The 57,671-nt window shown below is 34.2% G+C and carries 47 protein-coding genes, 1 tRNA gene, 1 pseudogene and 1 riboswitch (2 of these 50 only partly in view); of the genes and pseudogenes, 7 read left to right on the forward strand and 42 right to left on the reverse strand.

From position 1 onward, the window contains the following. On the reverse strand, nucleotides 1-912 hold the 5' portion of the coding sequence (hprK, locus tag TKV_RS08720) for an HPr(Ser) kinase/phosphatase (RefSeq protein WP_049685602.1). The gene continues 6 nt to the left of window position 1, outside the view; 912 of the gene's 918 nt are visible here — the first part of the coding sequence; the start codon lies at nucleotides 910-912; its stop codon lies beyond the left edge, outside the window. 167 nt (nucleotides 913-1,079) lie between these two features. On the opposite strand from hprK, the gene TKV_RS08725 reads away from it, so the two are divergent. Continuing rightward, complete coding sequence (locus TKV_RS08725) at nucleotides 1,080-2,060, forward strand: biotin--[acetyl-CoA-carboxylase] ligase (RefSeq protein ID WP_049685603.1); 981 nt, start codon at nucleotides 1,080-1,082, stop codon at nucleotides 2,058-2,060. Nucleotides 2,061-2,436: 376 nt separating this feature from the next. On the opposite strand, the gene uvrC is transcribed toward TKV_RS08725, so the two are convergent. The 15 genes from uvrC to TKV_RS08800 all read right to left on the reverse strand — a co-directional run bounded on the left by uvrC (nucleotide 2,437) and on the right by TKV_RS08800 (nucleotide 21,264). Next, a complete protein-coding gene (gene uvrC / locus TKV_RS08730; protein WP_049685604.1) occupies nucleotides 2,437-4,284 on the reverse strand; it encodes an excinuclease ABC subunit UvrC in 1,848 nt (615 codons plus the stop codon). Between the two features lie 18 nt (nucleotides 4,285-4,302). Beyond that, nucleotides 4,303-5,730: a peptidoglycan D,D-transpeptidase FtsI family protein gene (locus TKV_RS08735; RefSeq protein ID WP_049685605.1), complete on the reverse strand. Its 1,428-nt coding sequence runs from the start codon at nucleotides 5,728-5,730 to the stop codon at nucleotides 4,303-4,305. Further along, entirely contained in the window at nucleotides 5,705-6,952 is a 1,248-nt protein-coding gene (locus tag TKV_RS08740; RefSeq protein WP_049685606.1) for an FtsW/RodA/SpoVE family cell cycle protein, read from the reverse strand. The genes TKV_RS08735 and TKV_RS08740 overlap by 26 nt, the downstream gene beginning before the upstream one ends. 11 nt (nucleotides 6,953-6,963) lie before the next feature. Beyond that, the gene (locus tag TKV_RS08745; protein ID WP_003869421.1) at nucleotides 6,964-7,368 is read right to left on the reverse strand and encodes an FHA domain-containing protein; all 405 of its coding nucleotides are present in this window, start codon (nucleotides 7,366-7,368) and stop codon (nucleotides 6,964-6,966) included. A 9-nt stretch (nucleotides 7,369-7,377) separates the two neighbouring features. Continuing rightward, on the reverse strand, nucleotides 7,378-10,161 hold the full coding sequence (gene uvrA, locus TKV_RS08750; protein ID WP_049685607.1) for an excinuclease ABC subunit UvrA: 2,784 nt from the start codon (nucleotides 10,159-10,161) through the stop codon (nucleotides 7,378-7,380). A gap of 9 nt (nucleotides 10,162-10,170) precedes the next feature. Next, entirely contained in the window at nucleotides 10,171-12,156 is a 1,986-nt protein-coding gene (gene uvrB / locus TKV_RS08755) for an excinuclease ABC subunit UvrB (RefSeq protein WP_049685608.1), read from the reverse strand. An 81-nt stretch (nucleotides 12,157-12,237) separates the two neighbouring features. Continuing rightward, nucleotides 12,238-12,963: a 2-phosphosulfolactate phosphatase family protein gene (locus TKV_RS08760; protein ID WP_049685609.1), complete on the reverse strand. Its 726-nt coding sequence runs from the start codon at nucleotides 12,961-12,963 to the stop codon at nucleotides 12,238-12,240. A 13-nt stretch (nucleotides 12,964-12,976) separates the two neighbouring features. Then, nucleotides 12,977-14,221: a PDZ domain-containing protein gene (locus TKV_RS08765; protein WP_049685610.1), complete on the reverse strand. Its 1,245-nt coding sequence runs from the start codon at nucleotides 14,219-14,221 to the stop codon at nucleotides 12,977-12,979. Nucleotides 14,222-14,230: 9 nt separating this feature from the next. Then, nucleotides 14,231-15,427 (reverse strand): S41 family peptidase, encoded by a 1,197-nt coding sequence (locus TKV_RS08770; protein ID WP_049685611.1) that lies wholly within the window; start codon nucleotides 15,425-15,427, stop codon nucleotides 14,231-14,233. 87 nt (nucleotides 15,428-15,514) lie between these two features. Next, nucleotides 15,515-16,654: a murein hydrolase activator EnvC family protein gene (locus TKV_RS08775; protein ID WP_049685612.1), complete on the reverse strand. Its 1,140-nt coding sequence runs from the start codon at nucleotides 16,652-16,654 to the stop codon at nucleotides 15,515-15,517. Between the two features lie 25 nt (nucleotides 16,655-16,679). Continuing rightward, complete coding sequence (gene ftsX / locus TKV_RS08780) at nucleotides 16,680-17,579, reverse strand: permease-like cell division protein FtsX (RefSeq protein ID WP_236617238.1); 900 nt, start codon at nucleotides 17,577-17,579, stop codon at nucleotides 16,680-16,682. Beyond that, the gene (gene ftsE, locus TKV_RS08785) at nucleotides 17,557-18,243 is read right to left on the reverse strand and encodes a cell division ATP-binding protein FtsE (RefSeq protein WP_049685614.1); all 687 of its coding nucleotides are present in this window, start codon (nucleotides 18,241-18,243) and stop codon (nucleotides 17,557-17,559) included. Before ftsE ends, ftsX begins: the two co-directional genes overlap by 23 nt. A gap of 6 nt (nucleotides 18,244-18,249) precedes the next feature. Beyond that, on the reverse strand, nucleotides 18,250-19,302 hold the full coding sequence (locus TKV_RS08790; protein ID WP_049685615.1) for a PucR family transcriptional regulator: 1,053 nt from the start codon (nucleotides 19,300-19,302) through the stop codon (nucleotides 18,250-18,252). Nucleotides 19,303-19,450: 148 nt separating this feature from the next. Then, nucleotides 19,451-20,575, reverse strand: coding sequence for an ABC transporter ATP-binding protein (locus TKV_RS08795; protein ID WP_049685616.1), 1,125 nt, complete (start codon nucleotides 20,573-20,575; stop codon nucleotides 19,451-19,453). Between the two features lie 239 nt (nucleotides 20,576-20,814). Beyond that, the gene (locus TKV_RS08800; protein ID WP_049685617.1) at nucleotides 20,815-21,264 is read right to left on the reverse strand and encodes a hypothetical protein; all 450 of its coding nucleotides are present in this window, start codon (nucleotides 21,262-21,264) and stop codon (nucleotides 20,815-20,817) included. Nucleotides 21,265-21,401: 137 nt separating this feature from the next. Beyond that, nucleotides 21,402-21,591, forward strand: a riboswitch (Lysine riboswitch). A gap of 122 nt (nucleotides 21,592-21,713) precedes the next feature. On the opposite strand from TKV_RS08800, the gene lysA reads away from it, so the two are divergent. After that, nucleotides 21,714-23,051 (forward strand): diaminopimelate decarboxylase, encoded by a 1,338-nt coding sequence (gene lysA, locus TKV_RS08805; RefSeq protein ID WP_049685618.1) that lies wholly within the window; start codon nucleotides 21,714-21,716, stop codon nucleotides 23,049-23,051. A gap of 30 nt (nucleotides 23,052-23,081) precedes the next feature. On the opposite strand, the gene TKV_RS08810 is transcribed toward lysA, so the two are convergent. Further along, a complete protein-coding gene (locus TKV_RS08810) occupies nucleotides 23,082-23,693 on the reverse strand; it encodes a 50S ribosomal protein L25/general stress protein Ctc (protein WP_049685619.1) in 612 nt (203 codons plus the stop codon). 116 nt (nucleotides 23,694-23,809) lie between these two features. Between TKV_RS08810 and TKV_RS08815 the strand changes: the two genes are divergently transcribed. Further along, a tRNA-Arg gene (locus tag TKV_RS08815) sits at nucleotides 23,810-23,885 on the forward strand. A gap of 11 nt (nucleotides 23,886-23,896) precedes the next feature. On the opposite strand, the gene TKV_RS08820 is transcribed toward TKV_RS08815, so the two are convergent. From TKV_RS08820 to TKV_RS08830, 3 genes are all read right to left on the reverse strand, one after another. Then, on the reverse strand, nucleotides 23,897-24,577 hold the full coding sequence (locus TKV_RS08820; protein ID WP_049685620.1) for an HAD family hydrolase: 681 nt from the start codon (nucleotides 24,575-24,577) through the stop codon (nucleotides 23,897-23,899). A gap of 21 nt (nucleotides 24,578-24,598) precedes the next feature. Continuing rightward, nucleotides 24,599-25,105 (reverse strand): hypothetical protein, encoded by a 507-nt coding sequence (locus TKV_RS08825; RefSeq protein WP_049685621.1) that lies wholly within the window; start codon nucleotides 25,103-25,105, stop codon nucleotides 24,599-24,601. Between the two features lie 111 nt (nucleotides 25,106-25,216). Next, complete coding sequence (locus TKV_RS08830) at nucleotides 25,217-26,848, reverse strand: peptide ABC transporter substrate-binding protein (protein ID WP_415853213.1); 1,632 nt, start codon at nucleotides 26,846-26,848, stop codon at nucleotides 25,217-25,219. A 201-nt stretch (nucleotides 26,849-27,049) separates the two neighbouring features. Between TKV_RS08830 and TKV_RS08835 the strand changes: the two genes are divergently transcribed. Then, entirely contained in the window at nucleotides 27,050-28,804 is a 1,755-nt protein-coding gene (locus TKV_RS08835; protein WP_049685623.1) for a cell division FtsA domain-containing protein, read from the forward strand. A gap of 340 nt (nucleotides 28,805-29,144) precedes the next feature. Here TKV_RS08835 and TKV_RS08840 read toward each other — a convergent pair whose 3' ends face one another. Further along, complete coding sequence (locus TKV_RS08840; RefSeq protein ID WP_049685624.1) at nucleotides 29,145-30,128, reverse strand: acyl-CoA dehydratase activase; 984 nt, start codon at nucleotides 30,126-30,128, stop codon at nucleotides 29,145-29,147. Nucleotides 30,129-30,259: 131 nt separating this feature from the next. Here TKV_RS08840 and TKV_RS08845 point away from each other — a divergent pair, with 131 nt between their 5' ends. After that, nucleotides 30,260-31,792 (forward strand): ATP-dependent metallopeptidase FtsH/Yme1/Tma family protein, encoded by a 1,533-nt coding sequence (locus TKV_RS08845; protein ID WP_049685625.1) that lies wholly within the window; start codon nucleotides 30,260-30,262, stop codon nucleotides 31,790-31,792. Between the two features lie 35 nt (nucleotides 31,793-31,827). On the opposite strand, the pseudogene TKV_RS12485 reads toward TKV_RS08845, so the two are convergent. The 18 genes and pseudogenes from TKV_RS12485 to TKV_RS08915 form a co-directional block, all read right to left on the reverse strand. Beyond that, nucleotides 31,828-32,490 (reverse strand): annotated as a pseudogene (locus TKV_RS12485) (TIGR01906 family membrane protein); the annotation flags it as partial. 2 nt (nucleotides 32,491-32,492) lie between these two features. Next, a complete protein-coding gene (locus tag TKV_RS08850) occupies nucleotides 32,493-33,989 on the reverse strand; it encodes a hypothetical protein (RefSeq protein WP_049685626.1) in 1,497 nt (498 codons plus the stop codon). Between the two features lie 15 nt (nucleotides 33,990-34,004). Further along, a complete protein-coding gene (locus TKV_RS13605) occupies nucleotides 34,005-34,454 on the reverse strand; it encodes a hypothetical protein (RefSeq protein WP_236617239.1) in 450 nt (149 codons plus the stop codon). Further along, nucleotides 34,447-34,983: a hypothetical protein gene (locus tag TKV_RS13610; RefSeq protein WP_236617240.1), complete on the reverse strand. Its 537-nt coding sequence runs from the start codon at nucleotides 34,981-34,983 to the stop codon at nucleotides 34,447-34,449. Before TKV_RS13610 ends, TKV_RS13605 begins: the two co-directional genes overlap by 8 nt. 12 nt (nucleotides 34,984-34,995) lie before the next feature. Next, complete coding sequence (locus TKV_RS08860; protein WP_049685627.1) at nucleotides 34,996-36,573, reverse strand: HEAT repeat domain-containing protein; 1,578 nt, start codon at nucleotides 36,571-36,573, stop codon at nucleotides 34,996-34,998. Beyond that, nucleotides 36,563-38,155 carry an Hsp70 family protein gene (locus TKV_RS08865; protein ID WP_049685628.1) on the reverse strand — a complete coding sequence of 531 codons (1,593 nt, stop codon included), beginning with the start codon at nucleotides 38,153-38,155 and terminating at the stop codon, nucleotides 36,563-36,565. Before TKV_RS08865 ends, TKV_RS08860 begins: the two co-directional genes overlap by 11 nt. An 11-nt stretch (nucleotides 38,156-38,166) precedes the next feature. Continuing rightward, nucleotides 38,167-39,951, reverse strand: a complete 1,785-nt coding sequence (locus tag TKV_RS08870; RefSeq protein WP_236617241.1) for an MBL fold metallo-hydrolase — start codon at nucleotides 39,949-39,951, stop codon at nucleotides 38,167-38,169. A gap of 291 nt (nucleotides 39,952-40,242) precedes the next feature. Then, nucleotides 40,243-40,374 carry a hypothetical protein gene (locus TKV_RS13850; protein ID WP_268870121.1) on the reverse strand — a complete coding sequence of 44 codons (132 nt, stop codon included), beginning with the start codon at nucleotides 40,372-40,374 and terminating at the stop codon, nucleotides 40,243-40,245. Nucleotides 40,375-40,451: 77 nt separating this feature from the next. Beyond that, complete coding sequence (locus tag TKV_RS08875; RefSeq protein WP_173402337.1) at nucleotides 40,452-41,474, reverse strand: lysylphosphatidylglycerol synthase transmembrane domain-containing protein; 1,023 nt, start codon at nucleotides 41,472-41,474, stop codon at nucleotides 40,452-40,454. Between the two features lie 55 nt (nucleotides 41,475-41,529). After that, nucleotides 41,530-42,447 (reverse strand): delta-lactam-biosynthetic de-N-acetylase, encoded by a 918-nt coding sequence (gene pdaA / locus TKV_RS08880; RefSeq protein ID WP_049685630.1) that lies wholly within the window; start codon nucleotides 42,445-42,447, stop codon nucleotides 41,530-41,532. A 70-nt stretch (nucleotides 42,448-42,517) separates the two neighbouring features. Beyond that, a complete protein-coding gene (gene cas4, locus TKV_RS08885; RefSeq protein WP_049685631.1) occupies nucleotides 42,518-43,078 on the reverse strand; it encodes a CRISPR-associated protein Cas4 in 561 nt (186 codons plus the stop codon). Beyond that, nucleotides 43,075-43,347 (reverse strand): hypothetical protein, encoded by a 273-nt coding sequence (locus TKV_RS08890; protein WP_049685632.1) that lies wholly within the window; start codon nucleotides 43,345-43,347, stop codon nucleotides 43,075-43,077. Before TKV_RS08890 ends, cas4 begins: the two co-directional genes overlap by 4 nt. Nucleotides 43,348-43,425: 78 nt before the next feature. Further along, complete coding sequence (kdpDN, locus tag TKV_RS08895) at nucleotides 43,426-44,553, reverse strand: KdpD-like non-kinase potassium sensor (RefSeq protein WP_201769472.1); 1,128 nt, start codon at nucleotides 44,551-44,553, stop codon at nucleotides 43,426-43,428. 6 nt (nucleotides 44,554-44,559) lie between these two features. Beyond that, complete coding sequence (gene kdpC, locus TKV_RS08900) at nucleotides 44,560-45,138, reverse strand: potassium-transporting ATPase subunit KdpC (RefSeq protein ID WP_049685634.1); 579 nt, start codon at nucleotides 45,136-45,138, stop codon at nucleotides 44,560-44,562. A 15-nt stretch (nucleotides 45,139-45,153) separates the two neighbouring features. Then, nucleotides 45,154-47,193 carry a potassium-transporting ATPase subunit KdpB gene (gene kdpB / locus TKV_RS08905; protein ID WP_049685635.1) on the reverse strand — a complete coding sequence of 680 codons (2,040 nt, stop codon included), beginning with the start codon at nucleotides 47,191-47,193 and terminating at the stop codon, nucleotides 45,154-45,156. A gap of 15 nt (nucleotides 47,194-47,208) precedes the next feature. After that, nucleotides 47,209-48,894, reverse strand: coding sequence for a potassium-transporting ATPase subunit KdpA (kdpA, locus tag TKV_RS08910; protein WP_049685636.1), 1,686 nt, complete (start codon nucleotides 48,892-48,894; stop codon nucleotides 47,209-47,211). Nucleotides 48,895-48,907: 13 nt separating this feature from the next. Continuing rightward, a complete protein-coding gene (locus TKV_RS14190; protein ID WP_084574341.1) occupies nucleotides 48,908-48,985 on the reverse strand; it encodes a potassium-transporting ATPase subunit F in 78 nt (25 codons plus the stop codon). A 475-nt stretch (nucleotides 48,986-49,460) separates the two neighbouring features. After that, nucleotides 49,461-51,818: a sugar phosphate nucleotidyltransferase gene (locus TKV_RS08915; RefSeq protein ID WP_049685637.1), complete on the reverse strand. Its 2,358-nt coding sequence runs from the start codon at nucleotides 51,816-51,818 to the stop codon at nucleotides 49,461-49,463. A 126-nt stretch (nucleotides 51,819-51,944) separates the two neighbouring features. Here TKV_RS08915 and TKV_RS08920 point away from each other — a divergent pair, with 126 nt between their 5' ends. Beyond that, nucleotides 51,945-52,886, forward strand: a complete 942-nt coding sequence (locus TKV_RS08920; RefSeq protein WP_049685638.1) for a Na/Pi cotransporter family protein — start codon at nucleotides 51,945-51,947, stop codon at nucleotides 52,884-52,886. A gap of 70 nt (nucleotides 52,887-52,956) precedes the next feature. Here TKV_RS08920 and TKV_RS08925 read toward each other — a convergent pair whose 3' ends face one another. After that, nucleotides 52,957-54,189: a serine hydroxymethyltransferase gene (locus TKV_RS08925; RefSeq protein ID WP_049686266.1), complete on the reverse strand. Its 1,233-nt coding sequence runs from the start codon at nucleotides 54,187-54,189 to the stop codon at nucleotides 52,957-52,959. Between the two features lie 328 nt (nucleotides 54,190-54,517). Further along, nucleotides 54,518-55,453 (reverse strand): dipeptidase, encoded by a 936-nt coding sequence (locus TKV_RS08930; RefSeq protein WP_049685639.1) that lies wholly within the window; start codon nucleotides 55,451-55,453, stop codon nucleotides 54,518-54,520. A gap of 158 nt (nucleotides 55,454-55,611) precedes the next feature. Between TKV_RS08930 and TKV_RS08935 the strand changes: the two genes are divergently transcribed. Continuing rightward, the gene (locus TKV_RS08935) at nucleotides 55,612-57,018 is read left to right on the forward strand and encodes a PIG-L deacetylase family protein (RefSeq protein ID WP_049685640.1); all 1,407 of its coding nucleotides are present in this window, start codon (nucleotides 55,612-55,614) and stop codon (nucleotides 57,016-57,018) included. Nucleotides 57,019-57,134: 116 nt separating this feature from the next. Here the strand turns inward: TKV_RS08935 and hisIE are convergent, their stop codons facing one another. After that, on the reverse strand, nucleotides 57,135-57,671 hold the 3' portion of the coding sequence (gene hisIE, locus TKV_RS08940; protein ID WP_049685641.1) for a bifunctional phosphoribosyl-AMP cyclohydrolase/phosphoribosyl-ATP diphosphatase HisIE. The gene runs 129 nt beyond the window's last position; the window shows 537 of its 666 coding nt (coding positions 130-666); the start codon falls outside the window, past its right edge — the gene reads right to left on this strand; it ends in the stop codon at nucleotides 57,135-57,137.

The raw sequence follows: 57,671 nt of genomic DNA on the forward strand, positions 1-57,671 counted from the left end.
CCCTATTTGTTTTAATAATTTTTTGTTAAGCTCATGGGCAGCATTGTACCCCATCTGTTTTTGCCTGTGATTCATCGCTGCCACCTCTACTATTATCGCAAGATTCCTTCCTGGCCTTACGGGTATAGTGAGTTTTGGAACCTTAACATCTAAAAATTTGATATAATCGTCTTCTAATCCTAATCTGTCGTAATATTTATCTTCGTCCCATTCTTCCAATTGAATGACTAAATCTATGCTCATTGTATTTCTAACAGATCCAACACCGTACAACGTCTTTATGTCAAGTATGCCAATACCCCTTATCTCAATAAAGTGCCTTATTATCTCAGGTGAACTTCCTTGAAGCTTGTCCTCGCTTATCTTGCTGATTTCCACCGCATCATCAGCAACCAGTCGGTGTCCCCTTTTAATTAGCTCTAATGCCGTTTCACTTTTCCCTATGCCACTTTCTCCTAACAAAAGAACACCTATTCCATATACATCCACAAGGTCTCCGTGAATAGTAATTTGTGGTGCTAATTTTTCGTCAATGTAATTTATGAGCCTATTTATAAATTTGGTAGAAGCTTCTTTTGTCCTTAGAAGGTATCTATCGTGTTTTTGCGCAGCATCTATAAGTTCTTGACGTATATTTAAATCCCTCGTTACAATAAGACAGGGAATGGGGTAATTAAAAAATCTATCCGCTCTTTCAGCCAATACATCATCTGGCAGCTGTTCTATAAAAGTTGTTTCAACTTTTCCTATGATTTGCACTCTTTCATAAGCAAAATGCTCATAAAAACCAGAAAATTGAAGGCCTGGTCTGTTTACATCGCTGGTAGTTATATCTATTTTATTGTTTTTGGCTTCCACAACAACTTCTAAATTTAAATCTTTTATCAAAGTTTCAACAGGAATCTTATCCACACCTTCACCTCCTGCCGCTAAAAAACCGCTGCGTTTAATTCAATTATATTATTTAAAACCAAATAAGTAAATAAGTTAAAATGTCACGTTTAGGTAAAATCTTTTATTTTTACAAGATTTATATTATAATATTTGTATACCTCTATCAAAAATTTTGGGGTGAAAAAATGCTAAGGTCAAAGCTTCTTAAACTTTTAAAAGAAAACAAAGGCGAGTATGTATCAGGGCAAAAACTGTGTGAACAACTCAACGTCTCAAGGACTGCAGTGTGGAAGCATATAAATGGATTAAAAAATGAGGGATATCAAATAAAAGCCCACCACAAAATGGGATACATGTTGTCTTCTGAACCAGACGTGTTAATTTATGAAGAAGTATCACCTTATCTCTCTACAAATTTCATAGGTAAATATTATATACATAAATCAATTATTGATTCTACAAACAATTTTGCTAAGGAAATCGCATCAAATGCTCCCGATGGAACTATAATTATTGCAGAAGAACAGACATCGGGGAGAGGTCGATTAGGAAGAAGTTGGCTATCTCAAAAAGGCTGTGGCATATGGATGTCCGTCATTTTAAAACCTGATTTGCAGCCACAACAAGCTATTAATTTGACACAAGTAGCAGCAATTTCTGTAGTTAAAGCTATTGAAGAAATAGTCAATGTAGAATGTAAAATAAAATGGCCAAACGATATAATACTAAACAACAAGAAAGTGTGTGGAATATTGACAGAGATGAGTTCAGAAATAGACAAAATAAACTACGTGGTAATAGGAATTGGAGTCAATGTAAACTGTGACAATTTCCCTGAAGAATTAAAAGGCAAAGCCACTTCCTTGTACTTAGAAACCCATTCTAAAATTGATAGAAAAAAACTTACCGGCAGCATTTTAAATAACCTGGAACTTTACTATAACGCATATTTACAAAAGGGCTTTGACTACATAAGGCCTATATGTATTGAAAAATCCATAACAATAGGGAGGCAGATAAAAGTCATTACCAATGAGGGTGAAATCCAAGGATACGCTGTCACTATTGACAATACTGGAAGTTTAGTAGTAGATACAAAAGAAGCTAAAAGAATTAGTATTATGTCAGGAGATGTATCCGTAAGGGGATTACTGGATTATGTTTAAACAAAATCTTGACGCTCCAGTTTGTTGACAAAGTTAAAAAATGTTCAAAGGAGATATTTTGCATCGTCGCTCCGGTGTTCCAAAGCGACAAAACTAAAGCTCGACCTTCGGGCTCCGGCAGGGTACCTACGTCAGGTGGCATCCATGCCTTAAGGTGCCCGCCTCCGCCATCCATGGCTTCGGCCCTGCCTCCACCCTCGGTCTTGCTAAGTTTCCCGGCACTCAAGTAGGAGAGTTTGATAAAGCAAAAATAGAAAAAACAAGCATACTTACTTGAGTGCCGGGTCGCTTTGTAACAAGTCGCTCCTTATGCAAAATATCTCCTTTACGAAAGTTTGTCTATAGTCTGAAGCATCAAGACAAATCTTGACGCTTTTTATTTCCTAAAATATTCATATACAGCTTGAGCAGCTTTTTCATTCATTCCTTCTACTTTTTTAAGTTGTTCTACACTTGCCCTTTTTATTTCTTCTATGGACTTGAAGGCATCATATAAGGCTTTTGCCCTTTTTTCACCTATGCTGGGGATATTGAGAAGTTCGCTTTTAAATCTTTTGCTTTGCTTTTCTTTGTGGAAATTTATAGCAAATCTATGAGCTTCTTCTTGTATTTGAGCAATCAGGCGAAAAGCTTTTGTAGTCATAGGTATGTCAATTTCTCCTTGAGAGGACACCAACCCGCGAGTCCTATGCTTTGCATCTTTTACCATTCCGTATACAGGAATTGAAACTCCTAAGTCATCTAATCCCTGTTGTGCCGCATTTACATGCCCTATGCCGCCGTCTACTAATATCAAGTCAGGCATTTCAGCAAATTTTGCCTTATCCTCTTTAAGTTCACCTTTTTCAATAAGCTTTTTTTCTTCAATACCGTGCAAAAAGCGCCTTTCTAGAACTTCTCTCATGCTCTGGTAATCGTCTTGCCCTTCAACATGCTTTACATTGAATCTTCTGTACTGACTTTTTTTAGGCTTGCCATCCACAAATACCACCATAGACCCTACGTTATCCTGACCTTTGGTGTTTGAAATATCATAGGCTTCAATTCTCTTGGCGTAGTCGAGTCCCACTAAATTAGAAAGTTCTAATACAGCTTCGTCTTTTGAAATTTCTTCTCTTATTGATATGTCATTTTTAAGGGCTTCTAAAGCATTTTGATACACCATATCCACAAGCTCTTTTTTCTTTCCTCTTACAGGAATTGTTATAAAAACTTTGTTGCCTCTCTTTTGTGATAGCCATTCACTAAGCAGCTCTTTTTCTTCCAATTCCACATCAGTTATTATTTCCTTGGGAATGTAAGGCGCACCTTCATAAAATTGCTTTATAAAAGAAGAGATAATTTCGCCCCTTTCCATTCCCTCAGTGTTTTTCATATAATAATGCTCTCTTCCGCTTAATTTTCCATTTCGTACAAAGAACACCTGTATACAGGAAATATCCGCACTCCGGGCCATTGAAATTATATCCTGTTCATCTTCTCCTACTGATACCACTTTTTGTTTTTCTGACGTCCTTTCAATAGCAAAAATCTGGTCTCTAATTCTCGCCGCCTCTTCAAAACGCAAATCTTCTGCCGCTTTTTGCATGTCTTCTTTAAGTTTTTGTATGAGCCAATCCCTCTTTCCATCAAGAAAGAGAACTGCCTGATTAACTAATTTTCTATAATCTTCTTTATTTATTTTGTTAGCACAAGGGGCAGAACACAATCCTATGTGGTAATAGAGACATTCTCTAACCTTACCCATGTCCTTTTCAATATTTCTGTTACATGTCCTTATTGGAAACATTTTTCTGACAAGTTTTATAGTCTCCCTCACTGCAAAGGCACTGCTATAAGGCCCAAAATATTTAGCCCCATCTGGCTCAATTCTTCTTGTAAACATTATGCGAGGATATTCTTCGTTTACCGTAACTTTAATGTAAGGATAATTTTTGTCGTCTTTCAAAAGCACATTGTATTTAGGCCGGTATTTTTTTATTAAATTGCACTCCAGCATCAAAGCCTCAAGTTCTGTGTCGGTTACAATGTATTCAAAGTCTTCAATATTTGAAACCATTATCTTTACTTTTGGAGGTTGATTTTCTTTGTTCTGGAAGTACTGCCTCACTCTATTTTTGAGAACTACCGCTTTCCCAACATAAATTATTTTGCCACTTTTGTCTTTCATTATATAAACGCCAGGCTTTTCCGGCAAAAGTTTTAATTTCTCTTCTATATTCATTACCATCACCTTGGGGTTTTATTTAGTTAAATACGCCTTTATTATATCTCTTGCTATAGGTGCTGCTACTTCCCCACCTGCACCGCCGTTTTCAACTATTACACTTACAACAATCTGTGGACTTTCGGCAGGCGCAAAACCTACAAACCATGCGTGAGGTTTGCCGTGGGGATTTTCTGCAGTACCAGTTTTGCCTGCAACTGTAATACCAGGAATTTGTGCAGCTGTCCCCGTTCCTTCTCTCACCGCACCTATTGTTAATTCTTTAATTGTATTTGCCACTTCTTTTGAAATAGGATTTAGATACTGGGAAGGAGTGCTTTTTTCTATAACTGTACACGAAATTGGATCTACCACATATCTCATGAGATAAGGCTTCATTATGACTCCATCATTTGCAACAGCAGAAGCGACTAAGGCCATTGTAAGAGGTGTCACCAGTATTTTTCCTTGACCTATTGAAGTCTCCGCCAGAGCAACTTTTCCACCAACTGTAGGAAGAGGTGGAAATTGATTTTTAGCTGTATCTATCTCCAAAGGAACTTGCCTATCCAATCCAAAATTATAAGCCATTGTCTGCAAATTTTCACTTCCTACATTCAATCCAATTTCTATAAAAGCTGAATTACAGGAGACATAAAAAGCTTTTTTAAAATCTAATATTCCATGGGCAATCCCTTCATAATCACTTATTTTGTTTCCATCAACTATTATATACCCTTTACAGTTGAAAGTCTTGTTGTACAACTCTGGTTTGTAAGTTAGAGCCGCAGAAGCTGTCACAATTTTAAAAACAGAACCTGGAGGATACAAACCTTGTGTAGCCCTGTTTAAAACTACTTTGTCAGGGCTTGTCATTATTTCTTTCCAATTCTCCCCTAAAGTATTAGGGTCATAAGAAGGGGTAGAGACCATGGCTAAGATTTCCCCTGTTTTAGGATTTAAAGCCACCACTGCTCCTTTTTTTCCTTCCATCTCTTTATAAGCAAGGTCTTGAAGAGTTTTATCTATTGTCAAATATACATTATCACCTACCTGCCCTTTTGCTAAAACCAATTTCCTTAGAATAATTATTGGGTCATTTCCTACCATTCCAAGTAATTCTCTGTCATAAGCCTTTTCTATTCCTGCATTTCCCTGTTGATATATTCTACGGCTATACCCTATTACTTGAGCAAAAGCAGGACCATCTAAGTATTCTCTTTTTTGGGAACCATCTGCTTCAATTATACTCTTTGCAAGTACAATTCCATTTCTATCTAAAATACTACCTCGTAATATCTTTTTTTCTTGTTCTATAAGCCTACGATTATAAACACTGTAAGAACTTGTGATTAACTTTTCCCTTTCATACAATTGGAAATAAGTCAAATAAGCAATTAAACTAAAAAAAAGAATAGAAAAAAAACAAAAGAGGATTTTAATATTGCGGTTTAAGTTGTGCATCTTCTTCTTCATCCTCCTTAAGAACAATGCCATTAAGCATCCCCAATGTCACAAAGCTCATGACCATAGAGCTTCCGCCGTAACTCACAAAAGGAAGAGTTACCCCTGTCAATGGTATAAATTTTATGACGCCACCTATTATAGTAAAAACTTGTAAACTAAACATAGAAGTAAGGCCTATCGCTATTAGAGCACCAAATTCGTCTTTCGCAGCTAAAGCCACCTTTATTCCCCTATACATTATAACAAAATACACAAGGATTATAGCTACAGCTCCTAAAAGTCCAAATTCCTCACAAATTGCTGAAAAAATGAAATCACTTGCAACCACAGGTATATACTCTGGATGCCCCATGCCAAGACCTGTGCCAAAAAATCCTCCTGCTGCAATAGCAAAAAGAGATTGTACAATTTGATATGTCTTCCCCGGTACATCCATCCAAGGATTTAACCAAGCCTCAATTCTTACTCTAACATGCCAAAATAAAAAGTAGGATATTATTCCTCCAACTACCAATGCTCCAAGCCCTATGGCTGTATATAAAAAGTTAGAAGTAACCACAAATATCATCAATAAAGTCGTTACATAAAACAAAAAAGCCATGCCTAAATCCTTTTCTAAAGCAAATATTCCTACAATTATTAAGGTAATTATTCCTAGTATTACTATATCTTTAGCTTCTCTTTTGGAAGACAAATATTTAGCTAAAAAAAGTATATATATAATTTTTGCTGTTTCTGCTGGTTGAACGTATATGCCATCAAAAGTAAGCCAATTTTTTGCTCCTCCTATTTCCTTCCCAAAAATTAAGGTAGAGGCTATCAATACCATAGTAATTCCAAGGTAAATAAGTTCTCCATATTTCAGCTTATAAAGCCAGTCATAATGCTTTGAAAAATAAGAAGAAATGAAATAAAGTGTAAAACCTATTCCAATCCAAACAATCTGTTTTATGAGCAAATCTGGTGCAACTCTATATATCATTATAAGCCCCATTTCTGTCAAAAAAGAAGTTAAAATGATAAATTGGATCTCACCCAAAGGAAACAATCTTACATGCAAATAATATACAATATATATCAATATCGGAAAAGCTAAGGTAAAGTATATAGTGTCAAAGCCTTTGGGCTTATTGTGTATAAAAAGCAATGCAAAAGCTATCACAAATATCCAAAAAACATTTTTCATAGCTTTAGATCCGGTTTTTATATATTCTTCCATAAGATTTCACCCTATAAAATAAATTTGAGTTCAACATCTCCTAAAGTAATTACATCATTATTTGTTATTTTGGCAATTCTTTTTATTCTCTTACCATTTACAAAAGTGCCATTTGTACTGTTTAAATCTTGTATATAAAACCTTTTGCCCCTCTTTCGTATGATAGCATGCCGTGCAGACACATAAGGGCTTTCAATTACTATATCACATTCCTCCGACCTTCCTATAGTAGTAACTTCAAAAAGATTAAAAGTCCTTTCTCCATTTAAAAAAGAAAGTTTTGCAGAGGTTATTTGCCTCTCATATCTTGCCCCTTTTATGTCCATATACACTATTTTAAAAACCCTGTATAAAAACAGGTAGATGAGAAAAATAAGGACATATTTTAATATCTGAGAAGCTATGGCATAATACATAAATTCACCTCATTTTTGAGAAAGGACTTTTTTCAAAAACCATCCAGTATAAGAATTCTCATTAGCAGCAATTTCCTCAGGTGTCCCTGTAGCTATTACCATTCCACCTTTGTCTCCACCTTCTGGTCCTAAGTCAATAATATAGTCTGCACTTTTTATGACATCTAAGTTGTGTTCAATTACAATAACAGTGTTACCTGCATCAGTTAATCTATTTAAAACATCAAGAAGCCTATGCACATCTGCAAAATGTAATCCAGTTGTAGGCTCATCCAAAATATATAATGTCTTACCTGTAGGTCTTTTAGAAAGTTCAGTAGCTAATTTTACTCTTTGGGCTTCTCCTCCTGAAAGCTGAGTAGAAGGTTGCCCTAGTTTAATATATCCTAGTCCTACATCATACAAAGTCATCAATTTATTTTTTATCCTAGGTATATTTTCAAAAAACACTAACGCTTCTTCTACCGTCATATTAAGTACATCCGAAATATTTTTTCCTTTATATTTTACTTCCAATGTTTCCCTATTATACCTTTGACCCTTGCACACTTCACAAGGGACATACACATCCGGCAAAAAGTTCATCTCAATTTTAATTATACCATCTCCTCCACAGGCTTCACACCTTCCACCTTTAACGTTAAAACTAAATCTCCCTGGTTTATAGCCTCTCATTTTAGCTTCTGGGGTATTTGCAAAAACCTCTCTTATATAGTCGAAAACTCCTGTATATGTAGCAGGATTTGAGCGAGGAGTCCTGCCTATAGGAGACTGGTCAATATTTATTACTTTATCTATATTATCGATACCCTCTATTGCATCGTGCATACCTGGTTTATCTTTGGACTTATAAATCTTCTGTGCCAATGCTTTGTACAGTATCTCATTTATAAGGGTGCTTTTGCCTGAGCCAGAAACCCCTGTAACGCATATAAATACTCCAAGAGGGAAAACCACATCTATATTTTTTAAATTGTTTTCCTTAGCTCCTTTCACTATTAAAGCTTTTCCATTAGGTTTTCTCCTCTGTTTTGGCACTTCTATCTTTATTTTGCCACTTAAATACTGTCCTGTAATTGACTTTTCACATTTTAACACATCTTCTATCGTACCCGCAACTACAATTTCTCCTCCATGCTCACCTGCACCTGGTCCTACATCCACAATGTAGTCTGCCGCATATATTGTATCCTCGTCGTGCTCTACTACTATAAGAGTATTGCCTTGGTCTCTTAATTTTTTCAAGGAATTTATAAGTCTTTCATTATCTCTTTGATGAAGTCCAATGCTGGGTTCGTCCAGGATATATGTGACTCCTACAAGTCCAGAACCTATCTGACTTGCCAATCTTATCCTTTGTGCTTCTCCACCTGATAAAGTAGCTGCGGGCCTTGACAGAGTCAAATAATCAAGGCCTACATCTACAAGAAAACTAAGCCTTGCTTTTATTTCATTTAAAATTGGCTTTGCAATAATCTCATGTCTTTCTGTTAATTTGAGTTGGTCAATAAATTTTATAAGCTCGCCAACAGAAAGGTCTGTCATTTCTTTTATGGAAAGTCCACCAACAGTCACAGCTAACGCTTCTGGCTTTAATCTTGCTCCATGGCATGCAGGACAAGTAACCGGTCTCATATACTTTTCTATCTCTTCTTTTATAAAATCTGAAGAAGTATTGTTGTACCTTCTTTCAAGATTGTTTACTATCCCTTCAAATCCATAGGACTTTCCTTTTGTATCTTTGCCATAAAGCAGTACATTTTTTAAATCTTCACTAAACTTTTCATAAGGAGTATTCTCTGTATATCCAAAATGTTCAATCAATCTTAAAATGTTGTAATAAGCATAACTATCCTGTGAAGCAACAATCCCCGGCAACAACCCATTTGCTAATGATTTTTTAGGGTCTTGTATTAAAAGCTCTGGATCTACCTTCATAAATTCTCCCAATCCAGTGCAAACAGGACAAGCCCCATAAGGGCTATTGAAGGAAAACATTCTCGGAGAAAGCTCCTCAATACTTATGTTGCACTCTGTACAAGCGTATTTTTCAGAGAGTGTAAAGCTTTCTCCGTCTATTACATCAATAGTAACTATCCCATCTGCTAATTTTAAAGCTGTTTCTATAGAATCCGTCAGCCTCATGTCAATTCCCGGTTTTATAATAATCCTATCTACTACGACTTCAATAGTATGCTTTTTATTTTTGTCAAGCTTAATCTCCTCATTTACATCGTACATGACCCCATCAATTTTTACCCTGACATATCCACTCTTTTTTATATCATTTAAAAGTTTAGCATATTCCCCTTTTCTTCCTCTAATAACAGGAGCTAGTACCTGTATCCTTGTACTTTCTGGCAATTCTTTGACTCTGTCAACCATCTGATCTATAGTTTGCATGCTAATCTCTTTTCCGCAAACAGGACAATGGGGGATCCCAGCCCTTGCATATAAAAGTCTTAGATAGTCGTAAATCTCAGTTATCGTACCTACAGTAGAACGAGGGTTTTTATTTGTGGTCTTTTGGTCTATAGATATTGCCGGTGAAAGTCCTTCTATATAATCAACGTCTGGTTTATCCATTTGTCCTAAAAATTGCCTTGCATAAGCAGACAAAGACTCCACATATCTCCTCTGACCTTCGGCATAAATGGTATCAAAAGCAAGGGAGGACTTCCCAGAACCTGATAAGCCTGTTATGACCACGAGCTTATCCCGGGGTATTTCTACGTCTATATTCTTTAAATTGTGAACTCTTGCACCCTTGATTACAATTTTGTCCTTTGCCATCATTCCACCTCAAACTACTTCCTCCAATTGTTTCTTCAACTCAAAAATCATATCTCTCAATTTTGCAGCTTTTTCAAACTGCAATTCGATAGCAGCTTCTTTCATTTCCTTTTCAAGTTGCTCTATCGTTGACTTAATAGTCTCAGGGTTATACGTTTTTGCTTTCTTTGCTTTGTATTCATATTTTTCTTCTGCAACATGGGTAGCTTCAATAATGTCTCTCACACCTTTTATTATTGTCTTTGGCGTTATTCCATGCTTTTTGTTATATTCCATCTGTATTCTTCTTCTTCTGTTTGTTTCATCAATTGCCCTTTTCATAGAATTAGTTATAGCGTCGGCATACATTATAACTCTTCCTTGAGCATTTCTTGCAGCACGGCCTATAGTCTGTATTAATGACGTTTCTGAGCGCAAAAATCCTTCTTTGTCAGCATCTAATATTGCCACTAAAGCCACCTCTGGTATATCTAAACCTTCTCTTAAAAGGTTTATGCCTATTAAAACATCGAATTTACCCAATCTCAAATCCCTTATTATCTCCATTCTTTCTATAGTTTCAATATCTGAATGCAAGTATTTTACTTTTATTCCCATATCCTTTAGATAATCTGTTAAATCCTCTGCCATTTTCTTTGTAAGAGTCGTCACAAGTACTCTGAAACCTGCATCAACAGTTTTTCTAATTTCTCCTATTAAGTCATCAACTTGGCCTTTAACCGGTCTTACTATTACTTCTGGATCTACAAGTCCTGTCGGCCTTATTATCTGCTCAACAACTTGCTCTGAATGTTTAAGCTCGTAAGGTCCTGGCGTTGCAGAAACAAATATAACCTGATTTATCCTTTGTTCAAATTCTTCAAAGGTAAGAGGGCGATTGTCAAAAGCAGAAGGAAGCCTAAAGCCATATTCTACTAACGCTTCTTTTCTGGACCTGTCTCCATTGTACATACCTCGAATTTGAGGAATTGTCACATGGGACTCATCTATAAAGATGAGAAAGTCTTTGGAAAAATAATCCAAAAGCGTATAAGGGGGACTTCCTGGAGTCCTTCCTGAAATATGTCTCGAATAATTTTCTATGCCTTGGCAGTAACCCATTTCTTGAAGCATTTCCAGGTCATAGTTCGTCCTCTGCCTTAATCTTTCAGCCTCTACAATTTTGCCAGCATCTTTAAGTTCTTTATACCTTTGCTCCAGTTCTTCTCGGATGCTTTTTATTGCTCTTTCCAGTTTGTCTCTGGAAGTGGCATAGTGGGAAGCAGGAAATATAGCCACGTGATTTCTAAAACCTAATACTTCTCCTGTCACCACATCAATTTCCGCTATTCTTTCGATTTCATCACCAAAAAGCTCTACTCTTATAGCTTTATTGGAAGAAGAAGCAGGAAAAATTTCTATTACATCTCCTCTTACCCTGAATTTGCCCCTTGTAAAATTCACATCATTTCTTTCATACTGTATATCTACAAGTTTTCTGACTATTTCATCTCTGTCTTTTATCATTCCTGGCCTTAGAGAAAGCATGAGATTTTCATAATCAATAGGGTCTCCTAAACCATATATGCAAGAAACACTGGCAACAATTATGACATCTCTGCGTTCAAAAAGAGCTGCTGTAGCAGAATGCCTTAACTTATCTATCTCTTCATTTATAGAAGCGTCTTTCTCAATATAAGTATCTGTCTGCGGTATATAAGCCTCTGGTTGATAATAGTCATAATAGCTGACAAAATACTCTACAGCATTCTCTGGAAAAAATTCCCTAAATTCGCTGCAAAGCTGAGCTGCCAGTGTTTTGTTGTGAGCAATTACAAGGGTAGGTTTGTTTAATTTTTGTATTATATTCGCCATAGTAAAAGTCTTGCCTGAACCGGTAACTCCTAATAAAGTTTGAAACCTAAATCCTGCCTTTACTCCCTCAACTAATTTTTCTATGGCTTGAGGTTGGTCACCTCTCGGCTTAAAATTAGAAACCAGCTTAAATCCATCCATCTCAAACTACCCTCTTCGCTTTTTCTATTTTTTATTATAACATACCCCTTTTGTCGATACAAATATATCCAGAGGTCAGCACTACAAGTCTTCCGACTTTCTTATAACTCCATTTATAAGTTTTGGGACTATACAAAATTTATCCACAGTCAAACAAAAGTCAATGTCTTCATCGTAACCTAATTCTTTCAACCTTTTAAAATGATATCCATGTTTCATAACCTCGTACAAATTTTCCTCATAGGGTTTGTACAAAAAATAGCTGGCTTTTGACAAATCATCACTCTCAAATTCCATTAAATCGCTTAACTTCTTGTATATCACTCCTGCAGTTATTATATCATCAAAAGAAAATTTACCTTCTGTACCCGCACACACTATTATAGTATCTTTCCCCTCTTTAAAAATGTAGTCAGCAACAGCAGAAGCGTTTAAAAGGCACCCTAAAATTACATTATCTGCTAAAGAGACTTTTTTTAAAGCTTTTGTTCCATTAGTAGTAGTAAAAATTATCGTTTTATTCTCTACTTTTTCACGAGTATACTCTAAAGGAGAATTAGATAGGTCAAAGCCTTCAATCTTTGTAGAGTTTCTTTCCCCAGCTAAAAGATAAGTTTTTTTATCTAAACTTTTTACAAGTTCGATCGCTTCTTCTACTTCTGAAACTGGAATAATCTCTTTAGCTCCGTTGTACAAAGCAGTAGTAATAACACTTGTCGCCCGTAAAGTATCTATTACAACGACATTTTTGTCTTTTAATTCTCTTTCATTAATAGAATTATATGTTTCAAAAGTTTGTAAAAACACACACTTTGCCTCCTTATTTGTTTTTCTTAAAGATGTTTTTAAATATTTCTTTTAGTTTTTTTATAAATATTCCCCCCTCATTGATTTCATAAATCATAGAAGTTGCCTTTGGCACTATTAAAACTCCTAATCCCAAAATTCCCTGTGGATCCTTATATTCATAGTTAGTGTAATTACCATTTAAATCTTTTACAGTGATCCACATCACAGAAGGCCGTTCATTGAGTATTCGTATTATATCATCTGGCTCATTAATAGGAATATCATTAATTTTTAATATTACATCCCCCGGTTTAATTCCCATTTCTCTAGCGGGAGAACCTTTTGCTGTCGCTAAAATCATCACTCCTGTATCTGGCGCTACAAAAAGAGGTGGATTTTCCCTTTCTTCTCTTTGGCCTATTAAAATTAAAAGCTCATGAGCCACTGGAGCAAAAATAGCTGCTAAATATTGAAATAATTTAATATAGATTCCTAATATCGCCAATATAATCAAAACTATACTAAAGAAAAATAAACGTATAGAAGAAATTCGCGTTTTCTTTTCTGGAAGTTGTGTTAAAGCTAAATCTCCGTATCCTAAAGCTGCAATACCTGGCATAATTAAAAAAATTGCATTATTTAAATCAATTCCAGCCGGTTTGATAATGGGCCACCAATCTGGCATATTTACTCCCTGTCCCGTTATTGTTATCCCAGTAGCAATAGTTAATGCAGCAAAAGGAATAGGCCAAAATTTTTGCATAGTAAAGCCTCCTGCCACTCGCCCATCCTTAAGCCTTACAAAGATAGGAGTGGTATTCCTTGGACCATCTATATATATTAAAAGGCTTTCCATCAAATGAAGAATACCTACAATAGACATAAGTGCAGGAACACTTATACTAGGAAATCCAAAAATCAAGCTGGATAGGGAAACTATTCCTCCTGCATAAGAAAAACAAATATATCTAGGATTGACAAACATTAACACTATAGCCAAAGGCCATACATACTGAAGCCCTACGTTTTCTATTGTTATCCCCAAAAATATTATCAAAAGACTGCCAATTAATGCAGCAATCACGCCGTAAAAGACGGAATCAAGAACCAATTCCTTCATTGGTTCTTGTTCCTGACCCATTATTTGCCTTTCAATTGCAATTTTGTTTCTGTATTGCATAACTACTAAAACTATTACTACCCAGAAAAAGGGGGTAAATATGGACAAAGCTATAGTTTTTAAAGTCATCCAAAAAACTTGAATAAACGCTACCATTTTCACACCTTACTTTATCTCTCTTTTTATTATTTCAAAAGCCTTAATAAGTTGAGTATCACCTTTTAAATCCAGTGTATCCTTAGGAGTATAATCTGAAGGAAGTTCAACAACATAATTAGGTTCAATGCCTTTTCCCTGTATATTAGTGCCATTAGGAGTGTAATACTTTGCAACAGTATATTTTAACCCTGTTCCATCCTTAAAGTCAACCACAGTTTGGACAAGTCCTTTTCCAAAAGTAGTAGTTCCTACCAAAACTCCTGCTTTTCTATCCTTTATCGCTCCAGCTAAAATTTCAGAAGCACTGGCACTTCCCTTGTTTACAAGTACAGCAAGGGGCATTCCCAAACCGGGTCCTTTTGAATAATATTCTTGACTGTCAATTCTTCCTTTGGTAGTTACAATAACTCCTTTGGGCAAAAGCATATTCGCGATATTTACACACTCTTCTAAAAGTCCTCCGGGATTGTCTCTCAAATCTATTATAAGTCCTTTCATTCCTTGTGACTTTAATTTGTTAAGAGCTGATTTAAAGTCATTAGAAGTACTTTGATCAAACATAGTAATTTTAATATATCCAATTTTGTCAGGCAACATATCCTCGTAAACAGTTTCCAGTTTTATTATTTCCCTCGTAATAGTCTTGGTAAATGTTTTGCCATCCCTCATTATTGTAAGAGTAACTTTTGTACCCTGTGGCCCCTTCATTATTGAAACTGCTTCATCCAAATTTTTACCACTCACTTTTTTATTGTTAACTTCCACTATTATATCACCAGATTTGATTCCTGCTCTCTCACCAGGTGTATTTTTTATTGGAGAAACTACTACAATGTGGTCCTCCTTGTCTACTGCTACAACAATTCCTATGCCCCCATAAGTACCTGTAGTCTGTGTCATAAAGTCTGAAAATTCCTTTTTATCCATATATACAGTATAAGGATCTCCTAAAGAACTTGCCATTCCCTTCAAAGCACCATCTAAAAGCTTAGAGGGATCTGTTTTATCTACATATCTGTTAATGAGAATTTGTCTGATATCAAAAAGCTTACTGTACTCCTTCATCAGTTGGTACTCTTCACGAGGAACAATAACCTTCCCATTTGGAAGAACAACTGATACTACGTTGGCAACTGTAAAAGTTATAATATTTGTCACTAAGAGAAGTACCACTATTAAAGCATAAAATTTTTTCTTTGCCATGATTTCCCCACCTTTTATTAGTCTCTTAAATTATATATATGTTCTTATTTATTATACAACATTCCTGAAATAAAAAAAACAGACCGGTTATTTTAACCAGTCTGTCGGATTGACCGGAACACCGTTTTTACGAACCTCAAAGTGAAGATGCGGACCTGTAGATAGCCCTGTACTTCCTGCTTTAGCAATGACTTGACCTCTTTTCACAGTATCTCCTTCTTTTACTAAAAGAACAGAATTATGAGCGTACAATGTTGATATTTCATCTCCATGGTCTATAATTATTGCATAGCCATATCCACCATAATATCCTGCGAAAATAACTTGTCCATCTGCTGCAGCAACTATTGGATCACCTGTTTTAGCCGCAATATCAATACCTGTGTGCATTCTGTTTTGCTGAAGTATAGGATGATATCTCATCCCAAAAGGAGACGTTATGGCATCACTGGAGGGAACAGGCCATAAAAGTTTTCCACCTGTATATTTAAGCTTTGATTTTGCCTGTAATTCCTGTATAACTTTTTCTAACTGTTGGGATTGTCTCAATAATTCATCTTCCTGCTGTTCATACAATTTTTGCTGCCTTTCTAAGTCTCTCATTAACCCTTGTCTTGATACCATAGCAACTTGCAAATCTCTTTGGCGTAAAGCTATTTGATTTTTATAATTTTCCGCCTCAACTTTCATTTGAGCTAACTCTTTTTCCTTTTGTTGAATAAGTTCTCTTTGTTTTTTATATGAATCAAACAAATTAACATCAAAGTCCACTATCCTTTTTACAATGTCAAGTCTGGTTATAAAATCTCCAAAACTTTTAGAACTTAAAAGTACATCTAAATATCCCCACTCACCGCTTATGTACATCGCCCTTATACGCTCTTTCATAGTCTGGAGCTGGGTATTCTCTATTTTTTTAGCTGTTTCCAATTCTTCTCTTGTCTTGTTGAGTTTTGCAGTAATATCATCCAACCTCTTTTGAGCGTTTGCCAATTCAACAGCTGTAGCGTTAAGTTTATTGTCTAACTCCTTTATTTGGGCTGCTATATCTTTTTTTTGATTAATTATTTCATCCTTTTTCTTTTTCGTTTCATTTATGGATTTTTGTATTTTGTTTAACTTGTTTTTAGCGTCTTGAAGCTGGTCGGCTCTGGGATATGTCATAAAAAGCGTAGAAACGGCAAATGCAACTGCAAATATAAGCCATTTTAATCTATCCTTTTTCAAGACAGAGTTCCCCCTTCTTACTTTTTTAAACATTTAAGAACCGTTTAATGGAAATGATACTTCCTAATGCTCCAATAATAGCACCAATTACAGAAAAGTACAGAGTGATATCTCCCAATATTTTGTCTAAAGGCAATAGTTCAAAAACAATCAATCTATTATTGACAAGATTTACTGCATAGCCGTAAAGCACAGCCAATATTGTGACAGAAAGTAAAGCCCCTAATAGTCCCAGTATTACACCTTCAATTAAAAAAGGCCATCTTATAAACCAATCAGTAGCTCCAATGTATTTCATTATATTTATCTCTCTTCTTCTGGCAAAAACCCCTAATTTTATGGTGTTGGAAATTATAACAATTGAAATTATAAAGAGAATAAGTATCACTGAAAGTCCTACAATCCTTATTATCTTTATAATCCCAAGGAGCTTTTCCACCACATCTTGTCCATAGCTTACTTTATCAACGCCATTTATTTGCTTTATCTCTTTCGAGATATCCTTCATCATGTTGGCATCTTTTACTTTTACTATATAAGATTGTGGCAGTGGATTGTCTTTTTCCAAACCATCAACCAAATAACTTTTGTCACCTAATTGCCTTTTAAAATTTTCGAGTGCTTGTTTTTTAGACTCAAAAGTGACAGAAGTCACGCCTTCCAACGATTTTATATCACTACCTATTCTGTCAATCTGCTCTTTTGTAAGGTCATCTTTTAAAAAAGCCTTTAGTTCCAACTGAGACTCTACTTGATTAGCCATTGTATCAACATTTAGCACAATTACAAGGAATAAACCCAAAATGAGTAAAGCCGCCATTACAGAAGTTATAGAAGCCACTGTCATGAGTCTGTTCCTCGTCAAATTACTAAAACTTTCTTTAAAAAAGTATTTAAAATTTCTAAAGAGCATAATCGTACGCACCCCTTACTTCATCTCTTACCATATTGCCTTTTTCCAATGCTATTACTCTCTTTTTCATGGCATCTACAATGTCTTTAGCATGGGTCGCCATCACTACAGTAGTACCTCTTTTATTTATTTCAGAAATAAGTTTTACAATTTCCCAGGAAGTATCCGGATCAAGATTACCTGTGGGCTCGTCGGCTATGAGAATAGAAGGCTCATTTACAATAGCTCTCGCCAGAGAAACTCTTTGCTGCTCTCCCCCAGATAATTGCTGCGGATAATTGTCCGCTTTGTCACTAAGCCCAACTAGCGACAACACCATTGGAACTCTTCTCCTTATTTCTTTATGAGAGGCTCCTACTATTTCCATGGCAAAAGCGACATTCTCAAAAACTGTTTTATTGGGAAGCAGCCTAAAATCCTGAAAAACTACCCCCATACTTCTTCTTAAATAAGGTATTTCTCGCCTCTTCAGCTTTGTTATGTCTTTTTTATTTATTATGATAGTACCAGTCGTAGGCTCTTCCTCTTTTAACAACAATTTAATCAAAGTAGATTTGCCTGCACCGCTGGGTCCAACGATAAACACAAACTCTCCGTTTTCAATTTCAAAGCTTACATTGGACAGTGCGATAATATCTTTATTATATGTTTTAGAAACATTTATAAATTTAATCAAATCTCCTCACCCCGAAATATCGTATAATTTGGTCAAAATCATGATTGTCTTTAGCATGAGCGCATCATCGAACTTTTTGGGATCTAGCCCTGTCATTTTAAATATTTTATCAAGCCTGTACACGAGAGTATTTCTGTGAATATAAAGTTCTCTCGAAGTTTCACTCAAGTTGAGACTGTTTTTAAAAAAGGCATTTAAAGTTTGTACCAATTCCTCATCTTTAAAAATGTTAAAATCAATTTCTTTTTTACTTATAAAATTTTTAACTTTATTTATATCAATTCCCCACAACAATTCTGCAAAAGCGTAATTGTCGTAAATATATATTCCCTTTTCGTTGTCCAACTTTTGCCCCAATGTTAAAGCAACTTCAGCTTCTTTATAGGCTCTATCAATATCCTCTATTGATACCAAAGAAGAAGAACTGGCAATTTTCACTTTAATATAGCCTTCTGATTCTATCATGTCTTTTATAGTTTTATACGATTCTAACAAACTGATACTTTCTTTATAGGGAAATATAACAACAAATCTTCTGTTGTCAATCTTCACAATGTGGAGATATGTTTTGTTAAAAATATTGGTGACTATTTTTATCGCATCCTCAATTTCGTTATTTGACTCCACTATAATAACAATGTATTTGGATTTTTTGTTTAGTTTATACCTATCAGCATAACATCTCACTGTATTTTTCTCTAATTTACCTGCCAATGCATCAATCAAAAATTTTTCTTTGCTGTATCGATCCAATAACTGTTCAAAAATTATAGCTATAAGGTAAATTAACCTTTTTGTCTCTTTGTCATTTCCTTCCAAAGAAATAACAAAAGCTGGCACATCCTCGTAGAATATGTTATAAAATGTAAAACCGTTTATTTCATATGTATCTCTTTCATACTTATATTCTATTTTTGCATCCAAAAATCCTGCTTTTTTTTCAAAAAAATCTCCATTTCCATAGATTAAATTTCCTGACCTATCTATTATATATAACGGCATTTGTATATTTTTTTGAATATCCTGTGCAATTCTTTTTACAAGGTCGTAACTTATCATGATAATACCACCTTACCTTTTAGTATACAATAATTATACAATATTTTATAGAAGAAATAATAGGTAAATGTAATTTTATGTGGTATTTTGACATGCAAAAAACGACATCTTCACAAAGCAAAACATGAAAAAGGCGGAATAATCCGCCTTAACTTACAGTTCTATTCAAAATTGTCATTTCTGTTTCTTTGTCAAACATGTGCAACTTGTTAACGTCAAAGCCTATCTTTATCACATCTCCTGCTCTTGCAGTAGTTCTTGGATCTACTCTCGCTGTCAGTGAAACACCTCTTACGTCAAGATAGAGATATGTCTCTGCACCCATTAGCTCTGTAACTTCTACTTTTGCCTCAACTACACTTTCTGGATAAGCCTCTAAAAAGACCTGTTCATCATGTAAATCTTCCGGCCTTATTCCCAACACAATTTCTTTTCCCACATAGCTTGGGTCTTTCAATCTCTTTAAAATTCCTTCTGGCACCAATATACTGAATCCTTTGAAAGTAGCATATACTTTTCCGTCCCTATTTTCCAATCTTGCATCGATAAAGTTCATCTGTGGACTTCCAATAAATCCCGCAACAAAGAGATTATTTGGATAATCGTAAATAGTTTGTGGCTTATCCACTTGCTGGATGACACCGTCTTTCATGACAACAATTCTTGACCCCATTGTCATAGCTTCTGTCTGGTCGTGGGTAACATATATAAAAGTCGTCTGCAATCTGTCGTGAAGTTTTGCCAACTCAGTTCTCATTTGAACCCTCAATTTTGCGTCTAAGTTTGACAAAGGCTCATCCATGAGGAACACCTTAGGATTGCGCACAATAGCGCGTCCCAATGCAACTCTTTGTCTTTGTCCACCTGACAAAGCTTTTGGCTTTCTGTTTAAATACTCCTCTATTCCCAAAATTCGTGCTGCTTCTCTTACCTTTCTATCAATTTCTGCTTTCGGAACCTTCCTAAGTTTAAGTCCAAACGCCATATTGTCGTACACTGTCATGTGAGGATAAAGCGCATAGTTTTGGAACACCATCGCAATGTCCCTATCCTTTGGCGGAACCTCATTTACAAGTTTACCATCAATATAAAGTTCACCACTTGTAATCTCTTCAAGTCCTGCTACCATTCTTAATGTCGTTGACTTTCCGCAACCGGAGGGACCTACCAAGACTATAAATTCTTTGTCTGCAATTTCAAGGTTGAAATCTTTAACTGCGGTAACACCGCCTGGATAGACTTTGTAAACATGTTTGAGTACAACATCAGCCATTTTCAAAATTCCCCCTGTTAGAATGTTTGATGCTTTTATTATAATACCATTTTTTCAACTTTCCTATAGGCAATAAACATGATATTTAATATAAATTTTTGTACAATATTCATACAAAGTTAAGTAATTTTTCCCTTATGATTCATCTTTTTGCATTTTATTTAGAAATCTATACCAAAGGAAAACCAATATGCCGTCTGCAATCATTATTGCAGTGAAAATGCAATATTTCACTGATTTTACCTCCTCATCCAAGGAGATAATCTGAATATAGTTATAAGATTCCCCAATGACAAAAGAGCTGCTAAATCCACAACTAAACTATACAAATAATGCCAGTGTATATATTTCAATACACCTACATAAATTAACGAATACTCCATCACAAAAAACAATGCCGTCGACACAAAAACATTTATGAGGCGAAAAAAATTACTTTTAGGATATGTCTGTGCATATAATATTCCTATGCAAAAAGGTGCTCCTAAAGAAAAAAATAAACTTGAATCAAAAATTCTCACTACAACGTTCGAGAAACTGTAAAGATTAAGGTGAATAGCAATTCCGTCAACAATAAGCTGAAAGGCAGAAGCCAAAAAGCCACTCCATATTGTGTATTTTAAAGATTTTAAATCTACCAAAGCAAATAGAATTATCCACGAAATTACAAAAGTTACTATCCACGGCATATACAACACCCCATATTTACTTTGCCCATTTATTTTATTAACTATTCCTAAAAATTTTTCTGAAAAGTGTTGACAGCTATTTTCATAAATGATATTATATAAAAAAATAAAATTGAATAGTACCTCATCTTCTTTGAAGGTGAGGTAGAGGCGCGGGTCATCAAGAGTAGTATACCGGAGGTATTTAAGGGCTGATGAAGGTATATGAAAGGGATGCTCGCCGAAGCGCGTAAATTCCTTAAAGTTTACGCAGCTGGGCCTATGCCGAACAGGTATAGGACTGTCACTGTAGGTTTCCCGAGCCTTCAGTGAAGAGCTATCTCGCTATAGGGGGAAGGAGGTATTACCATGTCTATGTGCAAATTAGACAGCTGAGTAATACTTGGCTGTATTTTATTTTGTTTTTCGGTTTCTTAATTTAAATTATTAAAGTAAACGAGGTTGATAGGATGTTACATGGAACAATGAGAATAAACTCAAAAGGTCATTTGGAAATAGGCGGATGTGATACTGTAACCCTTGCTAATAAATTTGGTACACCTCTGTATGTCATAGATGAAGAACTTTTAAGACAAAATTGCAGAGCCTTTTACAACGGTTTTAAAAAAAATTATCCGGGAAATGAAGTGATATACGCCAGCAAAGCTTTTATGACAATGGCAATATGTAAAATAATAGAAGAAGAAAATTTAGGCCTTGATGTAGTTTCAGGTGGCGAATTATACACTGCTTTAAAAGCAGGATTTCCGGCTGAAAAAATATATTTGCACGGAAATAACAAATCAAAAGAAGAACTTATAATGGCCTTAGAAAATGACATCGGAAGAATCATTGTAGACAACTGGTATGAACTCAACATGTTAAATGATTTAGCAAGAATGATGAACAAAGTGCCTAATATCTATATACGCGTATCTCCTGGTGTAGAAGCTCATACTCACCAATATGTAAAAACAGGGCAAATAGATTCAAAATTTGGCTTCCCTCTTTTTAATGGAGACGCAATGAGAGCCATAGAATATGCTTTAACTTTGGAAAATGTAAATATAGTAGGTCTACATTCTCATATCGGTTCTCAGATTTTTGATGCAGAATCTTATAAAGCTGAAATAGAAATTATGATGAATTTCTTAAAATTAGTAAAAGAATTTTTAGGTTGGGAAGTAGGGGAACTAGATTTAGGTGGAGGTTTTGGAATAGCATATGTAGAAGAGGACGATCCCCAGCCAATCGAACAAATAGCACAAGAAATAATGCAAGCAGTAAAGGAATATTCCGTTGCTTTAAATATAAAAATGCCAAACATAATTGTAGAGCCAGGTCGTTCTATAATAGGAAATGCTGGAACTACTCTTTACACAGTAGGAGCAATAAAAGACATACCAGGAGTTAGAAAATATGTATCAGTAGATGGAGGAATGTCTGACAATATACGCACTGCCTTATACGGTGCAAAATACGACGCTATTGTAGCAAACAAAGCCAAAAATATTAAATCAGAAAAAGTATCAATAGCTGGGAAATTGTGCGAATCTGGGGATATGTTAATTTGGGACATAACATTACCAAAAATTGAAGAAGGAGATATTTTAGCTGTAACTTGCACTGGCGCTTATAACTATTCAATGGCCAGCAATTATAATAGGCTCCCACGTCCCGCAGCCGTATTAGTTTACAATGGCCATGCTGATATAATCGTCGCAAGAGAAACTTATGAAGACCTCATACGAAATGACGTAATCCCGGAAAGGTTAAGCAATGAAAAAAGGAAAATAGCCAATTATTAAAAAGAGAGGGATAAAATCTCCCTCTCTTTTTTATTGTTCACTTTCCTTTGTTGTTTCAGTAGTCTCTTCTGCTGCTTCTTCTTCCTCAGTTTCTTTTGGTGCAAGGACAGATACCACAACTTCATCCGGGTCATCAATAACTTTTACTCCTTCAGGCACTTGAATATCTCTTACAAAGAGAGTATCTCCTATTTCCAACTTGCTTAAGTCCACAGTAATTTCTTGAGGAATCTTATCAGGCAAGCTTTCTATCGTTAACTCCCAAAGTTGATGCTGTACAATTCCGCCTCTGCTTTCAACAAGTCCCGCACCCTCAAACTTGAGAGGTACAGTAGCTTCAATTTCTTCATACATTGATACTCTCTGGAAATCTACGTGAATTATTTTGCCCTTTAAAGTATCCTCTTGTATTTCTTTAATAATCGCATTGTGAGTGGTTCCGTTCACAATCACATTGAGGAGGACATTCCTTCCATGTTTTTGTAGCAACCTTTGAAGCTTGTTATATTCAACTGCCAAAGGAATGCTCTCCGCCATATCCTTGCCGTATAGAATAGCAGGGACATAGCCTTGTTTCTTCAATCTCCGAGCTGCATTCTTTCCAGTATCTCTTTTTACAGCTTCGATACTGACACTCTGCATCTGTCACTCCTCCTTTGTTTATTGTTTCCAAATATTATTTTACCACTATGTTTTGTAAATATCAAATTTATTTGACATACTCTTTATTTCATAGTAAACTTTTATGTGTAAAGCGTGCGCCTGTAGCTCAGTGGATAGAGCGTTCGGCTCCGAACCGGGAGGTCGCAGGTTCGATTCCTGTCAGGCGCACCATTTATTTTTTATTAGCTTTTGAAAGCATCTTCTTTAGCTTCCAATTTATCTATAAGTTCCAATAGACCTGTATCAAAAGAATCTATTATAGAATCTGCTGCTGATAAGTCCTGATTCCCCGAATTCGGATTTTTAAAACCTATAACTTTCATTCCCGCTTTTTTCGCTCCTTGAACTCCGTTGTGGGAGTCTTCAATAACGACACACTCATGTGGTTTTACCCCCAATTTATCTGCTGTGTATAAAAATATATCTGGCTCTGGTTTACTGTTCTTGACATAGTCTCCGCTTATCAGTACTTCAAAATATTTATCAATCCTCAATTTTTTTACAACCAACTGAATAACATCAATCGGCGAAGAAGAGGCGACTGCAAGTTTATACTCATTGGCAAAAAGTATCTCTACTGCTTCTTTTATCCCTTTAACAGGAATTATTTCGCCAGTATTCAGTACATATTCTAAATATCTTTTTCTATCCATCTCTACAAGTTCTTCAACGCTGTATGGAAGATTAAATTTTTCTTTGATTTTACTCCACATGTAATAGGAAGAAGACCCTACAAAACTCAAATGTTCTTCTTCACTCACCTCAACTCCTAATTTTTTAAAAAGCTCTCCTTCTAATTTAATGTGCAGAGGCTCGCTGTCAATAATTACTCCATCCATGTCAAAAATAACTGCTTTAATCATTTTCATCCTTCCTTTCACAGTTCACTTAAAAAGTTTCCTCGGTATATATCGCCACATAGCATCAAGCATTTTTTCGTCTGGCTCAAAAAACAAAACAGTCTTTACTCCTTTATTTTCAAAAACTGCAAAATACACATTGGGAGAAGACATAGAACTTACTGCTTCAATTCGATTTTTGATGTTTTTTATATCGTTTGTAAATTTATCACTGTTGACTTTTGCTACAATCTCAAAGTTTCTGCAATCTATACTTAAAATAGGCTTTCTTCTTTTTTGGTCTATTATTTTATCCACGTCAAAATCGCTGTTTGTAAGTGCATATTCAAATTCAATATTTCTCGACCTTATTAAATAATAAGCAATATATCCAAATAAAAGCAAAAAGAAAATCCAAAAATTTCTTACTATTGGTATTACAGGTATCACTAAAAAGACAATTACAAAAGTAGCCAGTATGACACCAATACTAAATAGTGCGTCTTTTAGAGTTTTCTGCCTTTTTATAAGTTTTTCTATAAATATATCCATTTCTTTTTCACCTCTTTTTCAATTATATCCGCAATGTCAATTTTCCACAATACTAAAAAAACAAGGCGATTTCTCGCCTTAAAAGCAATCTTTTTTGTATTCATAATGCCTTTATTTTTCTATATACGTCCACTTCCAATCGTTATCCACACCAACTGCATGTCTTACTATGCCTTTTATGTAATCCTGCTGTACATATGCGGTAGCTGAAAAGAACAACGGAGAAATTGGCATTTCCTCCATCAGAATTTTTTCAGCCTTTTTCATGTTTTCCATTCTAATTTTATTGTCATTTGTTTGTTTTGCTTGCTGAATCAATTTGTCATATTCGGAATTTGAATAAAATACGCGATTTGGCTGACCGCTTGTTTGTGTAACCCACAAATCCAAAAATGTCATCGGGTCATTGTAATCGGCGCCCCATCTCGTCAGCATAACATCAAATTGTCCCTGAGAATACATTTGAAGCCTTATCTTAAAAGGTACATTTTGCAATTCAACATTAATACCCAAATTTTTCTTCCAGAACTCTTGAATAGCTTGGGACTCTCTTTTTGCAACATCTGTATCATCTGCTATTAATACAATCCTGGGCAAAGTGGTTATATTTAACTCTTTCATGCCTTTTGCCAGTAGCTCTTTCGCCTTTTGTACATCTTCTTTAAACAAATCCCCTACTTCTTTTCTAAATTCTCCATTTTCGCCTGGAATCCCGTATGGTACAAATCCATAAGCAGGAAAAGAACCGTCTTTTAATACATTTTCTGTTAATTCTTTTCTGCTTATCGACAAACCAAAAGCTTTCCTTATATTTTCATTCTTAAATACTGGATTTTTAGTGTTAAATGCCAAAAAATACGTAAAACCATTGGGATGTATTTGAACTTTATCTTTATATTTTTCTACATAATCTCCAGTAACACTAATCACATCATATTGGCCTGCATCAAAATTTTGTGCCACAGTATTCATGTCCTTTATCATATCAAAATCTATTTCATCCAATTTAACATTATCCTTATCCCAATATTTATCATTTTTCACTAATACAATGTTTTGTTCATGATTCCATTCTTTTAATATAAAAGGTCCGCTGTATACAAGGGTATCTGGAGTTGTTGCCAGTTTGTCTCCCACTTTTTCTACAAAAGATTTTTCGAGTGGAAAATATGTTACAAAAGCTGTCAAACTTAAAAAATACGGGGTGGGCGCCTCTAAATCCACTTGCAGTGTTTTATCATCTAATGCCTTTACACCTACTTCATCAGCGGTGACTTTTCCCGCATTATATTTTTCAGCATTTTTAATAGGGAACATTATGTAAGCATAATCTGAAGCGGTTTTTGGGTCTAACGCTCTCTTCCAAGAATATTCAAAATCATATGCTGTTATAGGATTGCCATCACTCCAATAAATATTATCTTTTAAATAAAAGGTATAATGTAAGCCATCTTCTGATATTTTCCAATCTTTAGCTAAACCTGAACCTTTTTGGGGTTTTTCGTCTGGTCCAAGTCTTACTAAACCTTCAAGCACAGCATTAAGCACCTGGAATGAAACCCCATCTGTTGTCGTTTGAGGATCTAAACGAGGAGGTTCTTCACCAAGATTCAACCTTAAAACTTGTTTTTTATCTTCCTGATTTGCACTGTTTTGTTGTGTTTTAGAACTGCATCCTGATAAAGCAACAGATAAAAGAAAAATAAACACCATCAAATAAACAGTAACTTTCCGCATAAGCATTCCCCCATTTCTTATATTGACAAGAGAAATTGTACCACTGAAAGTTTCTTCTTTCAACGAAAGGAATTTTATCTTTTCTTTAAATTTTTTAATAAATATTTAAAGTTATAAATCACAGCTAAACTTATTTCAAAACCCTTCCGAAATAATGTGTGAAAATGTATAATAATTATAAACAATAAAATTTTTGGGGGTTACACAATGAACAGCAATGATATCATCTTTGCCCTTGACATTGGCACAAGGGTAGTAGTTGGAATAGTAGGTGTTGGAAACAACGGCAAATTCAGTGTACTTGCTGTCGAACAAATGGAACATGAAAATAGGGTGATGTTTGACGGACAAGTTCATGATATAGATAAAGTTGCTAATGTCATTGTGAAAATAAAAGAAAAACTTGAAAATTCTTTGAACATAAAATTAAGAGAAGTATGCATTGCTGCAGCAGGAAGGTCTTTAAAAACTCAACTTGCAAGAGCAGAAAAAAATATTGAAGAAGAACATGAAATAACAATAGAAGATATAAATAATTTAGAATTAGAAGCTCTTGAAATCGCACAAAATGCCGTCATCTCTCAATCAGGACTTACAAAATACCATACTGTTGGCTACACAGTCTCTAATTATTACTTAAATGGTTTGCCTATCACTAATTTAAAAGGGCATAAAGGACATGAAATAGCAGTTGAAATTTTGGCAACTTTTTTGCCTTATGACGTTGTTGAAGGTCTTTATGCTGCAGTAAAAAACGCAGGCCTTGAAGTTTCTTACATCACGTTAGAACCTATTGCAGCAATAAATGTCGCCATAAAGCCTGAAATCCGAATGTTAAATATCGCTCTTGTCGATATAGGTGCTGGTACTTCTGATATCGCTATATCAAAAGAAGGAAATATAATCGCATATTCTATGGTGCCTTATGCAGGAGACGAAATCACAGAAAGCATTGCTACCCATTACCTTACTGATTTTAATACTGCTGAGAAAATAAAAAAGAGCACAAAAAGCGAAATAAAATTTAAAGATATCCTCAATATAGAACATAAAGTAACAAGAGATGAAGTTGTTGAAGTTATCATGCCTCAAATCAAAACATTAGCCCAAAAAATATGCGATGAAATTGTAAAATACAACGGCAAAAGCCCATCGGCAGTTTTTTTAGTGGGTGGAAGCAGTAATCTTCCCCATTTACCTGAAGAAATAGCTTCAATATTAAAGCTTCCTGTAAACAGAGTCTCTGTAAGAGACGCCAAATCGATAGAAGTTTTAGAGTACAAAGGTAAAAAATTAAAGGGACCTGAAAGTATCACTCCTATAGGAATTGGGTACTCTGCAATGATAAATAAAAGAAAAGATTTTATAAAAGTATTTGTAGAAAATGAACCTGTCAAAATTTTTAACATAAAAAACCCCAATGTAATGGACATACTCCTCACCATAAACTATGACCCAAAAAGTTTAATTGCACAAAAAGGTAAAGACTTAACCTTCACCCTCAACGGAAAAAGTATTACAATAAAAGGAAAAGACGGTACACCATCTCAAATATACGTAAATAACGCATTGGCAAATTTAAAAACTCCTGTAAAAGAGGGAGATAAAATTACAATCATAAAAGGAATAAAAGGAGAAGATGCATCTTTGACTGCGAGAGAATTGCTTAAACAGCAAAAAGGTGGTATAATTTATGTAAACAACAAGAGGGTAAATTTAGACTATGAGATAAACGACGGCGATGAAGTAGTAATAAAAGAAGGAATGCCCAGCTTTACAGTTACAGTAAACGGTAAAGAAGTTACTTTAAAAGGGAAAGAAGAATATCTTTTTGTAGATATATTCAATTTTGTAGATTTAAAAATTGAAAACAACAAAGTACCCGAAATGAAACTCAATGGAAAACGGGCCTCTTATACTGATGTATTAAAGCCGGGAGACAATATTGAAATTGAAATATAAGAGTGCGAAAAAGCACTCTTTAGTTTGTTGACAAACCTTTATATTACAAATAAAGTCTTCTGCTTTTATGCTTAGGTGCAGGCTCCCGTATCTAAGTCGTGTCTATGGCTTCCTTTGGGCAGCTTCCGAATTCGCTTTCTTTCTCCCATGAAAGGCAATTTATCTTTCGAGTTGAATATAAATCTTTCAAGTTAGTACACGTTTTAAGACTGCTTATGGGAAGCTGCTTTTCCAAAACTTCACCAAAACACACTTAAGATACTCCCGCGATGCAACCTTGCGCATAAAAGCGGAGACTTTTTAAAAAAGACTTTGTTTACAAGCTGACTCTTTATCTTTTTTAACTTGCTGTATTTGCACATATCGTTTTACTGGTGCTGTTTGACCATTTTCCGCATTTATCTCCCCATCTGGAGATTACTTCATCACCCTGTATAAATTCTACAACCTCACAGCGATTGGGACAATCTGTACATTCAAAACCCACAGCGCGGTATTTAAAATCACTGACTTCAAACCCTTTAAAAGAGGTATATCCCTTCTCTTTTACAGCCTCTTTTGCAAGTATCGCTGCTCCAATAGCCCCCATTACTCCATAATGCTCAGGCACATAAACCTTCATGCCTAATGCTTTTTCAAACGCTGCTTTAATTCCTTTATTCGCCGCCACACCGCCTTGAAAAACAATTGGCTCTCTTATGTCCTTTCCTTTTCCTACATTGTTTAAGTAATTTCGTACAAGAGCCTCACACAAGCCGCTAATTATGTCAGGCAGTGAATAGCCCATTTGTTGTTTGTGAATCATATCAGATTCCGCAAAAACGCTACATCTTCCCGCAATTCTCACAGGACTTTTAGACTGTAAAGCTATATCTCCAAACTCCTCTATGGGTATATTTAGCCTATAAGCTTGTTGGTCAAGAAAAGAGCCAGTTCCTGCTGCACACACTGTGTTCATCGCAAAATCTACTACAACCCCATCTCTTAAAATTATGATTTTTGAATCCTGCCCTCCAATTTCTATTACAGTTCGAACATCCTTTATTACATTAGAAGCTGCTATTGCATGAGCTGTAATTTCGTTTTTAACAATATCCGCTCCCACCATTAAACCTGTCAATTGCCTTGCACTTCCTGTCGTACCTATTCCTTTTATGACAATATCTCCCATTTTATTTTTTATTTCTTTTAAAGCATTTTGTACTGCTTTGATGGGCTGCCCTTGTGTCCTTATGTAAACAGATTCTATTACTTTATTATTTTCATCTATAACAGCTATATTGGTGCTTACAGAGCCTACATCTATTCCCATATATCCTTGCATATTACAACCTCCAATTGTTGATTTATTTTACATTTTTGCCTTCAAAATCATTTTTTATACCTTTTTAATCAGCGAATAAATTGCATCAAGAAGCAAAAACTACATTCAGAATAAAAGCGGGGGCGAGAATTATGAAAAAAAATGTCCACATTCTTATTTTGTCAATTTCCATTTTCGTAAATATATTCTTTGCATATATCTTTTTATCAAATACAAAAACAAATTCTAACTTCAATTTTTCCATCATTTTTACTATAGCTGTAATCGCTATAAGCTATTTGTTACTTAAAAACAGATTTTCTGAGCTTATGCCTGTAAATTACAATAACACAGTAGAACTAAAAGAAGACCCTAATAGTCGCAAAACCAACATTACCTTCAAAGATGTAGCAGGATTAGACGAAGTTATTGACGAATTAAAAGTAATAATTGACTTTATGACAAACACAGAAAAATACAATAAAATGGGAGCAAAAATCCCCAAAGGTATTCTGTTTTACGGTCCTCCTGGCACAGGGAAAACCTTGCTCGCTACAGCATTAGCAGGTGAAACAAATTCGACGTTTATAAGTGCGTCAGGTTCAGAATTTGTGGAAAAATACGTCGGAGTAGGTGCCAGTCGCATAAGAGCTCTATTCGCAAAAGCCAAAAAAAGTGCTCCCAGCATCATCTTTATAGATGAAATAGATGCTGTTGGCACAAAGAGAAATACAGACAATAATTCAGAAAAAGACCAAACGTTAAATCAGCTATTAGTGGAAATGGACGGATTTAACAGCAATGAAGGGATTATAGTGATAGGAGCCACAAATAGGCTTGACATGCTGGACGAAGCTTTATTAAGACCGGGACGATTTGACAGAACAATACACATTGGAAATCCTAACATGAAGGCAAGATTAGAAATACTAAAAGTACATACGCGAAATAAACCCCTCGACGAAAGCGTCTCTTTAAGCGAGCTTGCCAGAAAAACCCACGGCATGACAGGAGCCCATTTAGCCACCATGTGTAACGAAGCAGCAATACTTGCTGTTATGAGAAACAAAAACAAAATTGGAAAAGAAGAATTTGACGAAGCACTAGAAAGGGTAATTGCAGGCCTTAAAAAGAAATATCCATCCGTTTTAGAAAAAGAACGAACAATTGCCGCATATCACGAAGCAGGACATGCGCTTATAGGAAAAATTTTAAATGTAAATACCGTTGAAAAAATCTCAATTGTCCCAAGGGGACAAACATTAGGATATGTTTTAAACTTCCCAAAAGACGATTCTTTCTTACTCACAAAGACTGAATTAAAAAACAAAATCATCATGCTGTTAGGTGGAAGAGCTGCAGAAGAAATAATATTCAACGAAATATCAACAGGAGCAGAAAATGACTTAAAAGAAGCGACAAAAATTGCTTACCAAATGGTGTGCAATTACGGAATGAGTGAATTAGGAAACAGAGTTTTTGATATACACATGCTGAAATCCACAGAAATAATAGATAAAGAAGTTAACAAAATTATAAATAATTGTTATGTATCCGCAAAAAAAATACTCATGGAAAATAAACATAAAATTACTCTCATTGCTGAAAGGCTTTTAGCGAAGGAAATCATCACAAAAGAAGAATTAGAATCACTATTAGAAGAAGAAAACAAATTATGCGTATAGCAAAAAGTCCTATTTAAACTGGTCTTTTTGCTATTTTTTATTATATAAGCAATAAAAGATATAGCTAAAATTGATAAAGTAGCATTTCTTAAAGTTAAAAATACTGCATCCTGAAAAAATTCTAAAGGAAACATTTGTATTAACCTATCTTTAGCAACATCTAATTGCCACAAATCATTGTCAAAAAACATAAGGTGAAAATCAGTAAACCACTTATCAAAATCAATTAACATTGCCAAAGCAAACAATCCCAAAAAAACGTATATACCTATTAAACCTCTTAATATATAGTCTGAAACTTTATAAAGTGATTTTGTTAAAAGAAAATATATAAACAACAAAATAAAAATCACCATTGAAAAGTCTTTTACCAAAAAGCCTATATGAAATAAATTTTTCACATCTTCCATATGGGCTAATTCCTTATCATTAAACATTCTTTGATAGCTGCCAGAAATTTTCATTTCAATATCCAAGGTTTTTTCTTTCCCTTTTAAATAATTTTGCATTGTTGTAATAACTTTTAAAAGGTCATCCATGTCCATACCTGTTATCACTGCTATTTTGTTCTTATCAAATTCGGCTTTGTAAAAATTAATGTCAAAAGCCACATGCTGTAAACTTGTAAGAAGTATGAATAAAAAAAGAGATACAATCATGCAAAATATTAAAATAGCATCAAAAACTTTTTTGACCATATTTAAATAACACCTTGTGCATTTTTTATTATAGATTCATAAAATTTTTTTTGATTTTTTAAATCCTTATAAAGTTCCATTCGCTTTTTGACAGTTTGCATAAAAGACGCCTTTTTGTTTTCCGAATTGTCAAACTCAAGAGAATTTCTTACATAATTTAAAATTTCTTTTTCAAAATTCTCTGGAACAGGAATTATACCCATAAGCCTTTTCATTCTCGCTTTTCTATAATCATTTTTCATATTTCTTGAGATGGCTTCAATCAGAGAAATGATATTTTTTATCTCACCTCTGACAATACTCATATCTATGGGTTCTTCTTCTATTTCTCCCTTTTCAAGAACAATTTCACTCGCATCATTTATCAAATTTTCATACTCCGAAAGCTCTTCAATATCTGTCAATATCCCTTCATCCACAATTTCCATAATATCTAAGTTAGAATAATCTACCTCTCCTAAAAGAACATTGTATCTATAAAGCTCAAAATACCAATTAGAAATCACATTATCACATTTTTTAGTCCTGCTTTCTACTTCTTTATAGTTCAAAGAAACTTTTGTCAATTCACTATAAAAATCCATAAATTCTGCAATAAAAGGTTCTTCTTTAATCGCCTCTTTAAATTTAACTTGCGACAAGAATATTATCAACAACCTATTTATAATTTTCAAAACAGAAAAAGAAATTTCCCTCAAGTTTTGCACAATTTTTATCAATTCTATACTTTCTTTTAAATAAGCATCCACTTTTTCTTTTGACATGTTTTTGAAATCCAATGACTGTAAATATTCAATTCTTTCAGCAATACCAGGAAATATCTCCCCGTATCCCTCTATTAACTTGCCATAAAAATTTTCCTCAATATCTATAACACTCTCCAACAGGGATTCATAACTTGAATAGTTTCTCTCTAATCCTTTGGTTAAATACTCGTAAAAGCGCTTTTTAGACATAGCAAAAGGTATACTAGATATTATTTCTTGAATCCTTTCTTCTTTTTCCTCTTCTACTTCATTTATAAATTCTTGTACACTTTTGTAAAACTCTTCTTCATCTATAGAGTCTGCCACAAAAAAATCTCTCGCCTTGTCATTTATAACATCATTTACATACCTCGATTCCACATAATACCCATAAAGGACATCGATAATGCTTTCAAAGTACTCTTTGTACCCTTTAATTTCATTTTCTATGTTATTTTTTATTTTTACCTCCATATCACTGTAATATTTTGCATTATTTACCAAAGATTTAATGGCTTCTAAAATTTTTTCTGCTTTTTTATCAATATATTTTAAGGAATTTAGAATAGTTTTTCTTTTAAACAATACGTGGTACAAATAAGTAGTTTCATTAAAAAGCTCTAAAATAGTAATTATCAGCACTATATCTTTCTGTTTTTTAAGCACTTTTTTTAAAAATTGAGAAACCTCTAATGGATTTTTCTTGACTTTTTTCAATTGTTCTCTTAAAACTCTCACTTCATCCGGCTGCATCGTTACACCTCTCAGTCAGTTATTTTTTAGCATTTCCGATAGGTCCTCCAGCAAAGAATAGTCTTTATACTTCTCAAGGCTCACAGCAGCTTGTTCTGTCATCGCCTTGGATGCATTGTCAAACAAAAAACCTATCTTTTGAGCTACTTCCTGTAAAATTTCTTTTACTTCAAAAAGACTATTTTTAAAATCTACATTTTGTTGTCGTACATCCAATAACAGTTTATTAATTGATAATCTCAAATTCTCTGAATTTCTGTCTTTTGCAAGATTATTTTCAACTATTTTAGCTATTCTCTTATCAAACTCTATTCCAATCCTCTCTAATCTCTCTTCCAACATTTCCTTTTCTTTTTTCAGTTGGGCGATTTGGTTTTTGTAACTTAAAATTTCCTTCTTTTGTTCATTAATTTTTTGTGTCAACTTTTCTATCTCCATTATATTCTTTTTTTCTTCCTTAATCAATTTTTCCTGTAATTTTTTTTATTTCTTTTAACAGTTTTTTATTAACTTTCTTTAATTTTTCAGCAGTTTCTTCTCCTCCCGAAGATTCAAGTATATCCGGTACCTGTTCATTTGTACATTTTTTCTCAATCATTTCTAAAACATTATCTATTATAGATATCGTACCTTCATCATTTAAGAGTAAAATACCTGAAAAAACAACTTCTGGCGCATACAAATTCAAAAGCTCATGTACTTTTTTATCTAATTCTTCAAAAGTCAAATTTTCTATTTGGTTTATTATGTCTTTATAAATCTTTTTCCACTCCTCTACAAAACTTTTACTATCTACATTTCCTTTTATAATTTCCTCTCTCAAAATAGGTATTATCTTCTTAGGCGGACAGGCACTTTTTATTAATCGAAAACCTGCCAACTTTTTTTGCAATTTTGTATCTCTCTTAAAAGGCTTTATCAATACCTCATAGGGAAGAGTAGATAAAAAAATTTCTATGCATCTTTTTTCATCAACACCTTTTATGTTAAACATAATTTCACCTTCTTACATGCGAATAAGTTTATCCACATCTTTATAATTTTCTTCAATAATCTTTTGAGCTAAATATCTAATCCTTGCACTGTCGCTTTCAGCAGCATCTCTAAATATCTTTTCATCTATTACATTTTTCAATGCCTTAGCATGTTTCCCCAACATCTTGTAAATCAAATACTGTATCTCCTCTTTTGTGGTGTTTCTCAATTTCCACACCAGTTCTTTCGCCATTTCTTCATCAAGATTTGTATCTATTATTTTCAATGTATTAACACAAGCATAACCATCGTCATTTTTAATAATATACTTGATACCATCTATTATCTGACTGTTTATGTCATTTATTTTAAGCCCCCTCAACCTTTTTATTTCTTTTATGGCATTTACCACATCTTCATTGCTTAGCCCAGGTTTTACAATATAGTAAAATAAATTGCTTAGATATTTTATCTCTCCCAGCTGCACCAGAGCTGAATAAGCATTTATACACAAAGAACTATTTTGTATAAATTGCTTTATAACTGACTTTGTCTCAAAAGCTTGTATATTTGCCAAAGAAGTGATTGCGCAGGCTTTTACTTCATTTGGTTGATTTTCATCCTTTAAAATCTCTAATAAAAGATTTATACACCTCTCATCTTTGCTATATCCAAGCCCAATAATTACATTAGCTTTGTTTTTTATCTGAGGGTCATAATAGGCTTTGAGTAAGTAATCTGTCGCAACACTTGTTCTCATCTTTCCCAAAGTTATTGCAGCTTTTTGGCTGTACCTTTCATCATACAATAAACTCGCCATATTTTCAACAGCCTCTTCTTTTAAGCGCGCTATCACATTTGAATAAACAATATTCAAGCTTTTATTTTCGTTATCCAAATATCTCTCTATAACCTGTTTTACAGCATTATCTCCTAATTGGATAAGTTTCATCAATATCCTAAAAGCAATGCCTCTTTCTTTACTGTTAAATCCGTTAAGGGAATTTACCATTTCTAATATCGGAGTTATTGCCCTTAGTTCTCCCAAATCAATAAGTGCCTCTGCAGCTATTTCCTTCAAATTGTCATCTTCAAGAAGTAAAACAAGCTGGTCATAAGCGTTAACCTCTTTAATTTCCCTAAGCGTGTGCACAACTAACCTTATTTGGTCTTCCCAGTGCCATTCTTCTAAGATAGTTATAAGTGCTTTGCGGGCTTCTAAACTATTATTTGAAATATTTTTTAATATCCTCACCATGCATTTAAATATTTCATCCTGTTTAAGGTCTAATCCTTTTGTACTGTATACAATCATTTCTATAGGATTCTGCCCTTCAGATAAAATATTTTTACCTAACTCAATAATGTCTTTTTCTAAAGAACCTAATAAAGATTCATCAGTAAAATTTATCCTTTGAATTTTTCCTCCAATAATTTTTGCATTAATCTCGTTAATATAATAGTTAAACAAATCTTTTTTAAAAGGCTTTTCTTTTCTCTTCACCCTTTTTGCTCCAAGATACTCCATTCCATCGTCAATCACCTCTTTAGATATATTCATAAAAGAATCCTTGTTCTCCAAAAGAAGAGCTTTCCAATCAATACCCATGCCCCTCACTCCCTTCGCCAATGACCACTTGAAGTTTTTGCTCCATACAACCTGATACCCATGCACTCAACGTCAAAATTCTGTTTCTATCAAAATTTACTTTTAAAGAAATGGGAGTACCGGGTTTTATTACGTTTAGAAAAGACAATTGAACGCTTTTTAAACGCTTCATTTTGGGGTCCCACAAACTCTTTCCAGAAAAAATATCCAATCTCATACCCGTAGCATTGCTTACTTTTAAGATTCCATCGTAAACTTTTTCAAAAGGCGCTCTTGTCCCTTGAGAAACAATTAAAAAAGGCAGACCATTTTTAATGTCGATATAAATGTTAGAAGCAACAACAGGGTCTATTTTAAGGTTATCATTGCTTTTGCCCAGCTTCTCATTTAAATAATGGTAAATAGCAGCTCCCCGAGCCACAGAATATATGGGATGTAAGCTTATCAAGGATTTTTTCATAAACAGCTTCTCTATTGCTTGCTGTATAGGTTGATAAGTCCCCATTCCGCCTGCTAAAAATACATCATCAATATCATAAACAGTTAAATTGGCTTTATTTAGAGTATCTAGTATAGGATCTATTACATTATCCCGCAAATTACCATCCTTAGTAATTAAAGGTTTTATACATTCTTCATACTCTTTTTTTGATATTTTAAATCGATAAGGTTTACCATTTATAAAATCCTCCAATATACTTTCATATATCGCTTCTTCCTCTTTTTTTGTTGAAAAAAATATTCGCGCTTTTTCCATCTCATAAACCATCCTATTATAGACCCGTCTTTTTTCATTTTCATCCTCAAATAAATTTTCAAACGTTTCACTCATTTCTTTCGCATATTTTTCTAAAAGATATATACTTCCCATTAAATCGAAATTTACTCCTCCTACAAGGGTGTGAGACGATATAGCAATTTCCTCCATAATAAAGTCTTTGTCATTTATTTGTACATTCAAGACGGATACATCACAAGTACCACCTCCCAAGTCAAATACCAGCATTTTTCTGAGGCGTGAAAAATCAAGCCTTCTCTTGCTTTGAGGTAACTTTCTTTCAGTATTGATAAAATCCAGCAAGGCTGCTGTCGGTTCAGAGATAAAATAGGTCTCTCTGTCGTCAAACCCCGCCATCTTTGCAGCATTTTTTGTTGCCTGAATTTGATCGTGATTAAAAGAAGCAGGAACTGTTATCACCGCGCTTGTAATTTCTTTTCCCATCTTCCTTTCTAAATTCATTTTAACTTCTTTTAGTATTAAAGCCGCAACATCTTCTGGCGAAAACTTTTGTTCATCGATTTCCCAAAAATATTCAGGAATTCCAATATAGTTTTTGCTGTTATAAATAACTCTGTCTGGTTCTCTAATTTTCATAGCTTTTGCAATTTTACCAAGATATTTATTACCGGACTTATCTATATACAAACAAGAAGGTAATAATTTTTCATAAATGTATTCATAATCCTCAGTAAATTGTCCAATATCCACTACTCGCGGTAGCAGTTCTTCATCTTTTAAAAACTCTAACACCGCTGCAACCGTATTTGTAGTACCTAAATCTATTCCCACATATAGCTTCATAAAATCCCCCCTTACAAACTTACCGTCTCTCCATCTTGGGGTACATAAACTTTTAGACCTTCAATGCCATTTAAAATTTTTTCAATATTCATTTGTCCTTTTCCTCTATATCCCCTATGAACAACAAAAACAGCAGAAGGAGCTAACTTAATGACAATTTCCAAAATATCTATCATATTACCATGATTTAATACTCCAATGTGATAATTTTTTAGTCCTGTAAATTCTCTATTATTAAAATCAAGATTTAAAATACAACCTTTATCAAAATTTTGCATTTCAGTAGCATATAAAAAAGATGTACTCCCTTCTTTTAAGTCATTAGAACTGGCAATCACTAAACAATTGCCTAAAGCTACTTCCTTTTTTATAAATTCTTTTCTCGTAGCATATAAAGTATTGTCTGCTACATTTAATACGCCGTTACTGTATAGGTTTCCGACAAAAGCCTCATATAATTTACTAAAGTGCGCCACATCTCCGTCCACATACACGTTAAAGGGAATATAAAAAAAATTTTTCCTAAGAAGCATCAACAAATCTTGTCCCTTTCCTATTGCATAGACTGGCAAAAGAACTTTTTCTTCTTCATCTATCAATTGTTTTATAGAAAGCAGCAAAAGTCTGTCCTGCAAATACTTATTTTGAATCCCAAAGTTATTGCTATACCCATAAGTTGCCTCTGTTATGAGGATATCCACTTTTAAATCTTTTGGAAGTTTAAGTCCTCTATTGGTCTCTACATCTTTTAAAGTAAAGTCTCCAGTATAAAATACTTTCACACCTTCGATATCAATATATACAGCCATCGCACCCAACATGTGTCCTGCAGGAATAAGTTTTACTTTTATCCGTTTACCTTTGATGATAAAAAAACTTTCTTCTTCATTTACAAAGTGCACAATATTTTCTTTGTCATCTAAATTTTCCTCTGTTATTTCTAAATCCGGCTTTTTATAACCTCTAAAAAAAATTTCTTTCAAAATTTGTTCTATGGGTTTTGACATAATAATTGGACAATTTAAACCTTTTTTAAGTAATTCAACAATTCCGCCAGAGTGGTCTAAGTGACTATGAGTTATGATCACTAAATCAATCTCTTTAACGCTTATAGGTAAATTTTCAATAGAATTATAATATAAAGTCTTATCTTTAATTAAAGCTCCCGCATCCAACAGTATATTTACTCCCTCATAGGATACCAAATAAGAACTAGCACCAACGTTTCCTCCTCCCCAACAGAAAAATTTAAACCCCCTAATATTATTGGCAGAGACTTTGCTTTTTTTGTAATACACATTCACTAAATTAAATTTTTCGGGAAACAATCTATAAAACTTGGCATTTTGTAACTCACATTCACTTATAAGTCCATATTCAAGTTTTAATCTAAATACGTATAAATCCAGAGGATTTAACTTATAAGCTTCGTCCAGCTCTTCACGCCATTTTAATTCACCTTCTTTTTTGTATATCTCTGCTATAAGCCCATGTATTTTAGCCAATAAAAAATTATCTTCTATTTCTTTCTCCATATATAATAATTCTTCCAAAATTTCAAAAGTCCTTCTTTTATTTTTAAAAGAAAGTGACAGCAGATAAAATTTTATCCAAGGATCTTCTCCATTGAAGTTCATCAATGCATCAAAAAGGCCTTTCACTTCTAAAGACCTTTCTATCATGTCTAAAAGAAGTACATTTTTTATAAATAATGGTAAATTATGTTGATCCACTTCTAAATCGGTATACAAATCAAAAAAATGCTCTTTTGCTTCTTCAATAATTCCAAGATACACTTCAATAATTATTTGCCATAATATTAAATATTTGTATAATTTCTCATCAAGGCCTTTTGTTAAGCTTTTTTGTTGAAAAACATACCAATAGGCTTTTAAGTATTCCTCCTTTCTAATAAATTTCTCAATATTGTTATCGTATACATTGTAAATATTTAAAAATGCCGTAACCCATCACCTCCTATGATTCTATTTTAATACCTTTTGAGTAAAAATTCTACACAAAAAATAAGTCTGGTTTTTGGCCAGACTTATTAAAATGCACCTTTAGTTGAGGGAGCAGTTGAAGCGTCAATAGGGAGCAATCACTCCTTTTTCTGCTTTTTCACGGGCCCATTCTACATTATCCAAAATCCATTTTACTTTAGTTCCTGAAAAATATGCATCTAAGTCTCTCATTGCATCCAGAATCTTTTCTTTCATCTTTATACCCCCGCCTTTTTCTTACGCAAATAATATGCCAAAAAACTCTTCAGTAAAATGAGTAAAAAAAATGTTATTTAATTAACATTTTCATTTTTCTTCACAACAAGAAAAAATCCTACTGCTGAAATCATCAAATATACATAATAAGTAAAAAATCTCCATATTCCTACAAAGACCCCTAACAAACTTCGAGGCAGTATATTTGAAAAAATTGTCGCAAATCCAATTTCCACCACTCCAGAACCACTGGGAATAAAGCTATAAGCTAAAATATCGTAAAATATCAGCTGTCTTGCAATTACCGATAATAAATTGAAATGAATATTTATAGCTACAAGCAAAATAGGTGCAATACTGTAAAAAAGCGTCCAAAAAGCTATTGCGTAAAATAACTGTGAAAAAAATAGTTTATAACTGGAAGGTACCATGAAAAGGTCATTAAAATTTTTATGATAAAACACTATTTCTTCTTTTGTTCTCACAAAGTATTTTTCAAACTTTGGTTTTTTAAAAAAAGATATATCAGCTATTTTATCCACAATTCCAATAACAAAACGTGGCCTTAGTATTATGTACACCAATATCAGTAACAAAACTATCAATACTATACTCACTAATATAGCAAAATAGGAAAGAACAGGTCCCAATTCTAACTGATTTCTAAAGAAAATGAGGAGTATAGGCGGTACAGTGCCAAAAAAAATTCCAGAAAATAAAAGTTTCGCAGTAAAAACCATAAGACTTTTATTAGGAGATACATTCTTTTTGTTAAGCAAATATATGGTAAGTGGTAAAACTCCTGACCCAAAAGGAGTTATATAACTTATAAAAAATGTCGCCAGATTAAATTTAAAAAGATAATTAAATGGAAGATTTTCCCCCAAAGCATCAAGCAAACTCTTTATTCTCAGGGTATCCACGATTAAGCTTAAAATAACTATAACAAGAATTACGACAATATACACTGGATGAATCTTAAGAGCATCTTTTACCCCTTCAAACCCTGAAAGTTTCATTAACAATAAAATTGAACCAGCGCTTAATGTAAAAGCTAACACCATCATATATAAATTTTTCTTTTCCAGCACACTGCCCAAAATAATTCCCCCAATTTAATTTTGCGATGTAGTAAAACCTACATCGCAAAGTCAATTATTTTATGTCGTCAAGGGTTTTAAACTCATACCCTTCAGCTTTAATACCTTTAATTATCCTGTCAAGAGCCAAAGCGTTGTCTTTTGAAACTGCATGAAGAAGTATAACAGCCCCTGGATGAATTCTTTTCATCACTGTATTATAGCTCTCTTCAGGGCCACCAGGAAGAGGCTGCCAATCAGCCATAGCAAGGCTCCAGAAAACTGTCCTATATCCTAATGACTTTGTAAGGTAAAGAGTCCTTTCACTGTATTCTCCTTTAGGAGGCCTAAAATATCGCATTTCTTTTCCTGTAAGCTCACTAAACATGTCTCCTAACTTTGTTATCTCTTCTTTCACCTTTTCGTCAGGCATAGTAGGCAAACTTGGATGATTTACAGTGTGGTTTCCCACTATATGGCCTTCCTTTACCATTCTTTTGACCAAATCAGCTTGCTGCTTTATATAAGGTCCTGTTACAAAAAAAGCAGCTTTTACGTTATTTTCCTTCAATATATCCAATATTTTAGGAGTATAGCCATTTTCATAGCCTTCGTCAAAGGTCAAATATACTACTTTTTTACTGGTATCTCCAACAAAAATTGCATCATACTTTTTGATGAGGCTCATAGCTAGAGGTGTTATTTCTGGAGTCTGATGGTTTGGCAAAAACCTCATTCCCCAGCTGTACAAAGTGTTGTCAAGATTTTCCGTATTTATATAAATAGTGTCATTGACAGTATTTGAAACCTTATCTTTTGCTTCATCTTTTAAAACTGCTGAATCTTTTTTTGTTTCAACTGAGGGTTTTTGTAAAACTTCGTTTTGCGCTTTCTGTTCCCTCGCTTTTGTTACATTCTTTTTAGAAATTCCGCAAGAAACTATCGAAAAAGAAAGCAATGTGATAATAAATATTGAAAATATTTTTTTGACCATTGCTATACCTCATTTCTTTTGTGTATATTACATTTTTATTTTTTTCGTTATTCAATATAATATTCTACTTTTATTTGGAAGCGTCATTGTATATTTCACAGACAGTACCTCTGCAGGGGCAAAATCTGCATAAGGCAAATGAAGGTTTTATCTCTGGAAAATAATTTCCTTGTTTCATCTTTTTCATTTTATCTACAAGATTTAAAAGTTCTTTTTTCAAATATTTTTTATTGTATACCTCAAACATAGTGTTTCTATAAACTATTCTCCCTCTTCTTACTTTCTTGTTATACACATCTTCTATTATCAAGAAATACGCCACCAGCTGCATAACATCTTTATAATAAGGAGAATCATCAGCTTCACTGCTTTTTAACTCTATTGGAACAAGTTCTTCTCCCAACTGATAAATATAATCAGGTTTTCCAGATAAACCATATTTATCCGATTTTAATAGTTTCCCATATGTAACGCCTTTTTCTTTAACTTCTTGTTGCTTGTCTATGTATATTATTTTGCCACCGCGAAACCCAATACTTCTCCTCATCTTCTTATAAGGTGGTCTTTTTTCAATAATAGCTTGAATAAGTAAATACACCACAAAAAATAAAAAAATTACATTAAGAATCATTTTAAAACCCTCATAATCGCAATTATTATTAAAATAGCTATAAGAGCAAAAATAATTACATACTTTCTGTACTTTAATTTTACAATATCCTTATAATACTTTTCGTGGTATTCCATTCCTTTTTTAAAATTGCTAAACTGGAAGTCTAAACTTTCATGGCTTCTTAAACTATTAATATACTCTATTCCATATTTTTTTATGTAATACCACTGATATGGACAATAAGCAAATTGATTTATTTCAGTTGCAGAAATATATTTATCTTTCATATATAACACCCTAAATAACGCAATTTTACAAAATTTATTATACCATATAAAAAAAACGGGTTAAAGCCCGTTTTTTAATCATCCTCTTGGATCAGCCACAACAAGAACATCTATGAATTTAGTACCTTTCATTATTCTTCTAACAATAGATCCCCTTATTATTTCATCAATTCTCCTTCTCACAGACTGCCCTACTACAATTTGAGTAATGGCATTTTCCTCTGCAAATTTTATTATAGCTTTAGCAGGGTCATTGGACTTCACCATAAAAAATTTCGCTTCCAATTTATTGCACAGCATAGTGATTTCGTCAAGTTTTTTAAGCTTTTTATGGTCTCTCAAGTCATCCTCATTGTAAACATGTAGGACAAATAGGTCTGCTTTGAGCATTTTTGCCAGCCTGTAACCTCTCCGTATCAAATACTCTGCATTAAATCTCAAATTCACACAAACTAATATTTTTTCCTGTGCTCCTTTTAATCCTATAACATTTTTTCTATTTTTATACTCAATAAGCCTATCATCAACTTCATTAGCCACTTCTCTTAATGTGAGTTCTCTTAAAGCTGAAAGGTTGCCAATTCTAAAAAAGTTATTGAGTGCAGTCTCAATCTTATCAGGGCTATAAATTTTCCCGTTTTTGAGCCTCTCTATTAAAGTCTCTGGAGAAACATCTACCACTTCAACCTCGTCACTTATCTCCAAAAGCTTGTCTGGGATGGTTTCCCTTACTTTGACATTTGTCATTCTGTTTACATAGTCATTAAGGCTTTCAAAATGCTGTATATTAACAGCTGTCATAACACTTATTCCGTTGTCGATAAGCTCTAAAACATCTTGATACCTTTTTTCATTTTTAGAACCAGGAGCATTGGTATGGGCTAATTCATCTACCACCACAACCTGTGGCTTCCTTTTTAAAATAGCCTCCAAATCCATTTCCTTAATAATTACACCTTTGTAATTTATTTCCTTTAAAGGAATAATCTCAAGATCACCTATCTGCTCCTCAGTGTCTTTTCTTCCGTATGTCTCTACAAAACCTATCACAACGTCTATACCCCTTGATTTCATCTCATTAGCATCCCTTAACATGTGATAGGTTTTACCCACACCGGGAGCAGCCCCAATGTATATCTTCAATCTTCCTTTTTTAGCTCTTTCGATCTCTCTCAAAAAATAATCGGGGGACTTCTTCTCCATCATATAGCCTCACTTTTTAGTACGCTTAATTTCTTCCAAAAGACTCAAGTTTAGCTTCAACACGTTGATACGAGGTTCTCCGAAAATACCTAAGAATCTCCCTTCAACGTTTTTGTCTACCAGTTTCTTTACAACCTCTTCTGGTAAGTGATTTGCTGCCGCGACTCTTTTGACTTGCAAGTAAGCAGCCTCCGGTGAAATATGCGGGTCTAAACCAGATCCAGAGGATGTAACTATGTCTGCAGGTATGTCACTTCTTTTTACCCCAGGATTTTTCTTCAAAAACTCTTCAATGTTTTTTTCAACCTCTTCCTTGAACTTAGGATTAGAGAGAGCATAATTAGTACCACCCGAAGATTCAGCATTGTAATCTACAACAGAAGGTCTGCCCATAAACCACCTTGAATCGGTAAATTTCTGACCAATGAGTTCTGAACCAACTGGTTTACCGTCTAACATAATTATACTACCATTTGCCTGATAAGGAAATAATAAATTTGCAATTGCTGTCATTACAAAAGGATACACAAGCCCCAGCAAAACCATCAAGACAAATACAAATTTGATTGCTTTTTTTAATTCATTCATAGCAAATCCTCCATATTAAAATATCAAAGATATTATCATGTCTATCAGTTTTATGCCTACAAAAGGCGCAATCAAACCACCTAAGCCATAAATAAGCAAATTCCTGGTCAATAAGGCATTAGCACTCATAGGCTTATATTTTACTCCCCTCATGGCGATAGGAATCAAAACTGGTATTATTATGGCATTGAATATTAAGGCAGATAATATGGCATTCGTTGGAGAAGAAAGTTTCATTATATCTAGCACCCTTATAGATGGCAGTGTTCCTGATATAATAGCAGGAAGTATTGCAAAATACTTCGCCACATCATTGGCAATACTAAAAGTAGTCAATGCTCCTCTTGTCATAAGAAGCTGTTTCCCAATTGCCACAACCTCTATAATTTTTGTAGGGTCTGAGTCTAAATCCACCATATTTGCAGCTTCTTTTGCAGCCATTGTACCGCTATTCATAGCAAGTCCAACATCTGCCTGAGCAAGTGCAGGCGCATCATTTGTACCATCCCCTGTCATGGCAACTAGTCGCCCTAATGCCTGTTCTTTTTTAATGACATTTATCTTATCCTCCGGCTTGCTCTCTGCAATAAATTCGTCAACACCAGCTTCCTCTGCAATAGTCTTAGCTGTCAAAGGATTATCTCCTGTTATCATAATAGTTTTAATTCCCATTGCCCTAAGCTGTTTAAAACGCTCTTTCATGCCGGGTTTTATAGTATCTTTAAGGTATATCACCCCTAATACTTCGTTGTTTTTTACTACGATAAGAGGAGTACCACCTAACAGAGATATCCTTTCAACTACTTCCTGTAAATCTTCAGGAATTTCCCCACCCTTAGACTCTACATACTCTTTTATTTTGTCATAAGACCCTTTTCTTACAATAGTGCCATCTTTTAAATTTAAACCGCTCATCCTTGTTTCAGCAGTAAACTCAACAACTTCTGCTCCTTCTAAAATATCATCCTCTGCTTTTGCCCCCATTTTCTTGGCAAGGTCTACTATTGACCTTCCTTCAGGAGTCAAGTCTTTCAATGAAGAAATGAGGGCATAGTAAGTGACCTCCTCTTTTTTATGTCCACCTACTGGTATAAAGTCAGCAGCCAATCTGTTTCCAAAAGTGATTGTACCTGTCTTATCTAATAGCATTGTATCGATGTCGCCAGCAGCTTCCACTGCTTTTCCTGACATAGCAATTACATTAAAGCGTGTAACTCTATCCATACCTGCAATGCCTATCGCAGAAAGAAGACCTCCAATTGTAGTTGGTATTAAGCAAACTAACAAAGCAATCAATGTAGTAGCACTTATTCTTACATGGACAAATTTAGCCATTGGGTATAGGGTCATAACAACAATTATAAAAATTATTGTCAAACTCACTAAAACAGTAGTCAAAGCAATTTCATTAGGAGATTTCTGCCTTTTGGCTCCTTCTACCATTTTTATCATTCTGTCTAAAAAAGATTCCCCTTCGTCAACAGTAACTTGGACTTTAATGCTATCGCTTATTACCTTTGTCCCACCAGTAACCGAGCTAAAATCACCACCAGCTTCTTTTATAACTGGTGCAGATTCACCTGTTATTGCAGACTCATCAATTGCAGCAAGCCCTTCTATTATTTCTCCATCAGCCGGAATTATATCTCCTGCCTCACAAAGCACTATATCCCCTTTTTTAAGCTCAGAGGACTTAACCATTTTTATGCTTCCATCACTTTTAATGAGTTTTGCCATAGTCTCTTTTTTTGTCTTTTTAAGGGTATCTGCTTGAGCTTTCCCTCTTCCTTCTGCCAGTGCTTCTGCAAAATTAGCAAAAAGCACTGTTACAAACAATATAAAAGTGATTAAAGCGTTATATCCCACTTCGTCGTAAGTACTTCCAAAATAAGTAGGAAATATTGTAGCCAACAGTGTAATAAACATACCTACCTCTACCACAAACATCACAGGATTTTTATACATTTTAAGAGGATTAAGTTTCAAAAAAGAGTTTTTGATAGCACCTAATACAATTTCTCTACTCATCGTTTTTATTTCTTTTTTTCTTTTCATAAAGCGTTACCTCCATTACGTCATGCTCAAAAACTCAGAAATAGGTCCTAATATTATCGCTGGGAAGAAAGTAAGAGCTCCTACAATTACAACAATCGCTATAAAAATTGCTCCAAACAAAGCATTGTCTGTTCTAAAAGTACCTGGCGATGGCGGTGCAGGAATTTTCTCCGCCATAGAACCTGCAACAGCTAACATAAGAATAATGGTTATATATCTTCCAAAGAACATAACTAAACCTGTCATTATATTCATAAACACAGTGTTTCCTATAAATCCTGCAAATTCAGAACCATTATTTGCCGCCGCAGAAGAAAACTCATATAACACTTGCGTAAGTCCATGGTACAGTGGATTCGTTACAGAAGAAGCTCCCACTTTTAGCATCACTGTCAAAGCAGATGAAAAAAGTATCAAAAAAGGGTGAACCAATATTGCAAGGGCTATAAGTTTTATCTCTTTAGTTTCAATTTTTCTTCCTAAATATTCTGGAGTTCTTCCTACCATAAGCCCTGTCAAAAATACCGTCAATATTGTATACATTATTATATTCTGAAGTCCTGCTCCATCTCCTCCAAAAATGGTATTTAACATCATGAGGATAAGCGGCACTGCTCCTCCTAAAGGTGTATAAGAATCGTGCATGCTGTCAACAGAACCTGTTGTAAAAGCAGTAGTCACAGTCGCAAATAGTGAAGATTGTGAGACTCCAAAGCGAACTTCTTTTCCTTCATAATTTCCATAAGGCGTACCATCAATATGTAATTTCGAATAAGCCACTCCTGGATGACTTTCCGCATAAACTGCTCCAACAGCCAAAAGAATAAAAATCACAAACAAGGAAATGTATAATACCAAAGCGTGTTTTTTATTGTTTATCATTAACCCATAAGTGTAAATTAAAGATGCAGGTAAAAGCATCATAAGAAGCATCTCAATCATATTGGTAAGCCAAGTAGGATTTTCAAATGGGTGAGAAGAATTCGCCTCAAAAAATCCACCGCCATTTGTTCCTAAGTGTTTAATTGACTCTAATACAGCTACGGGACCTGTTATAATAGTTTGCTTACCACCTTCTAATGTATCCACAACTACTTTCCCAGCAAAAGTTTGAGGAACTCCTTGCCATACTAATATAAGAGTGACAATTGCAGAGATAGGAAGCAGAAGCCTTACTACTACTCTTACAAAATCTGCATAAAAATTTCCCAATCCATCTGTTTTTCTGCTAAGTCCTCTCATTATAGCTGCTGCAGTCGCTAACCCTGAAGCCGCAGAAGTAAACATCAAAAATACTATTACGATCATTTGGCTTAAAAAAGTTACGCCATTTTCCCCAGCATAGTGTTGAATGTTTGTATTTGTCGTAAAGCTTATTGCCGTGTTAAAAGCAAGAGAAGACTCCATGTTTTTAACTCCAGTAGGATTTAAAGGCAAAAATCTTTGTATTCGCAATATAATATACCCAATTATCATCATTACCGTATTAACAAGCAAAAAGGACAATGCATATTTTTTCCAGCTTATTTCTTCTTCTGCATTGATCCCTGAAAGTTTATATATAAAATTTTCTACAGGTAAAAAAACTTTGTCCAATTTCATCGGTTTATACTCAAATATTTTGTACATATAAGTCCCAACTGGTTTAGTTAAAAGAACTACAACCAATATCATAGTAAAAAGTTCTATATTCGAATACATGAACTTTCCTCCCTTAAAACTCTTCTGGATGTATTAGTGCATAAAATAAATAAATGAGCAAAAGAAAAAAAACCCCATATAATAATGCCAATTTTAATACACCCCTGCTTCATAAGTGTTAGTCTCCATCAAATTACAACACCATTTAATTATGCCTTTGACAATGTAATACAACACCATAAACCCTGCAATTATGACAAAATCCATATCCTTTTTCACCTCTTATTATTATCGTTTTTTTTAAAAAAATATTAAACAAAAAGCCCGCACTCTTTCTTTATGAGGCGGACTACATGACAACACTTTTACATATTGTCATGTCTTCCATCATTTTTGTTAACTTATTTACTATTTATTGTACCATATATATTATATTATTCAACCTAATAAACCTCAAAAAGGTTTAAAAGCTTTTAAATGCTCTTTTATGCAAAGAAATGCGATGTAAAGCGTTACAAACCTCATATGCTATTTAATCTATCACTTTACATCGCTTTCCAATTGTTTTTAACTTTTTTAACTTCACAATTTGTTAATAAAAAGACTTGAAAAATCCTCCAATCTTTTTATTTTTCATCTTCACTATTTAAAATATTTCGCACTTCTTTTTCATACTGCGAGAAAAGTTGGTAAGCTTTTTCCATTGTAGGTGCTTCAACATAAATATTACAGGCTGGTAATTCGCTATCTGGTAACACCAACACCCACGAGTCTCCATGGTTAAATTTTAAACCATCTACAAACTCTGTTACTTTTTCGTCAGCTTTTTCAAAAAGCATTCTAATTATTTTTCCTTTATCTTTCCACTCACACTTTATGCTTTTATTTATTTTATATCTTAAAGGAAATTTATCTTTTATATAGGAAAGTTTTGTTCTCGTTTCATCTAAATAGTCTAAAAGCTTTAAAAAGAAACTTAAGCCGTCAAAACTTAAACTGAACTGTGAAACCCTGTCTTTTATTACTCCTTCTGTTTCTATAATCTTTTTCATTCTGTCTTTGTGGGAAATCTTGCTTTTTAAAGGTTCGATGCTAAATTCTTTTGCAAATTCCGTCAAAAAATTAGAACTGTTAAAGGGAATAACAAAGCTTTTAACTCCCTCTTTTTCTGCAAGTAGCATTCTCATATAGTAAAGCTCGTCATCATCAAATTCTCTTCCTTTTTCATCATAAAGTCTTATTTGCTCTCCATTTTTAGAAAATATAAGCCCTACATCATAGTCTTTCTCTGTTATGTTAAAAAATTTACTTTTACCTATTCCTTCTAATATTTGCTTTGTTTCTTCATTATATGGTTTAACTTTAATTTTTAAATAATCTTTTCTTTGGCTAAAAAGATTATCAATATAATCCTGTTGAACAGAAATCTTTTTAAGGTCTTTTAGATTTTCACGGCTAATCCTCTTAATATCGTAAATTTTTAGCTTATTCTCTATCTTTTTCTCCGCATTTCTGTCAATATCACATCCGTTTTTATCCATAAACAAAACTCTCAATTTATCAGGCTCTTCTGTTTCTACATAGACTCCTCCTTCTAACTTGTTCTTTCTTATACCATACCTTATAGCTGGCAAAAAAGCGTAATCGGCATACAGAACGTCGCAACCCGAAGATAAAAGTCCGTAAGAAATTAAATTGCTTACAAACTTTGAAACAAAGTCCCCGTCATGTCCCACAATTATATTGCCTGTAAAGACATTGCCAAAAGCTTCTCCAACCTCCACCGCCATCTCTGGAGTTATATCATAGTTGAAGACACCTTTTATCCCTCTTTCGCCAAAAAACAATTGTTTTTTGCCATTTCCCCATACAATGTCTTTTATGACAACAAATCCCTCTTCAACGGTTTTATCAGGCCATACCTTTACATCAGGCTTTATCTCGGAGAAAGCCCTTAAATTGCAGTTTTCCCCTATTACACTATTTTCAAAAATCCGTACATTATTAAAAATAGTCACATTTTTGCACACCACACATCCTCTAAGTTCAGAGTTTTGACCAACAATCACATCATCCCACAATATGCTGTTTTTTAATGTACTTCCCTGTTTGATGTGATTGCTTCTCCCCACAATTACATTTGGACCTACAACCGTATTTTCTTCAATTACAGAATTATCTCCGATTATCACCGGAGGTATAATTATAGCATTAGGAGAGATTTTTACATTTTCCCCCATCATTATTCCTTCTTTTAGTAGAATTTCTTTATAGCCTAAATCTACAGCTCCTTTTAAGATGTCAAAATGGCTGCTTATATATTGTGCTGTGTTGCCTATGTCACACCAATACCCCTCTGTAATGTATCCATACATTGGTATATTATTTTGTAGCAAATAAGGGAATAAATCTTTACTGAAATCAAAAGACTTGCCCTGAGGAATAAACTCCAATATTTCCGGCTCAATGATATAAATTCCGGTATTTACTGTGTCACTGAATACTTCTCCCCACGAAGGTTTCTCTAAAAATTTTTTTATGCGTCCTTTTTCGTCAATAATGACAACTCCGTATTCCAATGGCACATCAACTTTTGTTAAGATGAGAGTAACTTTTGCACCATTTCTTTTGTGGAATTCATAAACTTCTTTTACATTTACATCCGTTATGACATCTCCACTCATCACAATAAAAGTGTCATTCAAAAAATCCTTAGCATTTTTAACACTGCCCGCCGTCCCTAATGGTTTATCTTCTATATAAAATTTTATTTTACTGCCGTATTCTTGTTCCACATATTCTTTTATTTTGTGAGGCAAATAAAAGAGTGTAATAGCTATATCTTTCACGTTATATTTGTATAAATGTTCTATTATGTGTTTTATTGCTGGTTGTCCTGCAACAGGGACCATGGGTTTAGGAATCCCTGCTGTTAAAGGTCTTAGTCTACTTCCTTCTCCACCTGCCATGATTATCCCTTTCATTTAACCACCTCTAAAAGCATTATTCAACACTAATTGTTATTATCTTTTATTCCGGCAAAATTATTCATTTTAAAATACACAAAACATAAAATTGAAATGTAAAAAACATTTATCGGAGGCAGTAAAATGTTAGTATCTTTGATATATTTTGCAGCCGGAATTGGAGTTTTTATTTGGGGAATTATCACTTTGACAAAAGGACTAAACATTTTTTCTCAACGAAAAATTACACATTTTATCAAGACTTTTGCTGGTAGTTTGCCGAAATCAATAATAATTGGATTCTTCATAACCCTTATAATACAAAGTAGCAGCATGATATCTGTAATTGCAGTAACCATGGCAGGTGCCAAGCTTTTAAACCTTAAAAGTGCAGCAGGGATAATAATAGGCTCAAACATAGGTACTACTATAGCTGTACAGCTTTACGCTTTTAATTTGTTTAAAATAGCACCTTATGCAGTTTTTGTAGGTTCTATACTTTACTTTCAAAACTACAATATAAAATTAAAATTTGCGGGAAACATAATCTTGGGATTTGGGTTAATATTTTATGGTCTAAAAATAATGGAATTAGCAGCAGTACCCCTTAAAAAATTTTCTAATTTCAACTTATTAAGTAACAACATTTCAAATCCTTTTTGGGGAATTTTTATTGGCATAATCACTGCTCTAATCATGCAATCCAGCAATATAGGGATAGCAACATTGCAAATTTTAACTGCTTCTCATCTGATAACTTTATCAACTGCATTACCTATAATATACGGCTTAAATATAGGAACTTGTTCTGAAGCTATAATATTGAGCTTAGCCTCCAACAAAGAAGGTAAAAAAATTGCCCTTTTCAATATCTTTTTCAATATAATAGGCGCAATAGTGTTTTTGCCGTTGACAGACTATTTTGCTGAATTTCTAAAGTTTTTGTCTCCTAATAATGCTGCCAGGCAGGTAGCAAATGCCCACACTTTTTTCAACCTTTTTTCTGCTATTTTGATAATACCTTTTTTACCCCAGGTATTTTTTATGATTGAAAGGATAGTAGACAATAAAAAAAATGCAAAATAGTTTAATAGAATATTGAGCATAAAAGAGAGGAAAAAACTTTAAAAAGCTTTTTCCTCTCCTTTATGCAAAATCATTCATACAAAGGATATTTCTTTAATAGATTTGCCACTCTTTCTCTTGCTTTCTCTTTATAATTCTCATCTTTTATGACGTTGACTATTATATCTGCAATCTCAACCATATCTTCTGTATTCATACCTCTTGTGGTTACGGCAGGAGTTCCAAGCCTTACACCAGAGGTAACATTTGGTCCAAGTGGGTCAAATGGTATGGCGTTTTTATTGCATGTGATATTTACATCATCTAACCTTCTCTCTAATTCTTTGCCTGTAATACTAATATTTCTCAAATCTAACAGCATCAAGTGATTGTCAGTTCCACCTGATACTAAGTTTATTCCTCTTTCCATCAAAGCATTTGCCAATGCTTTTGCATTTTCAACGACCCTCTTTTGATACTCCTTGAATTCATCAGAAAGAGCCTCTTTAAAGCAAACTGCCTTTGCCGCTATTATGTGCATCAAAGGCCCACCTTGTGTTCCCGGAAAAAGAGCCTTGTCTATCGCCTTTGCGTGTTCTTCTTTACAGAGAATAGCTCCTCCTCTCGGTCCCCTCAGTGTCTTATGAGTTGTAGTTGTCACCACATCTGCGTAAGGAACTGGATTTGGATGAAGGCCTGCTGCCACAAGACCGGCTATATGTGCCATATCTACCATAAGATACGCCCCAACACTGTCGGCAATTTCTCTAAATTTCTTAAAATCAATTATTCGCGGATAAGCACTGGCACCAGCAACAATCAATTTAGGTTTATGTTCTTTTGCAAGCCTTTCTACCTCGTCATAATCTATATATCCAGTATCTTCTCTTACACCATAAGATACAAAATTGTAAATTTGCCCTGAAAAATTCACTTTACTTCCATGGGTGAGATGTCCACCATGTGCCAGATTCATACCCAAAACGGTATCCCCAGGATTTATAAGTGCAAAATATGCAGCCATATTTGCTTGGGCACCAGAATGAGGCTGCACGTTTGCGTGTTCGGCGCCAAATAACTTTTTAAGCCTCTCCCTCGCAAGCTCTTCCGCCATATCCACGTATTCACAGCCGCCGTAATACCTTTTGCCAGGATATCCTTCAGCATATTTATTTGTAAGTGGCGTCCCCATTGCTTCCATTACCGCCTTGCTTACAAAATTTTCGGAAGCTATAAGCTCAATCTTATTTCTTTGCCTCATAAGTTCTTTCTCAATTACGACTGCAATTTCTGGGTCAGTTTTTCTGATAATCTCAAGGTCCATAACTTTACCCCCTACATTTTCTTTTTCTACTACTATTATAATTTTTTTGTATACTACATTCAACAAAAAGTCTCTCAAAATTATGCTGCCAGTAACAAAAATTTAACACAAATTTAACAAATTTAACGAAAATTTAACTTTAAAAATCGCAAATTTGACTATAATAATAAATTGAGCTCCCTTAAAAGTACCCCCTATCCCTTGTAATTTTTTTTAAATTAACTCTTGATTTTTATCTAAAAGGAATGTATAATGTATACTTGGTCAAAACAATGACTCCCCCTTTAACATATACAAGCCCTTGGAATATCCCAGGGCTCTTTTTGTTTTACACTAAAATTTTTTTGATAAGATTTTCAAAATTTTTGTGAGAAATCTTATCAATCTGTTCTTGAGTATATCCTCTTTTTTTTAATCCTTCCAAAATTAGAGGAAAATAAGATATATCACTTAGTCCTTCAGGAGTGCTACTAATTCCATCAAAGTCAGACCCAAAACCAATATAATCTTCTCCTACTAATTCACATATATGGTCTATATGATTCAAAACATCTTCTATTGTAGCTTTTCCATCCTCCCTTAAAAATTGCGGTGCAAAATTTATTCCTATAACTCCACCTTTTTGTGCTATAGCCTTTATCTGCTCGTCTGTCAAATTCCTTTTATGAGGGCACAATGCCTTGCAATCAGAGTGAGAAGCTATAATTGGCTTTTTGCTTATATCAATTACATCCCAAAATCCTTTTTCGTTAAGATGAGATACATCTACAATCATTCCTAGTCTATTCATTTCTCTTACAACTTCTTCTCCCAAAGAGGTAAGCCCTCCTTCCTCCACACCTTCTACTCCATCTCCCAAGTCATTCCTCAAACTCCAAGTCAAAGTAAGAGCTCTGACCCCAAGTCTGTAAAACATCCTAAGAAGCGCAATCTCCCCTTCTAAAGCCTCTCCTCCTTCTATAGAAAGTAATGCACCAATTTTTCCCTCTTCCTTGGCTTTATCTATGTCTTCTCCCTTTAATATTAACTTAAATTTACCTGTCTTTTCAATTATTTCATACATCTTGTCAATCATTTTTAAAACCATTGTTGCAGCATTTTTTCTCATATGTTTTGGAACTCCAAATGCAGCAAATACTTGTAGATGTACTTGCCCTTCAATCATTCGCGGCAAGTCCACATGCCCTTCCAAACCCCTTTTAGTAAAATCTGTATCTTTTTCTACCAATCTGTAAAGAGTATCGCAGTGAAAATCTACAAACATTTTTACACCTCCCTTTTGACTTATACTTCATAATATGATTTTAGCATATACAAAATATTTTTCAAAATTTTAAATCCATTAATTAAAAATTAATTATTATGTAATAAATTGTTCATAAATATATGATACAATGGTGACGTGAATGGAGGTAAAATAACATGAGGAAAAAACGGGTCATTTATTTTGCTTTGTTTAGCGCTCTTTTAATCGGAATATCTTATATGATGAATTGGGAAATGGCTATCGCAAACTTTACTGAAAAAACTACACTGCCGACTTTTGATGACCCAGGACAAAGAATTCTGATAATAGTTCCTCATCCCGATGATGAAACTTTAGGAATGGCTGGAGTTATTCAAAGAGCCGTAGAACTTAAAAGACCAATTAAAGTTGTAATAGTAACAAGCGGTGAAAGTTACAAAAAAGCTGCAATGGTTTTTAGTGGAAAAACTAATCCTACCCCTAAGGACTTTTATCGCTTTGGGCTTGCAAGACAGCAAGAAAGTATTGCCGCCATGAGAGTATTCGGACTTCCCAGAAAAGATTTGATTTTTTTAGGATTTGCTGACGGCAGCACGAGATTTTTGTGGAGCCAATGCTGGGATAACAATCATCCAAGAGTAAGTGGTGGAATTCATGTTGCATATGCTCCATACGATACAGTATATAAGCCTGGCATCCCTTATACAGGGCAAAATTTAGTAAATATTCTTACTGAAATCATAAAAGATTTTAAGCCAACAGATATATATTATCCTTTGGCAGATGATATACATCCTGACCACTGGGCAGTAAGTAATTTCGTGCGATATACCATTACAGCTATGAATTTAAATGTGAGAGAACACATGTTTTTAGTTCACCATCCTCAGTGGCCTGTGCCTTGGATGGCAGAAAAAAACAGACCATTGTTGCCTCCTGTGGATATGCAAGACAGCAACTCAGAGTGGCAAGCATTTGATTTAACTCAAAAAGAAATAGACCTAAAACAGGTGGCTATAAAACAATACAGGACACAAACAGAAGTGATGGAACCATTTTTAATGGCTTTTGTGAGGAAAAACGAATTATTTGGTACAAAGCCAATTATAAACATACCTGCTGTTGAGTCAAAACCTGATTTGTTAAGTAAAGTTCTTTCTCATACTCTTTTAAAAGTCTACACAGGCGGAATGCTAAATGAAGAGTTATACAGAAGCGCAGCCCTCACACGGTTAGGAGCTTTTTACTATGATAATCATCTATATATTGGTTTACAGTCAGCAAAGCCTATATCAAAAAAAGTAATATATCACATTGAAATGAGACTATTTTACAAAGACAACGACATAAAGCGTGTAGATTTAGGACTTGTCAACGGAAAAATATATCAATACAGAAGAGCAGAAAATGCGCTTACAGATGTATTGGTATCAAAACCTGTAATTGATGGAAATAAAATATGGTTAGAATTAAAAATACCTCATGTTGACAACTTGAAATGCATATTTATGGGGGCAGATTCTATATACAGAAACAGGCTCATTGATAAAATCCCCTGGAATATGTATCAAATAAGCCAATAACATAGAAAAAGCGGCGATATCATTTTAAACCGCTTCAGTTTGTTGACAAGCCTTTTTAATTAGACTTTGTCTACAGTCTGAAAAGAGAAAGCCTTTAACGGTTTTCTCTTTTCAGATTATTTCTCCCTTTTGTTCTTTTGATGCTCTTCTTTAAATTCATTAGGTTTATAATACCTTCTTCCCAATTCCTTATATATGTCCTCAAGTTGCATGTCCTTTTGAACTAACATAACAATTAAATGATAAATTAAATCTGATATTTCATAAATTATCTCTTCTTTGGAATCATTTTTAACAGCTAAAACCACTTCTGTACTTTCTTCTCCAATCTTTTTCAATATCTTATCTATGCCCTTTTCAAACAAATAATTAGTGTAAGACCCTTCAACAGGTTTTTCTTTTCTTTCTTTTACTCGCTCATATAGCTTACCCAATATATTAGCATCATAAGCCTCTTGATGCTCTAAAAAGCTCCTATAAAAACAGCTTATGTTTCCTGTATGGCATGCTGGACCCGTTGGTTCTACTTGAATTAACAAAGCATCTCCATCACAGTCATAAAATATGCTTTTTATCTTTTGAATATTTCCCGAAGTTTCCCCTTTGTGCCAAATCTCATTTCTACTTCTGCTAAAAAAATATGTCTCTTTCTT

This window comes from Thermoanaerobacter kivui, assembly GCF_000763575.1.
Lineage (GTDB): Bacteria > Bacillota > Thermoanaerobacteria > Thermoanaerobacterales > Thermoanaerobacteraceae > Thermoanaerobacter > Thermoanaerobacter kivui.

Excerpts from the sequence above, each read along its gene's own strand:
- TKV_RS08725 (WP_049685603.1), top strand. The coding sequence starts at position 1,080 with ATGCTAAGGTCAAAGCTTCTTAAACTTTTAAAAGAAAACAAAGGCGAG.
- uvrC (WP_049685604.1), bottom strand. The coding sequence starts at position 4,284 with ATGAATATAGAAGAGAAATTAAAACTTTTGCCGGAAAAGCCTGGCGTT.
- TKV_RS08735 (WP_049685605.1), bottom strand. The coding sequence starts at position 5,730 with ATGCACAACTTAAACCGCAATATTAAAATCCTCTTTTGTTTTTTTTCT.
- TKV_RS08740 (WP_049685606.1), bottom strand. The coding sequence starts at position 6,952 with ATGGAAGAATATATAAAAACCGGATCTAAAGCTATGAAAAATGTTTTT.
- TKV_RS08745 (WP_003869421.1), bottom strand. The coding sequence starts at position 7,368 with ATGTATTATGCCATAGCTTCTCAGATATTAAAATATGTCCTTATTTTT.
- uvrA (WP_049685607.1), bottom strand. The coding sequence starts at position 10,161 with ATGGCAAAGGACAAAATTGTAATCAAGGGTGCAAGAGTTCACAATTTA.
- uvrB (WP_049685608.1), bottom strand. The coding sequence starts at position 12,156 with ATGGATGGATTTAAGCTGGTTTCTAATTTTAAGCCGAGAGGTGACCAA.
- TKV_RS08765 (WP_049685610.1), bottom strand. The coding sequence starts at position 14,221 with ATGGTAGCGTTTATTCAAGTTTTTTGGATGACTTTAAAAACTATAGCT.
- TKV_RS08770 (WP_049685611.1), bottom strand. The coding sequence starts at position 15,427 with ATGGCAAAGAAAAAATTTTATGCTTTAATAGTGGTACTTCTCTTAGTG.
- TKV_RS08790 (WP_049685615.1), bottom strand. The coding sequence starts at position 19,302 with ATGATAAGTTACGACCTTGTAAAAAGAATTGCACAGGATATTCAAAAA.
- TKV_RS08795 (WP_049685616.1), bottom strand. The coding sequence starts at position 20,575 with ATGGCTGATGTTGTACTCAAACATGTTTACAAAGTCTATCCAGGCGGT.
- TKV_RS08800 (WP_049685617.1), bottom strand. The coding sequence starts at position 21,264 with ATGCCGTGGATAGTAACTTTTGTAATTTCGTGGATAATTCTATTTGCT.
- lysA (WP_049685618.1), top strand. The coding sequence starts at position 21,714 with ATGTTACATGGAACAATGAGAATAAACTCAAAAGGTCATTTGGAAATA.
- TKV_RS08810 (WP_049685619.1), bottom strand. The coding sequence starts at position 23,693 with ATGCAGAGTGTCAGTATCGAAGCTGTAAAAAGAGATACTGGAAAGAAT.
- TKV_RS08820 (WP_049685620.1), bottom strand. The coding sequence starts at position 24,577 with ATGATTAAAGCAGTTATTTTTGACATGGATGGAGTAATTATTGACAGC.
- TKV_RS08825 (WP_049685621.1), bottom strand. The coding sequence starts at position 25,105 with ATGGATATATTTATAGAAAAACTTATAAAAAGGCAGAAAACTCTAAAA.
- TKV_RS08830 (WP_415853213.1), bottom strand. The coding sequence starts at position 26,848 with ATGCTTATGCGGAAAGTTACTGTTTATTTGATGGTGTTTATTTTTCTT.
- TKV_RS08835 (WP_049685623.1), top strand. The coding sequence starts at position 27,050 with ATGAACAGCAATGATATCATCTTTGCCCTTGACATTGGCACAAGGGTA.
- TKV_RS08840 (WP_049685624.1), bottom strand. The coding sequence starts at position 30,128 with ATGCAAGGATATATGGGAATAGATGTAGGCTCTGTAAGCACCAATATA.
- TKV_RS08845 (WP_049685625.1), top strand. The coding sequence starts at position 30,260 with ATGAAAAAAAATGTCCACATTCTTATTTTGTCAATTTCCATTTTCGTA.
- TKV_RS08850 (WP_049685626.1), bottom strand. The coding sequence starts at position 33,989 with ATGCAGCCGGATGAAGTGAGAGTTTTAAGAGAACAATTGAAAAAAGTC.
- TKV_RS13610 (WP_236617240.1), bottom strand. The coding sequence starts at position 34,983 with ATGTTTAACATAAAAGGTGTTGATGAAAAAAGATGCATAGAAATTTTT.
- TKV_RS08860 (WP_049685627.1), bottom strand. The coding sequence starts at position 36,573 with ATGGGTATTGATTGGAAAGCTCTTCTTTTGGAGAACAAGGATTCTTTT.
- TKV_RS08865 (WP_049685628.1), bottom strand. The coding sequence starts at position 38,155 with ATGAAGCTATATGTGGGAATAGATTTAGGTACTACAAATACGGTTGCA.
- TKV_RS13850 (WP_268870121.1), bottom strand. The coding sequence starts at position 40,374 with ATGAAAGAAAAGATTCTGGATGCAATGAGAGACTTAGATGCATATTTT.
- pdaA (WP_049685630.1), bottom strand. The coding sequence starts at position 42,447 with ATGGTCAAAAAAATATTTTCAATATTTATTATCACATTGCTTTCTTTT.
- cas4 (WP_049685631.1), bottom strand. The coding sequence starts at position 43,078 with ATGATTCTTAATGTAATTTTTTTATTTTTTGTGGTGTATTTACTTATT.
- TKV_RS08890 (WP_049685632.1), bottom strand. The coding sequence starts at position 43,347 with ATGAAAGATAAATATATTTCTGCAACTGAAATAAATCAATTTGCTTAT.
- kdpDN (WP_201769472.1), bottom strand. The coding sequence starts at position 44,553 with ATGATGGAGAAGAAGTCCCCCGATTATTTTTTGAGAGAGATCGAAAGA.
- kdpC (WP_049685634.1), bottom strand. The coding sequence starts at position 45,138 with ATGAATGAATTAAAAAAAGCAATCAAATTTGTATTTGTCTTGATGGTT.
- kdpB (WP_049685635.1), bottom strand. The coding sequence starts at position 47,193 with ATGAAAAGAAAAAAAGAAATAAAAACGATGAGTAGAGAAATTGTATTA.
- kdpA (WP_049685636.1), bottom strand. The coding sequence starts at position 48,894 with ATGTATTCGAATATAGAACTTTTTACTATGATATTGGTTGTAGTTCTT.
- TKV_RS08915 (WP_049685637.1), bottom strand. The coding sequence starts at position 51,818 with ATGAAAGGGATAATCATGGCAGGTGGAGAAGGAAGTAGACTAAGACCT.
- TKV_RS08920 (WP_049685638.1), top strand. The coding sequence starts at position 51,945 with ATGTTAGTATCTTTGATATATTTTGCAGCCGGAATTGGAGTTTTTATT.
- TKV_RS08925 (WP_049686266.1), bottom strand. The coding sequence starts at position 54,189 with ATGGACCTTGAGATTATCAGAAAAACTGACCCAGAAATTGCAGTCGTA.
- TKV_RS08930 (WP_049685639.1), bottom strand. The coding sequence starts at position 55,453 with ATGTTTGTAGATTTTCACTGCGATACTCTTTACAGATTGGTAGAAAAA.
- TKV_RS08935 (WP_049685640.1), top strand. The coding sequence starts at position 55,612 with ATGAGGAAAAAACGGGTCATTTATTTTGCTTTGTTTAGCGCTCTTTTA.